We start from the raw sequence: 57671 nt of genomic DNA on the forward strand, positions 1-57671 counted from the left end.
TTTAGTTTAGTTTATTTTATATTAATTAAAATAATAAAGAAGATTGATTAATCTCTATCATCCTTTTTCCCCCATGAAAAATATGGATAATGAAAAAAAGATAATAAAAAAATAGCGGAAAACAGAAATTAATTAAGCAATAAAACTACACATTATAATTAAAATTATAAACTCTCATATATTAATATAGAAAAATAAAAAAACGCTATTTTCTCTCATCAGAGGCTATCGACAGATATTCATTTTAATAATAGTCCATCTATTTAATTTTATGACTAAAGAGAAAAACAAACAGCTAACCCGTCAAATTATCTTATGCTTTATTCTTACCTTATTTTTAATCTGAGAATAAACATTAAGATAATATAAAATAAAATGATAACTCTTTACTTTTACTTAATTATTTAAATAAAAAAGGGGGTAAACATCAGAATAATCGGGAATAAAAGTTATATTGATCAAAAAATGATTTTATGCTGGAATAAAAACTCGCATAAAGAAAAAACAACAGATCAATAATCTGATTGTAAACCTTTACGTAGTGTTTATTAACTCTTTTAACGATATTTCAAATCAGGCTATGCCGTGTTGGTACTCCTTTATTGTGTACTCTATGGCGTTTTCCCCTGATTAACATGACTCATGGTAGACAGTAAATAGAAGATAATATCCTGAAATGGATAGGATTATTGCTGGCTACTACATGCATGGTATTTTTTATTGTTACAGGTCTATAGATATGAACAAAAAATCCGAGCAGCCGTGGTTACAAGATCAGCAAAATTTGATGAAACGTGTAACCTGGATAAATATTGTCACTCAACTTGCATTTCCAGTTGCTGTTGCATTCACCCCCGCTATCGTTGTCGCCCAAACCCATCCAACTTTTCAAAATGAAAAATGGCTTTTACCAACAGAGCCTTATGTCCTGAAACCAGGGGAAACTGTCAGTATCGTCGCTAAACGTTATGGTTTAACAATCTCTGATTTGAAAAAAATCAACCCATTGCGCAATTTTGATAAGCCTTTCACCGCACTCGGTGTTAATAGTGAAATTGATGTTCCAAAACCCAGAAAAAATAAATTTCTTCCTTTTAATTACACCTCATTAGAACGGCCTTTATTAACACCATCTTCATCAGAACACTCCTCATTAGAAAACCCCTCACCAGGCAAAGCCCTGATCACAGAAGACCAGACGGCGATTACAGACAAAAATGCCAGCCATCTGGCTGAGATTTCTTCTCGCATTGGCCAGTTACTGGCGAGTGACAACATGAAGAGTAATGCAACAAGTCAATTAAGCAGTCTGGCAATGGGAGAAGCCAGTCAGAAAATTCAAAATTGGTTAGAACGCTACGGCACTGCACGCGTGCAGCTTAGTATGGATAATCATGGCCATTTGAATGACAGCCAATTTGATATGTTATTGCCACTGTATGATACCTCCCATCGGATGGCCTTTACCCAATTCGGCCTGCGCCATATCGATAGTCGTAACACAGCCAATATTGGATTTGGACAACGCCATTTTTTTGATGATTGGATGCTGGGCTACAATACCTTCTTTGATCACGATATCACTGGCGATAATAGCCGACTCGGCCTTGGCGCAGAATATGCCCGCAATTACCTAAAGCTGGCGGCTAACAGCTATATTCGGTTAAGTAACTGGAAAGAATCTCGCCTGTTGACCGATTATGATGAACGTCCGGCCAATGGCTTCGACCTGAAAGTACAAGGTTATTTGCCTGCTTTACCACAACTCGGTGGTAAGTTGATCTATGAACAATACTTCGGGGATGAAGTCGGACTCATTAGTAAAGACCATCGCAAGAAAGATCCGGCTGCCTTCACTTTTGGGGTTAATTATACGCCTGTCCCATTGCTGACTTTCGGTATTGACCGTAAACAAGAGATGTCTGGGGGAGGGGAAACCCAGTTCAATATCGCACTGAGCTATGAAATTGGTACGCCGTGGGCTAAACAGATTGATCCCGATGCGGTGGCGTTTAAGCGTTCTCTGCAAGGCAGCCGCTATGCTTTGGTTGATCGCAACAATCAGATCGTTTTGGAATATCGCAAACGTGAAGTGATCGCTCTGGCAATAGATAACCTGATTATTGGTCATGCGAGGGAGACCAAACCTCTCCATATCACGGTTGACAGCAAATATGGGTTTAAAGATATCGAGTGGAATGCCGCCGACTTTTTTGCCAATGGCGGTAAGATCCAACATCAAAATGGGACACTCTATCTGTTGACCTTACCAAAATATCGAACCCAAGGTAACAATACCTACGCAGTGGGCGCCATTGCTTACGATGAGCACGGTAATACATCCAAACGGGCCGAAATGAAGGTACAAGTGCTTCCTGCTGTCGTGAATGCCAATAAATCCACCTTCTCGGCCAAAGATAAAGAGCTATTGGCTGACGGTCATGCCACTACCCTCCTGACATTAACCCTGAAAGATAAGGATGACAAACCTGTCCGTGGCGTTGCCTCAGAGATCAAATTGGTCTCAAGCGGATTAAGTGGGGATGGCAATGCTCCTAAGATCGACAAAATGAAAGAAGTTCAGCCAGGTGTCTATGAATCCCGGCTGACTGCCGGCGAAAAGATTGGTGCACTGAAAATCACACCAGAAGTGGATGGTATTACGATCAAACCCGCCGAGATCCTGTTCGTACATCCGAGTGCGCCAATCGTCAGAAATTTGATTCTCTTTGGTAAATTAGAGATAGGGGGGACATTAAGCGCAACCTATACCTTTAATCCTAATGATGGTGACAAAACAGATGAATCACGCTACATGTGGGGCAATAAAGGCAATATTGACATTACCAAAGGTCAGATAATCACAAAATCGGGCAAGGTTCCTGACTATATATTGACCCCGGCAGATGCAGGTACGGTGAAAGAAGTTGTCGTACAGGCACAAAATGCGAAAAAACTTACCGGAAATACACAACGTGTTGATACCAGCATGAGTGCCGCACAAGGCAACCAGACTCATGATGGTGGAGAAGGCGGTACTGTCAGAGGGCTGGCCGATAAAATGGTGATTACGGTGAATGCTGATAAGGTTAAGAAACAAGAACCCATCAGGCTGAAAATCCAAACACTAAATCAGGGGAAGCCAGCCCGAAATGTCGCCGTCAGAGTTAACGCCATGAAAGCACTGAATCGCCAGAATATTAGTGAGAAAGTCACGGCCCTACTGAGTGGCAAATCAGGTGTGTACCAAGGTGTCACGGATGATCAAGGTATCTTGTCTCTTACAGTGACCGATCCAAACGGGATTGGTGTGAAGACAATATTGTCTATCTCCGTGGACGGGACTGCTGCCTCACAAACTAAAGAGGTCATTTTTACTGTGGTTACCAGCCCGGACGTTCCCGTAGCGAATTTTTGGGGACATATGCCTGATACCGCCGTGGCCGAAAATGGTCTTGTCTTTAAACGCCCTCTATTGAAAGCGGAACTCGCAGCACAGCATTTAATCACAGGGATCGAATATTCCGAAGGGGGTGAAGTCTGGCCGCGCCGTCGTGCAGAAGGAGCCACTTTGTATTGCAACGAAATGCACAATAAGTTGCCAACAAAAGACGATTTACTAGCCTTGTACCGAGCACATCCAAACAATGCCATGTATGAACAATTCGGTTGGCCCGAACATCGCTCCTATCGTTCAGCCACACCAGGAAAAGATGATGAAGGGAACGATGGACATTATGCCGTAAATATCGACGAAGGATTTGCACATATTATCGATGATAAAGCAGTCTATGATTACGTCATTTGTGTGGAGTAACGCGATTTATCACTCATTTTTATTGCTTGTCCCAAAATCCGCCCCATGTGGGCGGATAATGCTTTCCTATTCCTGTAAATGCATTATCCTGCCAACACCTATTGACGGTGTTAAATCCCACCTTTGATAATAGCGCCTTAAATTTTTTATCGTTATTAATCACACATTATTAATCACAAAACGAAAATATATGTACGAATTTAACCTGGTGTTGTTATTACTTCAGCAGATGTGTGTCTATCTGGTGATCGCTTGGCTCCTGAGTAAAACCCCTCTGTTTATTCCCTTGTTGCAAGTGACGGTCCGTTTACCTCATAAGCTGATGTGTTACGTGATTTTTTCCATCTTTTGCATTATGGGAACCTATTTTGGGCTGCATATTAACGATTCGATCGCCAATACCCGCGCGATTGGTGCAGTATTGGGAGGCTTTCTCGGCGGACCTACTGTAGGGGCGATGGTCGGATTCACTGGAGGCCTGCACCGCTATTCTCTTGGCGGAATGACCGCATTTAGCTGTATGGTATCCACCATTGTAGAAGGCATACTGGGTGGCCTTGTACATATTTATCTGATGAAAAAAGGACAGATCAATAAATTATTGAACCCCTGGACGGCGGCCATCGTTACTTTCCTTGCTGAATGCACTCAAATGGGCATTATCCTACTGCTTGCCACTCCTTTCAGTGAGGCCCTGAGTTTGGTGAAAGATATCGCCGCTCCCATGATCATCGCTAATAGTATCGGGGCGGCCATGTTTATCCGCATCTTATTGGACAGGCGCGCCATTTTCGAAAAATATACCAGCGCTTTTTCTGCCCAAGCGCTAAAAATTGCGGTCTGTACCGAGGGTATCTTGCGTAAGGGATTTAATGAAGATAACAGTATGCGCGTGGCAAAAGTGATCTATCAGGAGTTGGAGATCGGGGCTGTCGCAATTACGGATAGAGAAAAGTTACTCGCGTTTATCGGTATCGGTTCGGATCACCATTTAGCCGGTACTCCCATCGCTTCCAGACAATCTCATCGCGCTATCGAGAATAATGAGGTTGTGTATGCCGATGGCAATGAAACACCTTATTGCTGTTCCCTCAGCCCAACCTGCAAACTTGGCTCCGCACTGGTTATCCCGTTACGGGGAGAGAACCAACAAGTTATTGGTACGATCAAACTCTACGAAGCCAAGAATCGTCTGTTCAGTTCCATCAATCGTACATTAGGCGAGGGAATTGCCAGCCTGCTCTCTGCCCAAATTCTTGCCGGACAGTATGAACGGAATAAGCAATCTTTGCTGCAATCAGAAGTAAAGCTCCTTCACGCACAAGTGAATCCTCACTTTTTATTTAATGCCTTAAATACACTGCAAGCGGTTATCCGTCGGGATAGCCAGCAGGCAGGCCAGCTTGTGCAGTATCTCTCAACATTTTTCCGTAAGAATTTAAAGCGATCTGAAGATATTGCCACGCTGGAAAATGAGATAAAGCATGTAAACGCTTACTTACAAATTGAGAAAGCCCGTTTCCGTGATCACCTCCAGATTGCCATTGAGATACCGGAATCCCTGCGCAATGCACGGTTACCGGCTTTTTCCCTCCAACCGATGGTAGAAAATGCCATTAAACATGGCACATCACAGTTACTGGAGACGGGAAGAGTTACGATTAGAGCCTATCAAGAAGAACAGTTGCTATTGGTAGAGATTGAAGATAATGCCGGGCTGTATTGCCCCAGAAAAGTGGGGGATGATGGTCTTGGGATGAGTCTGGTAGATAAACGGCTACGGCTTCGTTATGGTAAACAGTATGGGGTGAGAGTTGATTGTCAGCCAGAAGAATTTACCCGTGCCATTTTGTGTTTACCATTAGAAAAAAAACAGGCTAAAAAAGCGACGTAAATATGCATATATTGATTGTTGATGATGAGCCATTGGCACGTGAAAATCTACGTTGTCTGCTAGAAGAGGAAACGGATATCCAAATTATTGGTGAATGTGCCAATGCAGTAGAAGCGATTGGTGCTATCCATCGCCTGAAACCCGATGTTGTTTTCCTCGATATTCAAATGCCCCGTATTACCGGGCTGGAAATGGTAGGTATGCTCGATCCAGCGCATCGCCCTTACATTGTTTTTCTGACGGCATTTGATGAATATGCGGTGCAAGCCTTTGAAGAACATGCTTTCGATTATTTATTGAAACCGCTGGAAAAAGAACGCCTGAGTAAGACGCTGCAACGACTGCGTGCTGGCTATCAAAAGCAAAATCCGGCAGATCTTCAACGTGAAGATGAACAGCTGAAATATATTCCCTGTACCGGGCATAGCCGAATCTGGTTGATGCCATTGGATGATGTTCTGTATGTCTCTTCCCGCCTGAGTGGTGTCTATGTCATGAGTGCCAGCGGACAGGAAGGATTTACCGAGTTAACCCTGCGAACGCTGGAAACCCGCACTTCACTCACCCGTTGCCATCGCCAGTATTTAGTCAACATGACCCAGTTACGGGAAATTGTTTTTGGCGAAAATGGGCAGGCAGAGCTGGTACTGAGCAATGACGAGCGTATTCCGGTTAGTCGTCGTTATTTGAAACCGCTTAAAGAAGAATTGGGGTTAAATTGATCGCGGCTTAGGGCATCATTTCATGCGACGTATAGTATTTAATAAACTCAGAAAGATAAATAGCAAAAGCCCTTTCTCCATTAAGAGAAAGGGCTTTATTTACGTCATCATTGCGATATTTTCAACGCAACGATAAATCAAGCACGTCAATCAGAGACGCATGCTTGCTTATACATTACCATTGCTTTGGCGACGGCGTGGTGCACCACCATTGGAATCATCGTTACTGCGACCGCGGAACGAACCACGCTCACCACCACTACCACGACGTTCGTTGTTAAAACGACGACCACCGTTATTAGCGGAACCATCACGATCACGGCGTGGGCCATTGCCAGCATTGCCACCGTTACCATTGCGGCCACCACGACGCTCACGGCGTTCAAAGGGTTGCGCATCTCCCATCAACTGCATATTCAGTGGTTTGTTCAAAATACGAGTACGAGTGAAGTGAGACAGCAACTCTCCTGGCATGCCTTTTGGCAGCTCAATCGTAGAGTGGGTTGCAAACAGTTTGATATTACCGATATAACGGCTGCTGATATCACCTTCGTTTGCAATTGCGCCCACAATATGGCGAACTTCAACACCATCATCACGGCCAACTTCAATGCGATACAGTTCCATATCACCCACGTCTCGACGCTCACGACGAGGACGATCACCTCTGTCACGCTCACCAAATCCGCTACCATTGCTATTGCTATTGCTATTGCGACGACGGTCATCACGCTCGTTGAATTCACGGCGAGGACGACGCACTGGATCAGGTGGCAGAATAAGTGAGCGCTCACCTTGTGCCATTTTCAGCAGGGCTGCTGCCAGTGTTTCCATATCCAGCTCATCGCCAGTACCCAGCTTAGACAACAATGCGCGATACTGTTCCAGATCGCTGCTTTCCAGTTGATTCTGAACATTGGCCGCAAATTTCTCCAGACGACGCTGGCTCAGAAGTTCTGCGTTTGGCAGTTCAACTTCCGGGATGGTCAGTTTCATGGTGCGTTCAACGTTACGCAACAAGCGACGTTCGCGGTTTTCAACAAACAACAGGGCACGCCCCGCACGGCCAGCACGACCAGTACGACCGATACGGTGTACATAAGATTCTGCATCCATTGGGATGTCGTAGTTAACCACCAGGCTAATGCGATCAACATCCAGACCACGAGCAGCTACATCAGTCGCAATCAGAATATCCAAACGGCCATTTTTCAGGCGCTCCAGTGTCTGTTCACGCAGAGCCTGGTTCATGTCACCATTCAGTGCCGCAGAGTTGTAGCCGTTACGCTCCAGCGTTTCTGCAACTTCCAGCGTTGCATTCTTGGTACGCACGAAAATAATCGCAGCATCAAAATCTTCCGCTTCAAGGAAACGCACCAACGCTTCATTTTTGCGCATACCGTAAACAGACCAGTAGCTTTGGCTAATGTCAGGACGGTTTGTGACACTGCTCTGAATACGAACTTCCTGTGGATCATTCATGAAACGACGAGTGATGCGGCGGATCGCTTCTGGCATTGTCGCGGAGAACAGTGCGGTTTGATGTTCAGCAGGGATCTGGCTCATGATGTTTTCAACATCTTCGATAAAGCCCATACGCAACATTTCGTCAGCTTCATCTAAGACCAAACCTTTCAGGTTGGACAGATCCAATGTTCCACGTTTCAGATGGTCAAGCAAACGTCCCGGTGTTCCCACCACAACTTGTGGTCCCTGACGCAAGGCGCGTAACTGAACGTCATAACGCTGCCCACCGTAAAGTGCAACAACATTCACGTTGCGCATATGTTTGGAAAAATCTGAACACGCTTCAGCAACCTGCACCGCCAGTTCACGGGTTGGCGCTAACACAAGAATTTGTGGCGCTTTAAGTTCAGCATCTATGTTATTCAATAAAGGCAAGCTGAAAGCAGCGGTCTTACCACTGCCTGTCTGTGCCATGCCAAGCACATCACGGCCGCTCAACAAGTGAGGGATACATTGTTGTTGAATAGGAGAAGGCTTCTCATAGCCCAGGTCTCCCAACGCAGAAAGGATAGGTGCTGATAAACCTAAATCAGCAAAAGAGATTTCAGTCTCAGTGGTCATGTAATGGTGCCTCATTAATCGTGGCGGCCAGTCTACATAACACAGTGAAAAGAATTTCTGTCATTTTCATTTAAAATGTGAACTGGCTCAAATTATGTTATTAAACGAACAAACAAGCCCCCATCTCCAGAGATGTGGACTTTAAAATCTGTCGTGAAAATGTTCGTCAGCTATTGTTGGTTCGATTCCGATAAATCATCTTGTTTTTGGCCCAATAGCGCCAATTCCAACAATGCGTAGCGGTGCTCAACAAAGTTATGCACATTGTTAGCCACCGTCAGCTTGAATAACGCAGTTGCGTTATCCTCATCCCCCAGACTTAGGTAATGTTTACCTAAATAGAAGTCAGTTTCACTGAGATGCTCAGCGAGCGAAGTGTTATCTGTTGAACCCTGTTTTAAGCGTTCCATCAATGTTTTTTCACCGATTTTGCCTAAATAGAATTCAACAATATTCCAGCCCCATCTCCCCCGCTTCGCTTTGTCAAAATGGTACGACAAATTCGTCATTGCAACCTTAGGATCAATTTTATCTTCCACAAGGTACAACCACAACGAACGGAAGGGGTCATTTGGATCGTCTTGATAAAACGCCTGCAGATCATCCTGCGCCAATCGATAGCGGCCACCGTAATACAGTGAAATGCCGCGATTCATTCGCGCGTAGTTGTAAGTTGGATCAAGCTCTAAAACAGAATCAAACGCTTCATAGGCAGAATCAAAATTGCCTGCCTGCGTAAAATAAATTCCCAGATAATTAAAAATCTCAGGAATATCAGGGCGGATAGACAAAGCCACTGAAAAATCATTCTGCGCCAGTGCCCTCAACCCGAGGCTATCATACAGCACACCGCGTTCATATAAAAGCTGTGCGTATTCATCCTCTGTCAGTGACCGACTCGCCAGTATTTGCTCCATGCGAGCCAGAATAACCTCCTGTTGCAATGTCGGTTGTAATGGAATAGCAATAACTTCATTTTTACGCCACCCAGTGCCGCTACATCCCACAAGGAGAAAAATAGCCGCAACATAACACCAGCGCAGAAAAGAATTCATTTCCCACTCCCGAAGCCAGACATCAATCAGAATGCCCTATTACTCCACCCACATTGTATATTTCAGGCTTCCTGCCCAAAATTGACTTCTTCTCATCACCTTTCAAACTATTGCCAGGCTACTGTGAACAATATACTACGAACAATAACTCGAAATTTATTGAGATAAACGGCGCCCTTTTTACAGGACGCCGCTCTTTACGTCAAATTTATTCTACTGATGATTCCGGTGATTGCAGTTCCGCATCAGTTGTAATCACAGCTTCTTTCATGCTCAGGCGGATACGTCCCTGACGGTCAATTTCCAGCACTTTCACCGGCACTTCTTGCCCAAGTTGCAGATAATCAGTGACTTTCTCTACACGTTTTTCGGCAATCTGAGAAATGTGTACCAGCCCTTCTTTACCACCGCCGATAGCAACAAATGCACCAAAATCAACAATGCGGGTCACTTTACCAGCATAAATACGACCGACTTCAACTTCCGCAGTGATTTCTTCGATACGTCTGATAGCATGACGTGCTTTGTCACCGTCAATCGCCGCAATCTTCACTGTGCCATCGTCTTCAATCTCAATGGTAGTCCCTGTTTCTTCCGTCAATGCGCGGATCACGGAACCCCCTTTACCAATCACATCTTTGATCTTGTCTGGATTGATCTTGATAGTGTGGATACGTGGTGCAAATTCAGAAATATCATTGCGTGGGCTGTGAATTGCCTGTTCCATCACACTCAGAATGTGCAAACGGGCACCTTTAGCCTGATTCAGAGCAATCTGCATGATTTCACGGGTAATGCCTTCGATTTTGATGTCCATTTGCAAGGCGCTGATACCATCTCGGCTACCCGCAACTTTAAAGTCCATGTCGCCCAGATGATCTTCATCACCCAAAATGTCAGACAGAACAACAAAGTTTTCCCCTTCTTTCACCAGACCCATTGCGATACCCGCAACGGCGGCCTTAACGGGTACACCCGCATCCATCAATGCCAGTGATGCACCACAGACAGAAGCCATAGAGGAAGAACCGTTGGATTCAGTGATTTCAGATACCACGCGAACGGTATATGGGAATTCGTTGATGCCTGGCATCACAGCCAATACACCACGTTTCGCCAGACGACCATGACCAATTTCACGGCGTTTTGGTGAACCGACCATGCCAGTTTCACCAACAGAATACGGAGGGAAGTTATAGTGGAACAGGAAGCGATCTGTACGCTCACCCATCAGCTCATCGATCACTTGGGCATCGCGCTCTGTGCCCAGTGTTGCAGTCACCAGTGCCTGCGTTTCACCACGAGTAAACAGGGATGAACCATGAGTACGTGGCAGCACACCTGTGCGAACGTCCAGAGCACGAACCATGTCTTTTTCACGGCCATCAATACGCGGTTCACCACGCAGAACACGGCTACGAACAACATTTTTCTCCAGAGCAGCGAGAACGTCAAAAACTTCGGTTTCATCCAGCTCAACGCCTTTTTCTGCAAATTCAGCCAGGATAACCGCAGTGACTTCTTCTTTGATGCTATTAACCTGAGCATAACGCTCCTGCTTCTCAGTAATGCGATAAGCATCACCCAGACGGGTTTCAGCCAATTCTGCAACCCGATCGTGCAGAGGCTGATTAATCAGCTCTGGTGCCCAATTCCATTTCTCTTTGCCTGCTTCAGCAACCAGTGCATTGATATTATCAATCACAATCTGTTGTTGCTCGTGACCAAACACAACAGCACCCAACATTTGCTCTTCAGTCAGCAGCTCGGCTTCGGACTCAACCATCAGCACCGCGTTATTTGTACCTGCAACGACCAGATCCAGACGGCTGTGTTTCAGCTCATCACTGGTTGGGTTCAGTACGTATTGATCGTTAATGTAACCCACACGCGCAGCACCAATTGGGCCATTGAATGGGATGCCAGACAAAGCCAGTGCAGCAGAAGAGCCGATCATGGCAACGATATCAGGGTTTATTTGTGGGTTAACAGAAACGACTGTTGCGATGATTTGAACTTCATTCAGGAAACCTTCTGGAAACAGAGGGCGTAGAGGGCGGTCGATAAGACGGGCAACTAATGTTTCACCTTCACCCGGACGGCCTTCGCGGCGAAAGAAACTTCCCGGAATACGGCCAGCAGCGTAAGTGCGCTCCTGATAGTTAACGGTCAGAGGGAAGAAATCCTGACCTGTTTTGACTTTCTTTTGACCAACAACGGTGACAAATACCGCTGTGTCATCCATATTGACCATAACGGCTGCTGTCGCCTGACGAGCCATCATGCCAGTTTCGATGGCCACTGTGTGCTGACCATACTGGAATTTACGAACAATCGGATTAAGCAAAATAATTTTCCTTTGTTAGTGTCACCGCTTAAAAGATCGGCAACAATAGATTTTCTCTTCTTGCTACACCCTCACGACTAATGACAGTGCTCACTGCTTTGAGGACTCTCATTAGCCGCGCGAGTCACTGTAGCGAAAGAGGTTTAATTTTTAGAAACGGTGCAAAAAACAGGAGATTAAATTTTCCGATTCTGTTTTCTGGCAATTCCGTTTCCTAGAAGAAAAGGGGCCAAATTAGGCCCCTTTCCACTGAAACTCATCAATTAGCGACGCAGTCCCAGACGCTCAATCAGAGCACTATAGCGTGCCAAATCTTTACCCTTCAGGTAGTCCAGTTGCTTACGACGCTGTGCAACCTTTCTCAGCAGACCACGACGGCTGTGGTGATCTTTTTTGTGCTCTGAAAAGTGACCTTGCAGGTGGTTGATGTCAGCAGTCAGCAATGCGATCTGAACTTCGCTGGAACCACTGTCGTTAGCGCCGCGACCAAATTCAGCAATAATCTGCGCTTTTGCAGCAGTACTTAGAGACATAGTATAACTCCAAATATGTAATTTAAAATAACGAGTGCCGATCTCTAATTCAGCCACTCATGTACAGACGCGGTATTCTACGCTGCAAATAGGTGAAGCGCAAGACAGCACAATCACCGTCATTCTGTGCCCCAACTCAATTTATCTGCTGAAAATTCCTTGTCTGTCTGTTGCTATCATTATTCCGTTTCAACAACCAGACGGCGTGGAGCCACTAATCCACCATCATCAATCATTGCAATGCCGATGAATTTATTTTCATCTCCTTCGGTCACCCTCACCCATTCACCTGCAGCCAACTTATGGTTGCTGCGAACTGGCTGGCCTTGTTTGAAGTACGACGCAACGACAGAGGTTACGTGAATGACAGGAAAATGAATCACAGCGGTATCCAGGGGTAGCAACAAGGGATCAAGCGATTCCCACGCCTCTATTTCTTGAGCTTCAGCCTGTTGTTTTAACGCATATAACTGTTCCAACGTGACCATTCTTTGATTGGGATAGTCGGCAACCTGTAAACGACGCAGATAAATGACATGTGCGCCACAGCCCAAAAGTTCCCCTAAATCATCAATGATGGTACGAATGTAAGTTCCCTTGGAACAGTGTATCTCCAATTCCAGCTCATTCCCTTCCCAGCGAATGAATTGCAATTCATAAACAGTAATAGGACGCGCTTCCCGCTCCACTTCAATCCCCTGACGGGCATATTCGTATAGCGGTTTTCCCTGATGTTTCAATGCAGAGTACATGGAAGGAACCTGCATGGTATCACCACGGAATTGATCCAATGCAGCATTGAGCTGAGATGCGGTGATTTTTACGTCGCGTTCACTGATGATTGTGCCATGTGAATCCGACGTATCCGTACGCTGCCCCAAACGGGCAATCACACGATAGCGTTTGTCAGAATCCAGCAAGAATTGGGAAAACTTGGTCGCTTCACCCAGACAAATCGGCAACATGCCTGTCGCCAATGGATCCAGTGCACCAGTATGACCCGCCTTGCTGGCATTAAAAATCCGTCTGACTTTCTGTAACGCATCATTGGAGGAAATATCCTGCGGCTTATCCAGCAACAGTACACCGTGTATAGCACGGCCTTTACGACGGCGCCCCATCATTTTTCCTCATTGTGATCCGCAGATGTGCGACGCTTTTCATCATTTTTAACGACGTTGCTAACCAAATTCGACATACGCATCCCTTCCACCAAAGAACTGTCATAAGAGAATGTCAGTTCAGGAATGATACGCAGACGCATCGCTTTACCCAGCAGGGAACGAATAAAACCGGAGGCTTCGTTCAATGCTTTGATACCTGCTTTAACCATATCTGAATCATGCCCATCCACCAGCACATTCAAAAAGGTGACAAATACTTTGGCATAAGCCAGATCGCGGGAAACCTCAACACCAGAGACTGTCGCCATTCCGATACGGGGATCTTTGATTTCACGCTGTAAAATGATGGCAATTTCTTTTTGCATTTCCTGTGCAACGCGCTGAGTACGACTAAATTCTCTTGCCATTGTTATATCTCCTGACATTTTGGGGGGCATAAAGCCCCCCAAGAATGGAATGAATGTATTAATAAATAATGGTATTAATCGATGGAGCGTTTAATTTCAATCACTTCAAAGACTTCAATCATATCGCCAACGCGAACATCATTGTAGTTCTTCACACCGATACCACATTCCATACCATTACGGACTTCGTTAACGTCATCCTTAAAGCGACGCAAGGATTCCAATTCACCTTCGTAAATGACAATGTTATCGCGCAATACGCGGATCGGGTTATTACGCTTGATGGAACCTTCTGTCACCATACAACCCGCAACGGCACCAAATTTCGGTGATTTAAACACATCACGAACTTCGGCAAGACCCATGATCTGCTGTTTGTATTCTGGTGCCAGCATACCGCTCATAGCCTGTTTGATCTCATCAATCAGGTTATAGATAACGGAGTAGTAACGCAGATCCAAACTTTCGTTTTCAATGACACGACGTGCAGAAGCATCAGCACGAACGTTGAAGCCCAGAATAATTGCTTCAGATGCCGCTGCCAGTGTTGCATCGGTTTCAGTGATACCACCCACACCGGAACCGATGATTTTCACTTTAACTTCATCAGTAGACAATTTCAGCAGTGAATCACTAATGGCTTCACAAGTCCCTTGAACATCCGTTTTCAGAACGATGTTCAGTTCAGATACCTTGCCTTCTTCTAAGTTAGCGAAGATGTTTTCCAACTTAGCTTTATGCTGACGAGCCAATTTCACTTCGCGGAATTTACCCTGACGATACAAGGCCACTTCACGCGCTTTTTTCTCATCACGAACAACCGTTGCTTCATCACCCGCAGATGGCACATTGGACAGACCCAAAATTTCCACTGGGATAGAGGGACCAGCCGAAGTCACTTCGCGGCCAAGTTCGTTACGCATTGCACGGATGCGGCCATACTCGAAGCCACACAGAACGATATCGCCTTTGTTCAGCGTACCAGACTGAACCAGAATGGTTGCAACTGGGCCACGGCCTTTATCCAGGAAGGATTCAATGACCACACCGTTCGCCATACCCGTGCGTACTGCTTTCAGTTCAAGAACTTCAGATTGAAGCAAAATGGCTTCCAGCAATTCATCAATACCAATACCAGCTTTGGCAGACACATTGATGAACTGGTTTTCACCGCCCCACTCTTCTGAAATGATACCGTATTGCGACAATTCATTCTTCACGCGATCCGGATCAGCTTCTGGCTTATCGATCTTGTTCACCGCAACAACAACGGGTACGTTGGCTGCTTTAGCATGCTGGATAGCTTCTATGGTCTGTGGCATCACACCATCATCCGCTGCTACAACCAGAACAACGATATCTGTTGCTTTCGCACCACGTGCACGCATGGAGGTAAACGCTGCATGGCCTGGGGTATCCAGAAAGGTGATCATGCCTTTTTCAGTTTTCACATGATAGGCACCAATGTGCTGGGTAATACCACCCGCCTCTCCAGAAGCCACTTTAGTGGAACGGATATAGTCCAGCAGAGAGGTTTTACCGTGGTCAACGTGCCCCATGATGGTCACAACTGGCGCACGAGATTCTGCCTGTGTTTCACCCGTATCACGATCGCTCATCAGCGCTTCTTCCAGTTCGTTTTCACGACGCAGGATAACTTTGTGCCCCATTTCTTCGGCAACCATTTGCGCGGTTTCTTGATCGATCACTTGGTTGATGGTGACCATTGCTCCCATGTTCATCATAGTCTTAATGACCTGGGCACCTTTGACGGCCATTTTGTTAGCCAATTCAGCAACAGTAATTGTCTCACCAATCACAACGTCACGGTTAACCGCAGCTACCGGTTTCGTGAAACTCTGTTGTAAAGTACTCGGCTTACGTTGTTTACCTTTGGTACGACCTACAGCCCGCGCTTCTTCGCGATCAGCTTTCGATTCAGAATGTTTATTATTCTTCTTCTGGCGGGATTTACCACCACGGGAGCGGGAACGACGTTCGCCCTCTACTTTGGCGTCATTTTCATCTTCCGCATCACGAGCATAGCGGGAAGTGGTTATATGGTAGTCACTATTGGTCTCACTACTGGTGTCACTACTATTGTTCTCAGAGTCATAAGACCATTTGTCTTTGTTCTCTTCTGCCATTCGACGCGCTTCTTCTGCAACACGTTTAGCCTCCTCTTCCACCTTACGGCGCACTTCTTCTTCAGCTTGACGTTTTAAATTTGCAGCTTCAGCTTCACGACGCGCTTTTTCACTTTGCGCAGCAGAGTGATTCTGAACTGATTTTTGCTTGATTTCGGTATGTTGCTTAGTCACTTTTTCTTTTTCCGCCGCCTCACGCTGAGACAGTTTAGCCTCTTCACGTTTGGCTTTTTCTTCTGCTTCACGTCGAGCGCTCTCTACAGCTTCACGTTTAGCCTTTTCTTCAGCTTCACGTTTAGCTTGCTCTTCCGCGAATTTTTTCGCTTCAGCCTCAAGCCGCGCCTTCTCTTCTACCTCGCGCCGAGCCTGCTCTTCCGCTTCACGCTTTTCCTGCTCTTCCGCGTTAACCTGTTCAGTGGTATCGCGGTTTACATATGTGCGTTTTTTGCGGACTTCAATCGCTACCGATTTACTTTTGCCACCGGTGCCAGGAACGTTTAGTGTACTGCGCGTTTTGCGCTGTAATGTCATTTTACCTGGCTGACCGCCAGAACCGCCTTGTTCGCGATTCAGATGGGCCAGCAAAGCTTCTTTTTCTTTCTGGGAAACAGAGTCAGTTGCGGTTTTCTGAATGCCAGCATCAGCAAATTGCTGGATGAGACGTTCCACCGATGTCTGGATCTCTTCTGCCAGTATTTTTACGGTTACCTCTGTCATTCTGTTCCTTCCTGCTACAGTTTATTTATGCATCATCGCCAAACCAACAGATATTTCGGGCTGCCATAATGAGTTCTCCTGCTTTCTCATCATTCAGTCCTTCGATATCAGATAAGTCGTCGATACCCTGCTCGGCAAGATCTTCCAGAGTGCAGATGCCACGGGCAGCCAGGTTAAACGCCAAAGTACGCTCCATGCCAGACAAATTCAATAAATCTTCGGCAGGTTGCTGATCACTAAGACTCTCTTTCTGAGCCAGTTCCAGCGTCGTCAAGGCCGCTTTAGCGCGTTCACGAAGAACTTCAACGGTTTCTTCATCAAGGCCCTCTACTGCCAGAAGTTCTTTGATTGGCACATAAGCCAGTTCTTCCAGTGTAGAGAAACCTTCCTCGACCAATACAGTGGCGAAATCTTCATCAATGTCGAGATGCTTGGTAAATGTATCAATAGAAGCGTGTGCTTCTGCCTGATGTTTTGCTTGTAGCTCTTCCGCAGTCATGACATTGAGTTCCCATTTGTCATCACCACGATGTTTTTTCAACAGTTGTGCCGCCAGACGAACGTTCTGACCATTACGTCCAATCGCCTGAGCAAGATTACTATTTTCTACGGCAACATCCATAGTGCAGTTGTCTTCGTCAACCACAATAGATGCAACATCCGCCGGAGCCATTGCATTAATGACAAACTGCGCAGAGTTATCGTCCCACAGCACGATGTCAATTCTTTCACCGCCCAGTTCACTGGAAACGGCTTGTACCCTTGCACCACGCATACCGACACAAGCGCCAACAGGATCAATACGCTTGTCGTTGGTTTTCACTGCGATCTTTGCACGAGAACCCGGATCACGAGCAGCCGCTTTGATCTCAATGATCTCTTCACCAATCTCAGGCACTTCGATGCGGAACAATTCAACCAACATCTCAGGACGAGAACGAGTGATGAAAAGCTGTGCTCCACGCGCTTCAGGACGAACATCATACAGAACACCGCGCACGCGGTCACCTGGACGGAAGTTTTCCCGTGGCAACATGTCTTCACGTAAAATGACCGCTTCAGCATTATTACCTAAATCCAACGTAATATTTTCGCGGTTCATTTTTTTGACCTGACCGGTCACAATTTCGCCCTGCTGTTCACGGAATTGATCAACAACCATCGCACGTTCAGCTTCACGTACTTTCTGTACGATAACCTGTTTTGCCGTCTGAGTCGTAATGCGGTCAAAGGTCACTGATTCAATTTGATCTTCAATATAACCACCCAGTTCAATCTCTGGGTTGTCAAATTTTGCCGCTTCCAGCGTGATTTCTCGCGTTGGCTGAGTCACTTCGTCAACAGCTAACCAGCGACGGAAGGTATCAAAATCACCTGATTTACGATCGATACAAACGCGGACGTCGATTTCCTGCTCATACTTTTTCTTGGTGGCTGTCGCCAGTGCAATCTCTAATGCTTCGAAGATTTTTTCGCGAGGGAGTGATTTTTCATTAGAAACCGCTTCCACAACAGCCAGAATTTCTTTATTCATCCTAGTTGCCTCATCCGAACTTTAAAAGTGGGGTACCAGGTTCGCTTTCTGGATGTTGCTCAGTGCGAACACTTCGTCTTTTCCATCCACCGTAACCGTAATCATTTCACCATCAACTGCCTTGATGATACCTTGCCATTTTCGCCGGTTCTGCATTGCCATGCGTAAAACCAAACTGACTTTTTCACCAATAAAACGCTGGTAATGTTCAGCCTTAAACAGTGGACGCTCAAGCCCTGGTGAAGATATTTCCAAGTTATAAAGCCCTGGAATCGGATCTTCAACATCAAGCACTGCACTGACCTGGTGGCTAACATCAGCACAATTATCAACAGTGATACCCTCCTCACTATCAATATAGACTCGCAACGTCGATACACGAGCGCGAATATACTCCAGGCCAACTAATTCAAAACCCAAAGCTTCAACGGGTGCTGAAATTATCTCTGTTAATTTTTGCTCTAATGTGGACAAGCCCACCCCCAAGACATAAAAAAAGGGCTATATTAGCCCAGTAATTCTGCTGTCAAATAACAAAAAACCCCGACACTCGGGGCTTTATGCAACTGGACCCTATTTACTGCCAGCGGTCTCAACCTACTTCTTTTTTTATACTTTTCAAAGCAACCTGTCAAATCAGGGATCGATATCTCAATGGCTGCTGAATTATTACTGTTGAAAAGATACAGGCTGTTAAGAAGTGGTTGCGGGAGCCGGATTTGAACCGACGACCTTCGGGTTATGAGCCCGACGAGCTACCATGCTGCTCCATCCCGCGTTCGAAAACGTGGCAAATCTTACGCTGATAATACTAAAAACGCAAGTTTCTAGATTAATTGGTGCCGAGGACGGGACTTGAACCCGTACGCCCGTTGTTTAGGCACTACCACCTCAAGGTAGCGTGTATACCAATTTCACCACCTCGGCACTGATTTTATAGGATTGTTATTCTAATGGTTATCTAAACTCATCGTCAAAATCAACAACCCTATTTCAATTCTGTTACTGAATGTTACTGTGGGATATCACTATTTGGTTTTGCTGGTGTTGCCGGAATTTCTGCCTGTTTTTCAACTTTTACAGGTTCGACAAGGTTATCCCATTTACTGTTAGAACCCGTCTTGTTGCTGGTCATGTTACCAAGAATCAGACTGATAACAATGAACAACGTGGCAAAAATAGCCGTCATGCGGGTCATAAAATTACTGGAACCCGATGAACCAAACAGCGTGTTAGATGCACCCGCGCCGAAAGAAGCACCCATATCAGCACCTTTACCCTGCTGTAGCAGAACCAGAGCTATTAGCCCGATACCAACCAGCAAGAATATACCTAAAAGAGCTTCATACATATGTTGTACCCGTTTCCTCGTGGCGTTTACCACAATTTTATAGCGACTTTATGTTGCATCACCCGCTCACAAAATTAGAAAAATTAACTTATTGAGCGGGTGTGAATACTAACCAAAGCGTCTTAGACACGCAAGACTAATTTTAAATACTGGCGTCGTTCGGGCAAAAAATCAACAAATCAACCTATTTTTTTCACCGCATCAGCAATACGATGCGCTAATACCGTGACTTGCTCTTCATCTTCGCCTTCCACCATGACCCGAATCAAGGGTTCTGTCCCTGATTTACGCAGCAGAACACGACCACGGCCATTTAATTCAGTCTCAACTGATTTTACGGTTTCAAGCACTGATTCTGATTGCAGAGGATCGGCATTACCTGCAAAGCGAACGTTAACCAAAATTTGTGGCAGAAGTTTCATGCCACTGCACAGATCATGCAGGCTCATATTATTGCGTACTATTGCACTCAGAACTTGCAATCCAGCAACAATGCCATCTCCTGTTGTGGTTTTGTCCAGCAAAATCACATGGCCCGAATTTTCAGCCCCCAAACGCCAGCCTTTTTCCTGCAATTTCTCCAGCACGTAGCGGTCGCCAACTTTCGCACGTTCAAATGGAATACCAAGCTGTTTCAGTGCCAACTCCAGCCCCATATTGCTCATCAACGTACCCACTGCACCACCACGTAGCTGACCTTGTCTCAACGCTTCACGTGCAATGATATAAAGGATCTGATCGCCATCAACTTTTTGCCCCAGATGATCAACCATGATGATACGGTCACCATCACCATCAAATGCCAGACCAACGTGAGCCTGCTCTTCCAGTACACACTGTTGCAATAGACGAACATCCGTTGCACCACATTCTTCATTGATATTGATGCCATTAGGCTCACAACCAAGGGTAATTACTTCCGCTCCCAGCTCTCTGAAAACATTCGGGGCGATATGGTAAGTCGCACCATTGGCGCAATCCAAAACAATTTTCAACCCATTTAAACTTTGTTCACTGGGGAATGTCCCTTTACAAAATTCAATGTAACGACCCGCTGCATCAACTATCCGATTTGCCCGTCCTAACTCAGCAGATTCCACACAAGTCAGAGGTTTTTCCATTTCCGCTTCAATCGCTTCTTCAACATCATCCGGTAATTTAGTCCCATCAATGGAGAAGAATTTAATGCCGTTATCATAGTAAGGGTTGTGGGAAGCGGAAATGACAATGCCGGCTTCTGCACGAAAAGTCCGTGTCAGATACGCCACTGCCGGTGTTGGCATTGGGCCGGTAAAGGATGCCGATAATCCCGCTGCGGCTAACCCTGCCTCCAGAGCAGATTCCAACATATAACCTGAGATTCGGGTATCTTTACCAATAATGATTTTGCGAGAACCATGACGCGCCAGCACTTTTCCCGCAGCCCAACCAAGTTTCAATACAAAGTCAGGGGTAATTGGGGTATTTCCCACTTTGCCACGGATACCGTCAGTGCCAAAATATTTACGGTTACTCATAAAGTTCTTTCCTTTGCTGAACGAATCTTTTGCTCTCAGCGTTTTTTGCTGACACCATGTTCTTTACAAACGATGTATTCTACAAACTCTGTATTCTATGAACATGTATTCTTTTCAGATACCGTATGTCGTACAGGTATTATTGGCAGACAGTGTTGCGTGAACAACTTGCATTGCCTGAACGGTTTCTTTTACATCGTGCACACGGATAATCTGAGCACCTTTCATAGCTGCAATCACAGCACAAGCAACGCTTCCGGCCACACGCTCCGGCGGTGGTACATCAAATAATTGGCCAATCATGGACTTGCGTGACATTCCCGCCAGAATAGGTAATCCCAAATGATGGAATTCTTGCAAGTGAGCCAATAACTGATAATTATGCGATAAGTTCTTACCAAAACCGAAGCCAGGATCAAGAATCAGGTTGTTTTTTGCGATACCCGCCGCAACACAGCGCTCAATTTGCTGTATCAGGAAATTTTTTACTTCCGATACAACATTTTCATAGTGAGGCTCTGTTTGCATTGTCCGAGGTTGCCCCTGCATATGCATCAGGCAGATCGGCAAACCACTTAGTGCTGCCGCATCAAGTGCTCCAGGCTCCTGCAACGCACGGACGTCATTAATAATATACGCCCCCGCCCTGGCTGATTCCTGCATAACAACAGCTTTTGAGGTATCAACAGAGATCCAGGTATCAAAGCGCTGTGCCAGCGCCTCAATCATTGGAATAACACGATCCAATTCTTCCTGCTCACTTACCTCATTCGCTCCGGGACGAGTCGATTCACCACCCACATCAATAATGGTTGCCCCTTCTTTGATCATCCCGACGGCATGCTCTAATGCTGTGTTAAAAGTATTATGGGTTCCACCGTCAGAGAAGGAATCAGGGGTAACGTTTAAAATTCCCATCACTTGTGGGCAGGAAAGATCGAGGACGCTGCCTCTGGCAGTCAGTTTCATCGCTAGGTGCCTTAATGTCAAAACCCCAGGACAAGCCTGGGGTTTAATGTAAGATTGTGAGCCACGTTATGCGGTTGGATTACCATCCGCAGGCTTTGAAGTTTGCTGCGGAGATGGCGTGTTATGACGGTTATTGCTATTACCGCCATTCTTATCACCTTCCCAACCTGCTGGCGGGCGTACTGTTGTACGATTCATCAGGTCATCAATCTGAGGAGCATCAATCGTTTCATACTTCATCAATGCATCTTTCATTGAATGAAGAATATCCAGATTATCCATCAGAATCTGACGAGCACGTACATAGTTACGATCAATGAGAACCTTCACTTCCTGATCGATTAAACGCGCGGTGTCTTCAGACATATGTTTTGCCTTGGCAACCGAGCGACCGAGGAAAACTTCGCCTTCTTCTTCCGCATACAGCAATGGTCCCAGTTTTTCTGAGAAGCCCCACTGTGTCACCATGTTACGCGCAATAGATGTCGCCACTTTAATATCGTTGGACGCACCAGTAGAAACATTATCTACACCATAGATAATTTCTTCCGCTAACCGGCCACCGTATAAAGTTGAAATTTGGCTCTCCAACTTCTGACGGCTTGCACTGATCTGATCACCCTCTGGCAAGAAGAACGTCACACCCAACGCACGGCCACGCGGGATAATCGTCACTTTATGCACAGGATCGTGTTCTGGAACCAAACGACCAATAATGGCATGTCCTGCTTCATGGTATGCCGTGGATTCTTTCTGTTCCTCGGTCATAACCATTGAACGGCGCTCCGCACCCATCATGATCTTATCTTTGGCTTTTTCGAACTCAACCATAGAAACAACGCGTTTGTTACCGCGAGCAGCAAACAAAGCAGCTTCATTCACAAGGTTTGCCAAATCTGCGCCAGAAAAACCTGGCGTGCCACGAGCAATGACCGAGGCATCAATATCAGTATCCAGCGGAATGCGACGCATATGAACTTTCAGGATTTGCTCACGGCCACGAACATCCGGCAGACCAACAACGACCTGACGGTCAAAACGGCCAGGACGTAACAAAGCAGGATCGAGAACATCAGGACGGTTAGTTGCTGCGATAACAATAATGCCTTCGTTACCTTCAAAGCCATCCATCTCAACCAGCATCTGGTTCAGTGTCTGTTCACGTTCATCATGTCCACCACCCAGACCCGCGCCACGCTGACGACCTACTGCATCAATTTCATCAATAAAGATGATGCACGGTGCAGCTTTTTTCGCCTGCTCAAACATATCTCGCACACGGGAAGCACCAACACCCACGAACATTTCAACGAAATCAGAACCCGAGATGGTGAAGAAAGGGACTTTCGCTTCGCCAGCAATAGCTTTCGCCAGCAATGTTTTACCCGTACCTGGAGGGCCAACCATCAGGATGCCTTTCGGGATTTTACCCCCCAATTTTTGAAAACGGCCAGGTTCACGCAGATACTCAACCAATTCGCCCACTTCTTCTTTGGCTTCATCACAACCAGCAACATCGGCAAACGTGGTTTTGATCTGATCTTCCGTCAACATCCGGGCTTTGCTTTTACCAAAAGACATCGCCCCTTTACCGCCACCGCCTTGCATTTGGCGCATAAAGAAGATCCAAACACCAATGAGCAGTAACATTGGGAACCATGAAATAAAGAGGGTCGCCAACAGGCCTTGTTGTTCTGGTGGTTCACCAACAACTTTTACCTGCTTATTAAGTAGGGTATCCAGCAACTTTTCATCCTGAATTGGCATATAAGTGCTGTATTTTCCACTGTTGTCTTTCTTAGTGAAATCAATGTCACGACCCGAAATACGTACTTCGCTTACTTGATTCTGCGATATCTCACTGATGAAATTAGAGTAATCAACCCTACGACCACTGGAGTCGCTGGGACCAAAACTCTGGAACAATAACATCAAGACAACTGCGATGACTAACCAGAGAATCAGGTTTTTCGCCATGTCACTCAAGGGATTAACCTCATATTACAACTGTGTTAACAAATAGTAGTCAGGGTACTACACTTTCCGCCCTGTCGCTACAATGTATACTTCACGTGATCGTGCCCGCGAAGATTCTGGTTTACGAACTTTTACCTTCGCAAAAAGGGAGCGTATTTCCCTCAGGTATTCATCAAAGCCCTCTCCCTGAAATACTTTGACAATAAAACTACCCCCAGGGGCCAGCACATCACGACACATACCCAACGCTAACTCAACCAGATACATGGATCGGGGAATATCGACCGCAGGAGTTCCACTCATATTAGGAGCCATATCCGACATGACGACCTGGACTTTATTATCACCAACTCTCTCAAGTAATGTTTTCAATACCCGCTCATCACGAAAGTCTCCTTGAAGAAAATCGACCCCAACTATCGGATCCATCGGCAAAAGATCGCAAGCAATGACTCGCCCGCTATTACCAATCTGACTCACTACGTACTGAGACCACCCACCTGGGGCAGCGCCTAAATCAACAACGGTCATGCCCGGTTTAAAGATTTTGTCGCTTTGCTGTATCTCATCAAGTTTAAACCAAGCGCGAGAGCGAAGCCCTTTTTTCTGCGCCTGGAGAACATATTTATCACTAAAATGTTCCTGTAACCAGCGACTTGAGCTTGCTGAACGTTTTTTATTGGCCATTGTTCTTTCCAACTCTACTAATAAGGCACCATATTTTTTTGCGCTCTCTTATCAAACCACACCACACTTTTATGGTGATAGACATGAGATGGCGGTAGAATATATCGTTTTCAATCCCAACTAAGCAAAAAAACGATGACTCTTAACAAGAAACAAATCCAATACCTGAAAAGCCTTGCTCATTCATTAAAGCCTGTCGTGATGATCGGCAACAATGGGTTGACCGAAGGTGTGTTGGCTGAAATCGAACAAACTCTTTCGCATCACGAGCTTATCAAAGTCAAAGTTGCTGGCGAAGACCGTGAAATAAAAACTTTGATCGCTGAAGCAATTGTTCGTGAAACGGGTGCACATAACGTGCAAATCATTGGCAAAATGTTAGTTCTCTACCGTCCATCGGAAGAACGCAAGATTAGTCTACCTAAATAATCACGGCATATTTATACAAAAGTGCCATATTAATTTATTTACCTTGATAAAAAAGGCCAAAACCGGCCTTTTTTCTTTGAGCATGGTGTATTAGATATAATCCACATTCAAAACTTCGAATTCTACTTGACCGCCAGGCGTGGAGATGACAACAACATCATCCACTTCTTTACCAATCAGGCCACGGGCAATCGGTGAATTCACTGAAAGAAGATTTTCTTTAATATTGGCTTCATCATCACCGACAATACGGTAGGTCTGCTCTTCATCGGAATCCAAGTTCAGTACCGTGACCGTTGCTCCAAAAATCACTCGGCCATTGTTGGTCATCTTCATGACATCAATCACCTGTGCATTGGAAAGTTTAGCCTCAATTTCCTGAATACGGCCTTCACAGAAACCCTGCTGCTCACGAGCGGCATGATATTCCGCGTTTTCTTTCAAATCACCGTGCTCACGCGCCTCAGCGATTGCGGCAATAATTTGAGGCCGACGTACATTTTTCAAATGTTCTAATTCTCCGCGCAATTTATCCGCGCCACGTACCGTCATCGGAATTTGTTTCATTTATTCAACCTTTAAATTAATCCTAAGCCCAAACAACATCTTCCTGATTTTTGTAATAACAGCACATTTTTTAATAACAGCACAATGAGCACACCTTATCAGGCGGGCTTACAGATACTTGATAAAAAGAAGTGTAATTCAGCACAATCTGAAGTCCACAGGAATACTTATCTGCCAATCCATCATTCTAACGTAGAGTTGATGATGGATCATCGTTTACTTTTCCTTTGAATTATACCTTAGTATGATTAATACAAATATTCCTGGAATACATCACCTTCATACGCGAGACCTATGGCTCTTTTAAAAATGACCAGCAGAATAGCTTGTATGCTCAGTTTAAGCCTGAGTATTTTCAGTACAAATGCCGCTTCTGATAGCTCTTCTATTGAGAAAAGTACCCAGTATTTGCCTACGGGAACTCATTTTTCATTTATTGCCCAAGCCGTTGGGGCAAAAAATCTCTTAGTTGATTATCACGGGCAACAAATGGCTTTACCTGCCAGTACGCAGAAAATTGTGACGGCATTAGCAGCGCTATTGCAGCTTGGTAAGGATTACCGTTTTGTTACAACACTGGAAAGTGATGCTAATCTTTCAGATGGTGTATTAAAAGGTAACCTGACGGCTCGCTTTGTCGGTGATCCCATGCTGACACGTTCACAACTGCGTAATATGGTGGAGTCCTTAAAACAATCGGGTATCAAACAGATTGACGGGGATCTCATCATCGATATTTCGATTTTTTCCAGCCATGATAAAGCCCCGGGCTGGGTATGGAACGATATGACCCAGTGTTTCAGCGCCCCTCCATCAGCCGCAATCGTAGATAAGAACTGCTTTTCTGTTTCACTCTACAGCTCAGAACAACCTGGCGAACTGGCATTTGTCCGTGTGCCCTCTTTTTATCCTGTTAATGTACTGAGTGAAGTCAAAACATTGGCTAAGGGTTCACCAGAAGCGAAATATTGTGAATTTGATATTACATCGGGTGATTTGAATCGATATACCTTCACAGGTTGCCTGACACAACGCGATGAACCACTGCCATTGGCATTTGCTATCCAGAATGGGCCTGGTTATGCTGGCAAGCTCCTGAAAAATGAACTGAAGATTGCCGGTATTGAGTTAAAAGGCCATATACGGCTCCAGGCGGCTCCCAAGCAACCAGAAAAGATCCTCGCTGTAAACCAATCTGTGCCATTAAATAAGATGCTCGAAGTCATGTTAAAAAAATCAGATAACATGATTGCAGATACCCTCTTTCGAACCCTCGGCCACCGCTATTTCAACGTTCCAGGGACATGGCGGGCAGGTTCCGATGCAGTCCGCCAAATCCTGAAACAGAAAGCCGGCATTGACTTAGGTAACACCGTCATGGTGGATGGATCTGGTCTTTCACGCCACAATTTAATCGCTGCCACAACCATGTTGGAGATATTGCAATTTATTGCTCAACACAATGGTGAACTGGACTTCATCTCCATGTTGCCCAAAGCGGGATATGATGGCACGTTGGCTTATCGTCCCGGTCTGCACGAAGCAGGGCTTGATGGTAAGGTCTTTGCCAAAACGGGATCATTGCAAGGGGTTTATAACCTCGCAGGGTTTATGACTGCCGCCAGTGGGCAGCAAATTGCTTTTGTCCAGTTTGTTTCTGCCTACTCTGTTCCCCCACAAGATCAGCGAACCCGCCGTGTTCCGTTATCGCGTTTTGAACACGATTTATATAAATCGTTATATCAAAGTCACTGAACTGGCTCTGTTATTAAGAAGGGTTTGACCAAAAAGAAAAAAGGGCGCCAAATACAGCGCCCTTTTGTTATATTCAAGTGGTTACATGAAGATTAGTGTTTATAAATAAACTCGATGCCTTCGTCATCTTCTTCGTCCCAGTCATCATCCAAATCTTCGTCGTCAGATGCTTGCTGTAACTGCTCTTTATGGTAGTCATCCCACATAAATTCCACTTTTTCCGGTTGGGATTCCTCCGACGTTTCCATGCTACGAGGCTGCGTCTTCATGAACTCCATAATATCCCAGCAAAGCTCTTTTACGCCCTGACGATTCACGGCTGAGATCATGTAATAATCGCCTTCCCAACCAAGCTCCTCAGCGATAGCTTTTGCCCGCTGTTTAGCTTCTTCTGGATCGGTAAGATCGACTTTGTTAAAGACCAACCAGCGCGGTTTTTCTGCCAGTTTTTCACTGTAATTATGCAGTTCTTTGATGATGATACGGGCGTTTTCAACCGGCGCGGATTCATCGATTGGGCAGAGATCAATCAAATGCAGCAATACGCGGCAACGTTCCAAATGCTTCAAGAAACGAATACCCAATCCGGCACCTTCTGAGGCACCTTCAATCAAACCAGGGATATCTGCAACGACAAAACTTTGCTCGTTATCCATACGCACAACGCCGAGGCTTGGCACCAGGGTTGTAAATGGATAATCAGCGACTTTCGGTTTTGCGGCCGATACAGCACGAATAAAGGTGGATTTGCCTGCATTTGGCATCCCCAGCATCCCTACATCAGCCAGTAGCATCAGTTCCAACATCAGCTCACGACTTTCTCCGGGAGTTCCCATCGTTTTTTGACGAGGAGCACGATTTACCGAAGATTTAAAACGGGTATTGCCAAGTCCGTGGAAGCCACCTTTTGCTACCATAAAACGCTGTTCATGGCGCAGCATATCCCCAAGTATTTCGCCCGTGGCAACATCACGTACACGAGTTCCGACCGGAACCTTAATGGTAATATCCTGACCACGTTTCCCCGTACAATCCCGGCTTTGTCCATTCTGACCACGTTCAGCACGGAAGGATTTTTCAAAACGGTAATCAATCAGTGTATTGAGGTTTTCATCTGCTAGCAGGTAGACATCACCACCATCACCACCATCACCGCCGTCCGGTCCACCTTTTGGAATATATTTCTCACGACGGAAGCTGACGCAACCATTGCCACCATCTCCCGCTACAACCAGAATTCTGGCTTCATCTACAAATTTCATTTTTTTTCTCCGCAGGATAGCCACTGTAAAGCTGGATGGCAGCTAGTACCCAGAGATGGCGTAATCCAAAATAATAAAAAGCCCCGCAACACATATTGCAGGGCTTCTGATTCGATCAAGATGCAAAAAACTTATTCAGCTTCGATGCTGATAAATTTACGGTTTTTTGGACCTTTAACTTCGAACTTAATTTTCCCGTCAGCTAATGCGAACAGGGTGTGGTCACGGCCACAACCTACGTTGTTGCCTGCGTGGAATTTAGTACCACGTTGACGAACGATGATGCTACCTGCCAAAACAGACTCACCACCAAAACGTTTTACACCCAGACGTTTGCTTTCAGAATCGCGACCGTTACGAGTCGAGCCGCCAGCCTTTTTGTGTGCCATTAATCTGCTCTCCTAAAATCTTAAGCGATGCCAGTGATTTTAACATCGGTGAACCACTGACGGTGGCCCTGTTGCTTACGGCTGTGTTTACGACGACGAAACTTAACAATTTTAACTTTCTCGCCACGACCGTGAGCGACAACTTCAGCTTTAATTTTAACGCCTTCAACTACTGGAGCGCCGATTTTGATATCTTCGCCGTTAGCGACCATCAGCACCTGGTCAAACTCAACAGTTTCACCTGTTGCGATGTCCAGCTTTTCCAAGCGAATTGTTTGGCCTTCGCTTACTCGGTGTTGTTTACCACCACTTTGGAAAACTGCGTACATATAAACTCCGCTTTCCGCGCACCCCCCTAAAATGCTTTCCAGAGCGCGCTATAAAATATTCACATAGGGCGCGAATTCTACGCAAAAACCACTTGGAAGACAAGTGCAGAATTAGAACAGATGAGAAAAAAACAGAGTTTTTCAATTGTCATTTATTTGAACGGTTTTTCAAGTACAATCGAGATATCTTGATATCTATTGATATGCTAATTAATGAGCACAGCTCTGAATCAGAGTCCAAAGCCAAAACATGAATTTAGAATCGATACTTAAACTCACCGCTGATGATATGGCAGCGGTTAATGAAACCATTCTTAACCAATTAAATTCTGACGTTGCGCTGATTAACCAACTTGGTTACTACATCATCAGCGGGGGTGGCAAACGCATTCGGCCAATGATTGCCGTACTGGCAGGTAAAGCCCTTCATTGCCAGGATGAAAAACATATCAAAGTTGCTGCTTTGATTGAATTTATCCACACGGCAACGCTGCTGCATGATGATGTCGTTGATGAATCTGATATGCGCCGTGGTAAGGCGACAGCCAACGCCATTTATGGCAATGCGGCCAGTGTCCTTGTGGGCGATTTTATCTATACGCGCTCATTTCAAATGATGACCGATCTCGACTCCATGCGCGTATTAAAATTGATGTCTGATGCTACCAATGTCATTGCTGAAGGCGAAGTCATGCAGTTGATGAACTGCAATGATCCTACTATTTCAGAAGATGACTATATGAGGGTCATTTACAGTAAAACCGCTCGCCTGTTTGAAGTCGCTGCGCATTCAGCCGCCATTCTCGCCAACGCCACTCCTGAGCAAGAAATAGCACTACGTGATTATGGCCGTTATCTGGGCACCGCATTTCAATTAATTGATGATCTGTTGGATTATGACTCAGATAACAGCACGCTGGGTAAGAACACAGGGGATGACTTAAACGAAGGCAAACCCACATTGCCTCTTTTGCACGCCATGAACCACGGAACACCGGAGCAATCCGCTTTAATCCGAAGTGCCATTGAGCAAGGTAATGGCCGCCATTTGTTGGATACCGTCCTGGCAACGATGAAACAGTGTGGTTCACTTAAATACACCCGCCAGCAGGCAGAAGAAGAAGCTGATAAGGCTATTTCAGCATTGCAGTCACTGGAAAATTCTCCATACAAGGCGGCTCTTGAGGGATTGGCCCATGTCGCTGTACAGCGACTTTCCTAACCTGAATCAAACAGTGCCCCAGATAATTCAATCCAGGGCGCTGTCTTTATTATCACTATCTTGAATACCGACATATTGGACCAGGCTGGCTAGCCCTTTTCTCAAAATAAATTTAACCATTCGCTCTCTTTCGGATTTGCTCAACTGGTAATAAGCTTCTACCCAGATCATAAATGGGTCCTGTCGTTTATTGCGATAGTATTCGACCGAATTTTCACTGACCGTCAGCACATTCACGACTTCTTCGGGCAAACTGTTGACATTATATTCAAGCGCTTTACCTTGGACGCCCCGCTTACGGCGTTGTTCCCAGCCCTCGCGTCTTGCCATCAGATTGACTCCTTGGGGTGACGATGGCAGCCCTGCGAGGCCGATGAGTTCTTTTGCAGAATACCACTCTTTTTTCATCTCTTTCTCCTCGCTTGATACTGGAGCAGTGACGAGAAAGCCAAATGTTAAGTACCTGGCTTTTCAAAAGCTGTCTCAAGTAGCTATGATTTTTTCCAAAAAACTTCTTATGCCATCTCGTAATATCACTTCGGTAATGACCTCCTTCTCTTCCTCGGTAAGTAAATTAAATGCACTTACCCAAATGGCTAAAGGATCTTGTTTTTGAACCTGATATTCTGCTGGTGTTTCATGGAGTTCTAACGCTTCCAACGTTGTTTGAGGAAAACAAGAGTAATGGTATTCAATCGCCCGCCCCTGGACGCCAGCCCGTTTCTGTTTTAACCACTCTTCACGCTTTGCCCTGGCATTAACTCCTTGTGGTGATCTAGGTAACTCACCTACACCGGTCAGCTCCATTGCCGTATACCACTCTTTTTTCATAACGTTTCTCTATTTTTGTTACCAAGTTCAAAAAAGAAGTTATTAAGAAAAAATTAGAAACATTTTTAGAAAAAATAATGTTATTTTATTTTCTTAATAACAGGTTCGTGTTCGTTATTAATTTCACATTAACGCTTTAGTTATACCACTAATGTGGCGTCTAATTTAATAGAAAAGGATTAAAAAAATGATTTCTACGAAATCGGATTGGCATCCTGCTGATATTATTGCCGCTTTACGTAAACGAGGAACGACATTAGCTGCCGTTTCTCGTGCGGCGGGATTGAGTTCATCAACTTTGGCGAATACACTTTCTCGCCCATGGCCCAAGGGAGAATGGATAATAGCGAATTATTTAGAACTACATCCGTCTGAAATATGGCCAAGCCGCTATTTCGATCCCCATACAGGAGAACTATTGGAAAGAAAAGTAAGAGAGAAAAAGAATAATTAGCTATCAATATAACTATTGAAAAAAACCGCTAGTTATTTCTAACTAGCGGTTTTAGTTATTTAATATATTTAATTTAATTCGTATATTAATATATTTTTAATAAATGAATTATTCGTTAATAAATTTTTCGCCCAACTCAATGTCTTTTTTCAAAACATCCAGCATGCTATCCAGTGACTTTTGTTCAAAATCACTCAACTTGCCAATATCTAAATGTTCTTCGATACCCTTTTTACCTAAGCGAACAGGCTGCGCAAAGAAACGGGCATATTTGCCATCACCTTCAACATAGCTGCACTCAACAACATTGCTTTCGCCTTGCAAGCCACGGATCAGCGACAGCCCCAAACGAGCCGCTGCTTGTCCCATAGACAGAGTTGCAGAGCCGCCACCCGCTTTCGCTTCAACAACCTCAGTACCCGCATTCTGGATACGCTTGGTCAATGCTTCAACTTCTTCATCAGTGAAGCTAACACCTGGAATTTGCGACAAAAGAGGCAGGATGGTCACACCAGAGTGCCCACCAATAACAGGAACTTCTATTTCTTCTACTTTCTTGTCTTTCAGTTCAGCAACAAAGGTGTTGGAACGAATGATATCCAGGGTTGTGACACCAAACAGGCGGTTCTTATCGTATACCCCTTCTTTTTTCAGTACCTCAGCGGCGATGGCAACCGTGGTATTGACGGGGTTGGTAATAATTCCAATTAATGCTTTTGGACACGTTTTAGCAACCTGCTGAACCAGATTACGAATGATTCCCGCATTGATATTGAACAAATCGGAACGATCCATACCAGGTTTACGCGCCACACCCGCAGAAATTAATACGACATCTGCACCTGCCAGTGCAGGAGTTGCATCTTCACCAGCAAAACCAGTGACTTTGACTTCCGTTGGGATATGGCTCAGATCGGTTGCCACGCCTGGAGTCACCGGAGCAATGTCATACAAGGACAGTTCTGAACCTGAAGGAAGCTGGGTCTTGAGTAGAAGGGCAAGTGCCTGACCAATACCACCGGCTGCACCGAGAACTGCAACTTTCATCCTGATACTCCTTAAATTAAGTACTGTAAATACGATCTATTTGTATACACGATGTATTAAAAACACCAATATATTAAAAACACCATGCATTAAAAACAATCTGTTAACAGTCAGATTATCCACTTAATAGCCTGATGATGGAACACCAACGTCGTTTTATTCTAAACAAAATGCTTATCTGTTAATGAGATAATGGACACTTTTTTAAGAATTACTTCAGGCGAGCGCTTCAACAATTAGCTTATTACCTTACTCTTCCCTTTCCTACCAAACAATCCCATTTAATTAACAATACATTTACTACGCTTAATTCACTATTCTCTGTATATTGGTTTTTTCTTCTCTTTCTTGCATAAAAATTCACTCTTTCGCATAATGGCCGCCTGATAACGGATTCAACGATGGTGAAATATGCGTGTTCCTTCGAAACAGGAAGATTTGGTAAAAGCGTTCAAGGCATTATTGAAAGAAGAAAAATTCAGCTCTCAAGGTGAAATTGTTTCGGCACTTCAAGAACAGGGATTTGAAAACATCAACCAATCTAAAGTTTCCAGAATGCTGACGAAATTTGGTGCTGTCCGAACCCGTAATGCAAAGATGGAAATGGTTTATTGCTTACCCGCAGAATTGGGCGTGCCCACTGCCACCAGCCCATTAAAAAATCTGGTATTAGATGTCGATTATAATCACAGCATTGTCGTCATACGTACCAGCCCTGGCGCAGCACAGTTAATTGCCCGCCTGTTAGATTCATTGGGGAAAGCAGAAGGGATCCTTGGCAGCATTGCAGGGGATGACACTATTTTTTCCACTCCAGCGCAGAACTTTACGACAAAACAACTTTACGAAGCCATTCTCCATCTGTTTGAACAGGAACTTTAATTTATTCAGGTCTGCCGTATACCAATCTAATCAAAATATGCGTATGGCAGACCGAAATATAAAAAATATTAACTAAGATGCGCTGGTTTTTTGCGTCAATGCAGCCAGTAGTTTTTCGTGAATACCGCCAAATCCACCATTACTCATCACCAGAATATGGTCACCGGGCTGTGCCGTTTCTACAATCATTTTCACCAAAGTATCAATATCAGCACTCCAACGAGTGGGTTGAATACACTGTTCAGCAATTTCAACAACCTGCCACGGAATATTGGTAGGTTGATAGAGAAAAACTTCATCAGCACGCCCCAAAGAAGGGGCAATATCATTTTTACTCATGCCCATTTTCATGGTATTCGAACGCGGTTCCAGCACGGCAAGAATACGAGCCATACCGCCCACTTTACTTCTCAACGCCTCCAGTGTGGCCAGGATAGCCGTTGGATGATGGGCAAAATCATCATACACCGAGATGCCATTAACATCGCCGAGTAATTCAAGGCGACGACGGGCATTAATAAATTGGCCGAGTGCCTGACAGGCATCCGCAGGTTGCACCCCCACATGATGGGCTGCCGCAATTGCGATCAAACCATTATGCATATTGTGTTCACCGACTAATGACCACATCACTTCCCCCACCAGCTCCCCCTGATGGAATACCTGATAGTGACTGCTATCCTGACTGGCTTTCTTCGCCTGCCAATGACCGTTTTCCCCTGTCTGTTCCAATTCACTCCAACATCCCATTGAGAGCACTTGCTTCAAATTAATATCATTATCAGGAACAATGATCTTGCCGGTACTCGGCACAACTCTGACGAGATGGTGGAACTGTTTTTGAATCGCGCCCAAATTTTCGAAAATGTCAGCATGATCAAACTCAAGATTATTCATGATCAATGTACGGGGGCTGTAGTGGACAAATTTCGAACGCTTGTCAAAGAAAGCACAGTCATATTCATCCGCCTCAATCACAAAAAATGGGCTTTCACCAATATGTGCTGAAACGTCAAAATTCCCTGGCACACCACCGATAAGGAACCCGGGTTTATAGCCACACTCTTCCAATATCCAGGCCACCATACCCGCCGTCGTTGTTTTACCGTGGGTGCCCGCGACTGCCAATACCCAGCGCTCTGGCAATATATGATCATGCAACCACTGCGGACCAGAAGTATAAGGAATGCCACGATCTAACACAGCTTCTACGCAGGGATTGCCACGTGTCATGGCATTACCAATGATCACCACATCCGGAGCAGGATCGAGCTGGGCCGGATCGTAGCCCCGGATCAACTCAATGCCTTGTTTTTCCAGCAACGTGCTCATTGGGGGATAAACATTAGCATCAGAGCCAGTCACTTCATGCCCCTGTGCGCGGGCGAGGATCGCCAGCCCACCCATGAAAGTACCGCAAATGCCAAGAATATGAATATGCATTTATTTCTACCTGATTCATGAACTGTATCACTATTCTAACTATCAAATCAGAGATTAAAAATGCAATAACCTATGAATCAGCAGATTCTTTAGCTAAACTGCCCGCGTCTAAGTGCGGCACAGAAGTGCGACACATCAGTGAAGCACGCTTCCGAAAACCACAACCAAATTCAAGGCCTTTGTCATGAAAACATTGGGCGAATTCATCGTCGAAAAGCAGCAAGATTTTCCGCATGCTACAGGTGAACTGACTGCACTGCTGTCTGCCATCAAGTTAGGTGCCAAAATTATCCATCGGGATATCAATAAAGCCGGTCTGGTGGATATTTTAGGCTCAAGTGGCGTATCTAATGTGCAGGGTGAAGTTCAGATGAAGCTGGACTTATATGCCAATGAAAAACTCAAGGCAGCACTGAAAGCACGCGGCGAAGTCGCAGGCATTGCTTCTGAAGAGGAAGACGACATCGTTATTTTTGATGGCGACCGGGCAGAAAATGCAAAATATGTTGTTTTGATGGATCCACTGGATGGTTCTTCGAATATTGATGTAAACGTTTCCGTCGGGACTATTTTCTCAATTTACCATCGCGTTACCCCGATCGGTCAGCCTGTAACCGAGGAAGACTTCCTGCAACCGGGGAATCGTCAGATTGCAGCCGGTTATGTGGTTTATGGCTCATCCACTATGCTGGTTTACACGACAGGCTGTGGTGTCCATACTTTTACTTATGATCCTTCCCTTGGGGTATTTTGTCTGACCCATGAGAAAGTCCAATTTCCGAAAAAGGGCAATATGTACTCGATCAATGAAGGGAACTACATCAAGTTTCCACTGGGTGTGAAAAAATACATCAAATATTGCCAGGAACAAGACGAAGCAACCCAACGTCCATACACTACCCGCTATATCGGTTCTCTGGTTGCTGATTTCCATCGCAATCTGTTAAAAGGCGGGATCTATATCTACCCAAGTACGGCAAGTCATCCAACAGGCAAACTCCGCTTACTTTATGAATGCAACCCAATCGCATTTCTGGCTGAACAAGCCGGTGGTAAAGCCAGCGATGGCGCAAACCGTATTCTGGATATCGTGCCAAATAAGCTACACCAACGCGTACCTTTTTTTGTCGGCACCAAGTCTATGGTAGAAAAAGCCGAAAGTTTTATGGCGGAATTCCCTGATCAATAAACAGTATGATTAAGCCATAATATAGGGAGGTGGATTCCCACCTCTTATTCCATTTATTTTCTAAACCTCAGTTTTTCTATTTCAATGACACTCACCTTGCAACCAATTACTCATATATTCCTCTTGATACGCCATCGTCATTCCTGAAAAAACACCGCTTTGCATGAAAGATAAAACCTAATTTCTGTGGAAATAAAGTGATAGCTTTTTGTTATCTACTGATAATAATTTTTCATTACGCATAACAACAAAATTTTTCCTAATGTATGTAGGTATGGGAAAGATTATCTTTTTTATATTAATGAGATAGCTGTACCCAATAAAACTGAAGTTTTAAACATCAAAGGTGTAATGCTAAAGCGCTGGCGCCAGCCCATATTTTATGAGGAATTCATATATGGACTCGTTTATAAATCATAAAGTTTTTCGGCTTTCTATTCTCATGTACTCGCTTTTTTTGCCCTTTACTCCTACGAGTGCACTGTCAGCGGGTGAAAAAGTTCAAGAAAATAGAATAGAAAGAAAAAAGTTCTTACAAAAACCAACAAATGAAAATCACATCAATAAAGTGACAGTAACAGAAAGAAAGAGGTTCTTACAAAAACCAGCAAATGAAAATCACATCAATAAAGTGACAGTAACAGAAGGAAAGAGGTTCTTACAAAAACCAGCAAATGAAAATCACATCAATAAAGTGACAGTAACAGAAAGAAAGAGGTTCTTACAAAAACCAGCAAATGAAAATAACGCTAATAAAGCGCGGGATAATCAAGAGGCTATTGATCAGAAAGTGGGTGCCATCACACAAGGCATCCATAAGATAGGTGATATCTTATCCTCTTCCCCATCCCAATTAACCGAGCAGGCAAAATCCTACGCGTTGGGGAAAATCAATGGTGCGATAAACACGGAAGCTCAAAAATGGTTGACCCGGTTTGGTACTGGCAGGATTAATTTTTCCATCGATAAAAAAGGGAAACTGGATGCCAGCTCTCTGGATGTGCTAGTCCCTCTCTATGATAACAAAGCAGATTGGCTATTTTTCTCACAGTTAGGTTATCGCCGTCACGACAGCCGTAATACCCTGAATCTCGGCTTTGGTGGACGTTATTTCACGCCTAAATGGATGTATGGTTTAAATACCTTCTTTGACAAAGATTTCACAGGACAACATCAACGGCTGGGTGTTGGAGGCGAAATCTGGACAGATTATGTTAAATTGTCTGCCAACACTTATTGGCGCTTGAGCAAATGGCGTATATCACCCAACGAGCTGGATTATGAAGAACGACCCGCCAACGGCTACGATATCAATGGTGAATTTTTCTTACCCGCTTATCCAAATCTTGGGGGTAAGTTGGGCTATGAACAGTACTTCGGCGATAACGTTGCCCTGTTCAATCGGGAAACCAAACAAAAGAATCCTAACCTTGCCCGAATTGGCCTGAATTATACCCCTATTCCGCTGATGACGATGGGGGTGGATTATAAGTTCGGCAGTGGACACAGCGAAACTCTCTTCCAGGCCAATCTGAATTATCGTTTCGGTATCCCTTTTGGCGATCAGATTTCACCGCGTAGTGTTGCTGCTATACGTACACTGGCCGGAAGCCGTTATGAACTCGTAGAAAGAAACAACCATATCGTGTTGGACTACAAGAAAAAACCGGAGTTCAATCTCGCCCTGCCAAATACGTTAAGCGGATACAGTGCCCAGCATGTTCAAATTACCCCTAATATTACGGCTGAACACCGCCTGAAAAAGATATCATGGCAGACTAATGAAGAGTTCCGTAAAAACGGGGGCGCTATCACACCCTATGGCTCGTCTGTTGAACTGGATCTGCCAAAATATTCTGTCAAGGGGATAAATAGCTATACCCTGTCTGCTATTTCTGAAATAACGGGTAGCAATAAGCCCATGACAACCTATATGGATGTGGTTGTTGAACCTTTTGCCATTAAAGAGCAAAGCATCAAGCCAAGTGGTACGGGGCCTGTTATTTCCAATGGCAAACCTGCTTATGATCTGGCAGCAACAATCACCTATGGTAATAAAAATAATCCACCGATTAAAAACCAGGTAATACCAAACGTAAAATGGAGCATTGAACCCGAAAATAAACATGCAATATTGAACTGGGATTCAGCAGGAACGACCAATGATAACGGTCAGTTAACTGCAACGTTGAGCAGTACTCAGCCGCTTGATCCGAAGACAAAGATTTATCTGTCAATGGATGCTCAACCTAAGCTGGAGATAAAAGGCGACAAACCGCTGAATCTCACTCATCTTGGTGATGCTATTCAGGCCAAGGACTTTGTCTTTGACCAGAAAGCGCCTTATGAGGCAACGGAACAAAAGCCGGTCATTGTGACTGCGACAGTATTCGATTTAGATGGCAACCCAATCAATAAAAAAATGGAGATGAACTTACAATGGAGTACAGTGCCTTCTGACCTACCGGGATTATCTGTTACGCCCGCCCCTGGCTATGAGAACACCTCTGATGAGGAAGGTAAAATCAAGGCGATTGTGACCAGTACCCAGAGAGTAAAAGGGGCTAAGGTTGGGGTATTGATTAATGAAAAACATCAAAGCTTCTCTGAACCCTTCAATTTTGTCACTCCAGAAAGCCTGAAGTTCGCATTCGATGCAATATCGCAATCCCCGATGAGACCACTCATCGCCAACGGAAAAGATCGCTATACCTATAAAGTGCGGGTCATCGATACAGAAAGCAAACTTCCTCTTAAGAATCAGTCTCTTGGTAAAATTAAAGCGGAGAAGAAGACAGTTATTTCTAATCTACTTAATGTTCCGGACGAAGTTAAGCTTGAGATCCCTGCGAATCCAACCACAGATGCTGAGGGTTATTTGACGCTCTATATGACAAGTCTCGTCGGTATGGATGGTATTTATTTCAAACTATTGCAGGATACACCCTATGAAGATGATGCAAATAGCATACAATCCGAACCGGTAAATTTCGATACTGTTCCAATACCCGTGGGAATTCTGATGGGAACCGAAAACTCACCTAAAACTAAATATATTTCTCAGCAGGGAAGGCCCTATAACGTACATAAAGATCTCATCGTTCAACTGACACAGGATGGAAAAACGAATTTGTTTGATGGCACAAACATTCCCAGACCAAATGGGGGTTCTGCCGGGTTATCGGGATCAGACATCAGATCTTCCAATCCTAATTTAGTGAAAGTAGACAGAAATACAGGGAATATCACATTCCTCCTGGATAACTTCTCTATTGAGCAATGGCCGGTAACAGTGACACTAACCAAAACAGTTTCGGATACTGGAATAACGTCTAGTTATTACTATACTTTCAACCCACGGAGATACATATTGATCCCTGAGCATCCGGATCCTTTGGCTCCAAATTCGAATACTGTTCCCTTAGGCAACTACCCTGAATGTAGTTATCTGAATGGGAATAACAATTCTGGTCTCAATAATCAGCAAGCTGTCGCACCGACTCTGACTGATATGGGAGCAACTCCGCAAACAACTACTCCAACTTCAATTAGTTATGAATATGACAAAGAGCATTTCCCTTATTTCGGATTGAAAGCTCTTCTCAATAACTCAACAGGAGTTAATATATTGAAGACGTATACGCCATCAGATGAAACTATTTATGCCTATGACTACCTTAAAAGGATAATCGAACCGGCAACGATATATCCTCTCAACAAGCCGTCGTTACTTCTTTGCATAATACGCGTGGGTAGTTACGGAGAAGTTTCCCCAAATTAAACTACCATTAATATAAAATAAGCACAGGCTCACTCAGGGTTGAGTCTGTGCTTTTTTTTATTCTGCTTTTCAGCCATCGCCAACAACCGAAAAATCCGAGGAATTCTGGCCTGTTTTGGCTATAATACCCCGCACTCCATTTTGGTTTAAAATTGAAGGAAACCGTTTTATGAGCCTGAATAATGTACCGGCTGGCAAAGAGCTACCTGAAGATATTTATGTCATCATTGAGATCCCCGCAAATGCAGATCCCATCAAATATGAAGTAGACAAAGAGTCTGGTGCCCTGTTTGTAGACCGTTTCATGTCAAGTGCGATGTTCTACCCATGTAACTACGGTTATATCAACAATACCCTGTCTCTTGATGGTGACCCGGTTGACGTATTAGTGCCGACACCCTACCCATTGCAGCCAGGTTCTGTTATCCGCTGTCGTCCGGTTGGTGTCCTGAAAATGACTGACGAATCCGGTGAAGATGCAAAACTGGTGGCTGTTCCTCATACCAAACTGAGCAAAGAATATGATCACATCAAAGATGTGAACGATCTGCCGGAGCTGCTGTGTGCTCAAATCACTCACTTCTTCGAACACTACAAGGATCTGGAAAAAGGCAAGTGGGTTAAAGTTGAGGGCTGGGATAATGTTGAAGCCGCCAAGGCTGAAATCCTGTCTTCTTTCGAACGCGCAGCTAAAAAATAATCCTGACAGGAAATAACAGGTTTTCATTGCCAAAAACCGCTGCCCCAATCAGGGACAGCGGTTTTTGGTTTGTCGTTCGGTTTTCTAATGTTACTCTTCTTCGTAGCGTTTCAGCCAGTCACCGCAGTTTATCCTACACAATCCCTCAACAGACAATTGATAAAGGTAAATCCATGCCTTGCCATACGGTGTTTCAATCAGTTCTCTTTGGTACTCCTGAGCGTTTTTTTTCAACTCATCCAATTCTGTCAGGATGGATGGCGTAATACGATAGATTTCACACTCGATTGTTCCTTCGCCACGGATAACCGCCGGATAGTGCCCCAGATCATAAATTTCATAACCTGCTAATCGGTGCTCTCCCAACAATTGGGCGTCCGTCATCCAGTGGTGATTGCCTTGTTTTCGCCTCAGGCTACCATAAACAATAACTCGCATCTTTAAAACTCAAACTCATAGAGCAGATCTAAAGCCTGATCAATACCAGATACTGCCTCCAGATACAATCTTGGCATCACACGATAACGTAATGTCAATGTTGCCAAAGAATCAAAAATACCCACACCATACTTCACTTGTAAGTCGTTGGTAATTCTGCCACTGACAACCACCTGGGATTTATCACCCACCCCTTGAGTATCCAGAGCCAAATCAGAGACACCAAAAGTTTCCCCAATCTTACCGACTAATTGACCACTCTGAGCAATCCCTAATCCAATCAGCATAGCCGCCATTTGTGAGTTGTCAGAATCCCCTTTTTCCAACCCCTGACCACGTAACAAATAAGACAAGGCTTCCTGTTGAGATTTTACTGGATCAGAAAAAACGTCTACTTTCGGTTTATCTGCCAATCCGGTAACACGCACACCCGCGATGACTTTGTTGGCTGTCGATTCTGGATTACGGATAGCTTCAATATTCAATAATGGCTGATCGGGCGGGCCAGAGAACATAATGGTTCCCTTACGCACCTGCAAATCCTGCCCATAAGCGTGGAAATTCCCTTCCGGAATATCAATCTGGCCATTCAAGCCTAATCCCTGCTGATCCTGAAGGACTTTCAGATCGCCTTTAAGCTGCGCCTTCAAACCAAATGCACTCAGGCGCACATCATTGCCAATATGAACATTTAAGTTACTTTGTATCAAAATAGGTGATTTTTTCTTCTCAATTGGTTGGAGGTGATTATCCAGCATCACTTCATCAGCCGAAACACCTACCGCTGATTCCGGTAACTCCTGAACCGTAATACGTGCCCACGGGATATTTACATTACCGTCAAGTTTCAACAGGTTTGGTTCTGCCTCCAGCACCAAATTTGGGCTGACATCCACCTTCCCCATCGGCGGAACCGTGATACGTAACTGGTCACCATTAGCTGTCACTCTGGCATACCAGGCATTCACGTTGCGCCAGTCAGCATAACCATTCAGGTTTAGTTGCCCTTTGGGCGTTCTAATCATGCCATGCATATCAGAGCTGGCACCGGCAAAATGAACGGCTAACTGGCCTTGGGTGATATCGAATGGCAGCCAATGACTGCTCATTTGCAGGGCGTTCGCGTTAAGTTGACCAAATAGCAGCGGGTTTCTGGCATTACCACCAATACGTAAATTCGCACTTAATCCCCCCTCCGCTTTTTCACCTTTACCCAAAATCGGTTTAACCAATCCTAAGGAAAGTGCCTGAATATCGACATTCCCCGCTAATTTTCGGCTGCCTTCTAAATCAGCGACCTGCACATCGCCTTTCAATAGCCCATTGCCAGCCAACTTGAATAACCATGCCAAATTCGCCTTGCCATCTGCCAGCCCTGCATTCAAGGTGAGTGTGTCAAAATTAACCGGTAATGTATTACCTTCCACAACCTGGCGAATTTGTACCCCATTCCCTTGAAGCGCCACTTTTACCTGGGGCAACCCCTGCTCTGCTGTCCATCTGATCTCAGCATTACCATTGAATACGCCCTTAAGTTGGGTGCTTTTATCAAGGAATGGTCGGATCATAGCCAGATCAAAGCGTTCAAGTGCCACTTGAGCATGACCGCGCCTTCCCGCCTCAATGGGTTTTGCAATACAAAGTTGTGCATTGGGGTTAAGCCAACAGTGAGTGCCCACGATGGCCTTTTGTTGCAAGTTGAAGTAATCAATGGCTATCGCTTTGCTTAAACGCCATTCACCGACAGGCGTATTAAAATCAGTATGGTTGATACTGCCTTGCCAGTGCTCCTTTTGACGATCAAAGCTGCCATGAAGTGCTAATTGGCCTGATACCGGCGAGCCTTCGATTTTCAGTTGTAAATCATGCTTCCTTTCTGTGCCTTGCGCGTTGAGCGTCAGGTTCTTGATGGTTAAATCCGCCTGCTGCAATTGCCGCACAACAACCGATAACTGTCCCTGGAGCTGTTCAGCCGAACGTACATTACCTTTGATCGTGGCGCTATCCACCCTTAACTCATTCTGCCAACGCAACCCACGTGCATTCAAATCCGCCATGATTTGGGGGGCTTGCATATTGCCGCGCAGTTTGATTTCACCTGTAATAAAGCCAGCCAGACCCGGCAGTAAGCCCGTTAATTGCGGTGCATTAATTTCACCATCCAGTTTCCACGCCTGATCCGTAAGCTGCCCCTGTATATTCAGCGTATTACGCCCAACGGCAAGATCGAGTTGGGGAATATCCCACTGGCCTGCTGCGTTACCCGATGCCTTGCCACGGGCTTTGATGGCATTCTCCTTCACATGACCATCAAGGACAATTTCAGGGATCCGGAGCTGCCAGCTTCCGCCATACAGGCTGCCACGCACGGCCAAGTTACCGTCTAGCCTGGCGGGCCATTCCGGCCACTGTTTGGCCGTATTAATACCCTCCAAAATGAGTTTGGCATTCCAGCTAATGGCTTTACTCCAATCAACCACGCCGACCATATCGGCTTTACCTTGCAAGGCCACCAAACGCAAACGCGTTAACTTCAGTAATTCTTCATTGCCTTTTGCATCCAACATTAACGATGCCGGCGGAAGATCATGGCCCTTAATATCCGAACGGAGAGAAAGATCGTAGTGACTGGCTTGACCATTCAGGCGCAACTTGACGCCATCAAGCTGATATTCTGGCTTGCCTTGCAGCGGCCATTGCAGTTGCTGGCTGTTCACTGTCAGACGTACAGGTAAGCCGGCTTTTGCCAATTCAGTCTGGGCGGTCAAACTGGCGGCAACAGGGCCGGAAAGATGCAATGCGAGATCAAGCTGCTGTAATAACGCACCTTTTAGCGTCAAATCAATCTGTTGGCCGGTTAAGTCATCCAGATTGATATGTTTTAAATTATCGACCTGACCCTTAACCACCAGATTCACTGGCCATTGTTCAGCCAGTTTTGCCGTCCCCCGTATCGCCAGTAAGCCTTCCGGTGTCTGTGCACTTAACGTTTTTATCTCGACTGCCTGCCCCTGATTACTGGCCTGTAGCCATAAATCGTTAACCTTAATATCAGTATCACCGGTTAAATGAAGCTGACTGCCGTGGATGCTTTCCAGCGTGATATCAAGCGGAATGGGAATATGGGGTAACTCTGTTAACAACGGTTGGGCAAACAGCGCTTTCAACGTTTCGCCCAGAGATTTTTCCGGTTTAGCCTGCTGGCTAACTTTTTGTGTTATACCGATTTTTTCAGGTGCACTTTTTGGCAATGCCACTAACAGGTTATTAATTTCCGTCGGTTTTAATATCAGTCGTTTTTCCTGCCACTGAGCTGCCGTTTTAAATTCATCCAACGCAATGGCGATCCCATCTACCTGCACATGAATGTTTTTCAAGGAAAGCAAATCCAGTGAGACAGGATACGGTGTTTGCAATTCAGTCAATGGTGCCGATTCAGTCGTAGGTGCCGAGGGCGGCAATTCAGCGGTATTCACCGAAACAGTAACACCTTCAGTGGTCAAAGCATTGACACACACCTGGCTGTGTTTCAGGCAGGAGAGCCGGATAGAGAGGTGCAAATTATCCGCATTAACGTTAACCCCCGGCATCTGATATTTGACGCCTTTTAACGTTAAATCGCGCCAGGTTCCGCTGACTCCCGCAATATCCAATCCGGGAACCCAACGTGCTGCACTGTTGATCACCAAATGCAAGCCTGTTTGCGTGCCAACCAGCCCGGCAACTGCCACCAATAACAGGCTAACAATCAGCAGGAAAGCAATACTCACCCTTTTTGCCCACTTCATAGTTCAGCCCCTAAACCAATATAAAATTCCACATTATGACTATCTGGATCTCCGATTGGCGTTGCCAAATCAAATTTTATCGGTCCAATCGGTGATGCCCAGCGCACGCCAATTCCCGCACCGGTTTTAAAATTATTCTTTCTGATGTCATCCAGCGCTTCACCGGAATCGACAAACAATGCACTCCACCAATTACCATAAATATTGTATTGATACTCCAGCGAGCCAACCGCCAATTTTGATGCCCCGACTAATTTCCCTGCACTGTCTTTTGGTGAGATTTTCTGGTACTCATAACCCCGAATACTGCGATCCCCCCCGGCAAAGAAACGCAGATCCGGTGGCACTTTGTCGAATTCATTCGTCTCTATCCAGCCCAAATCTGCCCGTACCACAAAACGGTGATTCTCCCGATAAGTTCTTATCCAGACGTGGTGTGCCTGTAACACCAAAAAATCGACATTGGACTGCCAGGTTGTATCAGAAATATCAATCGAATAACGCTGGCTATCCCCCCAATAAGGCATCGTGCCACCACGCTGGCGAATGCGACTGAGACTGAATCCCGGATAAAGCAGCATGGTAGTATTGGTGACTTTAGCCTGGGTAAAGTGGCTCAGGCTCCAGCGCAGATTAACGCTGTACTGCCAACCCGTAAAACGATCCCAATTACGGGAAAGATTCAACGTTGCCGTATCCGAAATAGTATCGTTAATATCTTTACGTCGATAACCCGTTTGTAACTGATAATATTCTTCCAGTGGGTTGACTTTAAGCGGCATTTTGTAGGATGCGTCAATGATTTGATCGCGTGCAGAAAGGTTAAGGCTGGTACTCAAACTGTGTCCACGCGGATTAAGCCACGGTTTTTTCCATTTAGCCTGAACACGAGGCCCGACATCCGTTCCATAACCGCCTCCCAATTCAACATAGTTGGCAGAACGAGGCACTAAGGACGCATTTAATGGCAATACCTTATCTTTACTCTCACGACCTGTTTTAAAATCGGGCACAACAACCGCAGAATTGAACCATCCGGTATCGACCAAACGACGATTAAATTCGGCTAATTGTTCTGAGGTATAATATTCGCCTGATTTGAAAGGAATAAGGTTATCCAGGTAAGTTTCACGAATTTGCGAACCGTGAAATGCCACTGGCCCAAAACGATAGCGCTGGCCGCTATCGAAATCAAAATCCCAAATAGATTCGTGCAGATCTTTTGCTACCCCCAACTCACTTCTTTTCATTAAGGCATCAAAATAGCCTTTCTTAACTGCCAGATTCGTCAATGAACTTTTAAAATCTTCATATTCACCGTGGTTGAGTATTGTCCCTTCTTTTGGCCTATTTTTTTTGATCAGGGCGGCATAATCTTTATCTGTTTTAGCGCCTCCCTCCAAAGCAACATTCACTTTAGCGACCCTTACAGGTTCACCCAGTGTCACCTTTGCAGTTAAAACAGGACGGGCAGGAGGAATATTCTCTTGATAGGTAAACTCGACAGTGGGAGCATAATATCCCAATGGACGAAGCCCCTGTCGTATCGCTTTCTCCACACGGGCACGAAAACGGCCATCAGGAGCAACTTCATCGGTACTGATATTTGAAAGTTGCACTCTGGCATTTTTTTCTAATTCGCCAGAAAGCCCCTCCAGTTTCAATCGTAAATTTGCACTATAAGCTGATGGCGTGACGATAGAGAAAAAAAGCGCAAATATGAGGGGATATCGTGACACTCGAACTCCTAATATTTATCTATCTGTTGAATAAAATTCAACAACATAAAAATGCCGCAATGAATTAATTCTGGTAAAGTTTTAACAATATACAAGCAACATATAATCATAAAACTTGTGGATATAGAGGAGAGAATCTTGCCAAATTCAACCAATGAAAAACAACATGTTTCTGCACCAGATGCCATACCGGGTAGAACCACTCCATTAACCGTATCACCCTACCATGACATTACACAGCATGCGATAGAGAACATTCCTGAAAAGATGGAAATCGCCTATGTAGGCATGGGATGTTTCTGGGGCGTAGAGCGTCTTTTCTGGCAACAGAACGGCGTTTACACGACTTCCGCAGGTTACAGCGGTGGCACTACGCCAAACCCAACTTATGAAGAAGTGTGTACTGGCTTGACGGGTCATGCCGAAGTAGTCAGGATCGTTTTTGATCCAACCCAAATTACCTATTCTCAATTACTCACCCTGTTCTGGGAAAATCACGATCCTGCTCAGGGTATGCGTCAACATGGTGATATTGGTACTCAATACCGTTCCGTTCTGTACCCGATTTCACCACAACAGTATGAACAGGCCATTGCCAGCCGGGAACAATACCAGCAAGCGCTGACGCAAAATAATGATCAACGCACCATCACGACGGAAATTCGTGCAGCAGGGCCATTCTATTTTGCCGAGGATTATCACCAGCAATACCTCCACAAAAACCCCGAAGGGTATTGTGGCTTAGGGGGGACGGGGATCTGCTTCCCGCCCACACTCAGAAACTAGCTGAATACCATCAAAAAACGGCCGCAAGGCCGTTTATTATACTCATTTTATATATCGCATTGATTTTATTACATTGCTATTAACCGATGAGCAATGACAAACAGTCACCCCATTTCAGTCTGTAAACGCAATACTTGCTGATTAACTTCACTCATCACATGGAAATGGCGTTTATCTTTGATTTTCGGGGGTAAAATCTTTCCATAATTGAATTCAAACGCGCCCATGTCCTTAATGTATAACCGCCCACGAAATAGGGTTTTTACGTAGAGAGCAATTTTCATTGAGTTATAATGGCGAAAAATTTTCATCTCTGTTTTTTCCTCCCATGCTTCTTACGGTACTATTGCTACGGCATCGTATCTAGTGACTCCATAAATGCATCGTTGTTATGCCAACTGTATAGACTACGTATATGGAAATTTGTTCCCCTCAATATTAAGATTCAATCACTATTTTGATATAATATAATGATATTAATGAGCATTATATTGCATCATCCTCTTGTTTACTTAGTACATTATTCCAAATGTTATCAAATTGTTTGTTTTATTGAGGACAGACCAGTTAACAAGCGCTATGCTGAATATGTCATTCCCTGATAACATGCCACGCCATGACAAATAAGGAATAAATATGTTAAAAAACAATATGTTAATAAAGATCGGGTTATCTGCAATATTGAGTATAACGTCAATATTTGCGTTCGCTCATAACATCACCTTAGAACAACCTGTTCCCGCTGTCAGCGTGACAGATAAGGGTGAGCTGTTGCTAAACGAGGGTAAGTTCAACTACCAAAATTGGAGCAATACCGAACTTCTGGGAAAAGTCAGGACTATCCAACATATTGCCGGTCGTAGTTCCGCAAAAGAGATGAATGATCCCTTGATTCAAGCATTGAAGGATGCTGATTTACCCAAGGATAAATATCAAACCACCAGCATCGTGAATACCGATGATGCTATTTTTGGTACTGGTATTTTTGTTCGCAATAGTATTGAAGACAGCAAAAAACAGTTCCCGTGGTCACAATTCATTGTCGATAGTAACGGGCTGGTTAAAAAGGCCTGGGGACTGGAACCCAAAAGTTCGGCAATCATTGTGCTGGATAAAAACGGTAAGGTGAAATTCGTCAAAGATGGCAAATTAAGTGACGAAGACATTACACACGTTATCAGCCTAATTAAAGAAGAATTGGAAAAATAGCCTATTCAATACCGTACAGTGATAATGGTTCCCCCATTGTGAGCCATTATCACCTTCACATTATCGCTTTCGTATTAAAAAACGCTGACTCTGAACCCTGGGTTCAGGAAAGATTCACGCGGCGTGTAATTGAGGGTTTTCCCTTCCCAGTCCGTCACATGTGCCCCAGCAGCAATAGCAATGGCATGGCCGGCACCCGTATCCCAGATATTAGTCGGCCCAAAGCGTGGATAAAGTTGGGCTTTTCCCTCGGCAACCATACAAAATTTAAGTGAAGATCCTACCTCAAGTGTATTGTGTATCCCTAGCTGGGAAAGATAGTCTTGCAATTCCTCATCGTCCTTGTGAGAACGGCTGACTACCACAACGGGAGGCTTCGCCTGCATAATTTTAATAGGAAGCATCTGACCATTGGTCTCTTTCCATGCCTGGCGCCCTTGCCCTAAATATAAGACATTCTGTACCGGGACATAGACAACCCCCATCACAGGTACACCATTTTCTATCAATGCAATATTGACGGTAAATTCACCATTGCGGCGAATAAATTCTTTCGTGCCATCTAATGGATCAACCAGCCAATAACGCTGCCAATTTTTCCGCTCTTCCCATGCAGGTGGATCTTCTTCTGATAACAACGGGATATCAGGTGCAATGTGCAACAATCCCGCTTTAATGATCTGATGAGCGGCAATATCCGCAGCAGTAACAGGTGAATCATCCATTTTATGCTTTACTTGCAACGGTTTCTCAGCCTGATAGACCTCCATGATCGCCGCGCCTGCTTCCCGTGCCAATTGGCAGATCTGTTGTAGCATCATACACCTCTGCGTTTGTTGTTTGGCTATACCATTTGAAGCACCATTTTTAACGCATTATTTACCGGAATGGCGAATATTTTATTCATCCATCATTTCCAAATACATCCAAAAAATAGCCGGTTAACCGGCTATTCAATAAGTTACAGAATTTCCAATAATTCCACTTCAAAAATCAGCGTGCTATAAGGTGGAATGGATGCACCTGCCCCACGCTCACCATAAGCCAGATTGTGCGGAATATAGAGTTCCCATTTGGAACCGACTGGCATCAAGGTCAACGCTTCAATCCAACCCGGAATCACACCACTGACAGGAAATTCTGCCGGTGTACCGCGCTGTACTGAACTATCAAAGACAGTGCCATCGATCAGGCGGCCGGTATAGTGAACGCGAACACGGTCAGTACGGGCAGGGATAGCGCCTTCACCTTGTGTCAGGACAGAAAATTGTAGGCCAGACTCAGTACTGCTTACGCCTTCACGCTGAATATTGTCTGCCAGAAATTTTTTGCCTTCTTCTGCCATCGCCTGCTGACGTTCACGACGAACACTATCAGCACGTTCATGAATTTCACGTAGCGCACGATGCAGCTCTTCTACAGGAATAGCAGGGGAACGGCTTTCCAGCGCATCACACAGTCCTGCCAACAGGGCTTCTGGTTCTAACCCTTGTAAACCCGATTCCTGTAACTGCTGCCCAACCTGCAAACCAATACCGTAACTTGCCCGCGCTTCAATAGACTCAAAAGAAGGTTTTGTCATGAAAGTACCTGTTATTAAATGAGTGAAAACTCAAGCATAACAGCACCGTCCGGATGGGTAAACGCGTGAAGGTGGGTAATAATAATGTAAACACCAATTATTGGCGTATAACGACTGTTGAGCCTGATATTTAGGGCAGTTTTTTCGGCACAAAACAAAAAACGCCGGCATTGCCGGCGTTTTTTGTCACATGTTCTTCAGCTAATCAACGATTAAGCTTCTGGAACAATGTTAACGTTCAATTGTGCGAATACATCGCTGTGTACCTGGAAGTGAACTTCGTGTTCACCAACAGTACGCAGAACGCCGTTAGACAGGCGAACTTCGCTCTTAGATACTTCAACGCCAGCCGCAGTCACTGCATCAGCGATATCACGAGTACCGATAGAACCGAACAGTTTACCTTCGTCACCCGCTTTAGAAGCGATAGTGACAGAACCCAGTGCGTTGATTTTATCTGCACGAGCTTGCGCTGCTGCCAGAACGTCAGCCAGTTTAGCTTCCAGTTCAGCACGACGAGCTTCGAAGAATTCGATGTTTTTCTTAGTGGCAGGAACAGCTTTGCCCTGTGGGACTAAGAAGTTACGGGCATAACCCGCTTTAACGTTAACTTGGTCACCCAGGCTACCCAGGTTCGCTACTTTATCAAGCAGAATAATTTGCATTACCTTATCCTCTCAGAGTCGTTAATGGACTGAGCCTATTACTGATGACGATCAGTGTAAGGCAACAGAGACAGATAGCGCGCACGCTTGATAGCACGAGCGAGCTGACGCTGGTATTTTGCACGAGTGCCAGTAATACGGCTTGGTACAATTTTACCGCTTTCGGTAATGTAGTTTTTCAGCGTAGCAATATCTTTATAATCGATCTCTTGTACGCCTTCCGCGGTGAAGCGGCAGAACTTGCGACGACGGAAATAACGTGCCATTTGGCTAGTCTCCAGAATCTATCAATTCAATCTGCTCGGCATGTAGAACCAGTTTGCTAAGACCATTGCGCCCATAGTGGGCATTAATGAATCCTGAAACAGTTATTCGACTGCCGACCGTTATACTGCGAGTATATTCCTGTAACAACTGTCCGCTGGCAATAACGGGCATTCTGCACCATGATTGCCTGCTGAATCCGGCTTCCTGTTGCTGTGAACGATGTTCAAGCACAAACTGACAATGTGGAATACCAGATGGACTGACTTTTCGTATCGGTGCCTTGCACACTGTGCCTGTGAGCACCAAACGATTGGTTGTCACGGTAATTACTCTTCAGAATCCCCAGCTTCATCAGCATCATCAACCAAGTCTTCTTCCAAGACCAGATCACGGCCGCGACGTTCGTCTTTAGCCTTAACCATTGGTGATGCTTCAGTTACTGCGTGCTTAACGCGCATAACCATGCTGCGGATAACGGCGTCGTTGAAGCGGAAGTTAGTTTCCAGCTCATCAATCGCTTCTTGTGGCGCTTCAACGTTCATCAGAACGTAGTGAGCCTTGTGCAGTTTGTTGATTGGGTAAGCCAGTTGACGACGACCCCAGTCTTCCAGACGGTGAATCTGACCTTGCGCGTTAGTGATAGTCGCACTGTAACGCTCGATCATGCCCGGAACCTGTTCGCTTTGGTCAGGGTGAACCATAAAAACGATTTCGTAATGACGCATTATTGCTCCTTACGGATTATTCAGCCTCCTGTCAGGGTCAGCCGTGGCCCATGGAGGCAAGGAACGTGTTTAGTACGGCTGAAAAATCGACGCGTCACTATACCCGTACAATACAAAAAACTCAATAAAGAATTACCGGGCACTTCTCTGGCGCACAATTTCAAACAAGCATACCCCTGTTGCAACCGATACATTCAAAGAAGAGACTGAACCCGCCATGGGAATACTGATCAATTCGTCACAATGTTCGCGCGTCAATCGACGCATTCCCTCACCTTCCGCGCCCATCACCAGCGCCATCGGTCCCGTCAACTTGCTTTCGTATAAATCATGCGTGGCTTCACCCGCCGTTCCGACAATCCAGACATTGTGTTCTTGCAGTAAACGCAGGGTTCGGGCAAGGTTAGTCACACGGATCAGCGGTACACTTTCTGCCGCACCACAGGCCACTTTTTTGGCGGTAGCATTCAATTGTGCAGAACGATCACGGGGAACAATAACGGCATCAACCCCCGCCGCATCTGCGGTACGCAAGCAAGCGCCCAGGTTATGGGGATCAGTGACACCATCCAGTACCAGCAGAAACGGGCGCTCCCGCCGAGATAACAAATCCGGCAGATCATTTTCCTGATACTGACGCCCTGGCTTGACTCGAGCAATGATCCCTTGATGAACGGCCCCTTCTGTTTGGGTATCCAACCATTGGCGGTTGGCAATTTGTACTGCGATACCGGTACTTTCCAACTCCTGCAATAATGGGGTTAAACGGCGATCTTCACGCCCTTTCAACACATAAACTTCCATGAAACGTTGTGGATCGCGCTCCAGCAAGGCTTTAACGGCATGGATACCGTAGATAATTTCACTCATGACTCACTGATACCTAACTCACTAATATCTTTAAGATACCGAAAATAGTGGGCGGCAGAAGCCACCCTGTTTGATGATTGTACGGATTAATTTTTCCCGGCTCGTTTTTACTCGCGATCAGCTTGCGTTTTTTTTGCACGCTTCGCTTTCAGTTTTGCCGTAATTTTTTGAGTCTTGCTTGACGGTTTTTTCTTTTTGCCTGGCTTAGATTCTTTAGGCTTTTCCGTACTTTTCTTTTTACGAAAGGCGCTATCTGACTCAAAATTGGCTGATTTTTTATGATCACGACCTTTTTTACCACTTTTACGCTCTGGCGTACCTTTTTTCGCCTTATCGCGTGCCGTCTTGCCTTGATTACGCGCTGTACGGGTTGTTGAAAGTAAGGCAAAATCAATATTGCGTTCATCCATATGAACCGCTTCCACCCGAATCTCGACTTCATCACCGAGGCGATAAGTTGTTCCAGAAGACTCACCAATCAAACGCTGGCCGACGTTATCATATCGATAATAATCGTTATTCAACGTCGAAACATGTACCAAGCCATCAATAAACAGATCATTTAAGCGAACAAAGAAACCGAAACCTGTCACGCTGGTAATCAATCCGGTAAAAACATTACCCACCTGATCTTGCATGAAATCACATTTCAGCCAGTCGGCCACATCCCTTGTCGCTTCGTCAGCACGGCGCTCAGTCATGGAACAGTGGTCACCCAATTGCAGCATTTGCTCCATATCGTTGTGCCAACCCCCTGTTGGCGTCCCGTTATGCTCAATAACACCCTTTTCTTGTGCCAATAAGTACTTAATCGCACGATGCAAAGCCAAATCAGGGTAGCGGCGGATTGGCGAAGTGAAATGAGAATAAGAGCGCAATGCTAAACCAAAATGCCCCCGATTCTCCGGCTCATAGATCGCCTGCTTCATAGAGCGCAACAGCATCGTTTGCAGTAACTCGTGATCGGGGCGATCCGCGACTTGTTTCATCAATTGCGCATAATCTTTCGGTTCTGGTGTCAGGCCACCCAACAAACTCAATCCTAACTCATTGAAGACTGAACGCAGGTTCAGGATACTCTCTTCTCTTGGTCGATCATGGATGCGATATAACGCTGGCTCATGGTGTTTTTCAACAAAACGGGCTGCGGCAATATTCGCCAGGATCATACACTCTTCGATAAGTTTATGCGCATCGTTGCGTACCACGGGTTCTATGCGCTCAATGCGACGCTCTGCATTAAAGATAAACTTGGCTTCTTCCGATTCAAACGAAATAGCGCCACGCTGTTCACGCGCTTGTTCCAGTGCCTGATAAAGCTCATGCAGATATTCAATAGGTTGCACCAGCGGCTTATAGTGCTCACGCAACTCTTGATCCCCCTGCAAAATCTTCCAGACTTTGGTATAGGTCAAACGGGCGTGTGAATTCATCACCGCTTCATAAAACTTGTAGGAAGAGAGCTTGCCCTGGTCGGAGACCGTCATTTCACACACCATACACAGGCGATCAACTTCTGGATTGAGGGAGCACAACCCGTTAGACAGTACTTCCGGCAGCATAGGGACAACCTGGGATGGGAAGTAAACCGAGTTACCACGGCTGCGTGCTTCCATATCCAAAGCGGTTTGCGGGCGAACATAGTAGCTGACATCAGCAATCGCTACCCACAATCGCCAACCGCCACCCCGTTTTCTTTCGCAATACACCGCATCATCAAAGTCTCGTGCATCTTCGCCATCAATCGTCACCAACGGCAACGCTCGTAAATCTACACGGCCTTGTTTGGCCGATTCCGGTACATGTTCAGCCAAACCCGCAATCTGTTTTTCTACCATCGGAGGCCAACTATGGGGAATTTCATGGGTACGCAGTGCGATCTCAACCGCCATGTTCGTTCCCATGGTTTCACCCAGCACTTCAACAATTTTACCGATGGCTTTAGTCCGACGAGTCGGGCGATTTGTCAATTCAACCACCACGACATTCCCCATTCTTGCCCCGCAAGTTGCTTCTTTTGGGATCAAGATATCGAAACAGAGACGGCTATCATCAGGGACGACAAATCCCATACCAGCATCCATAAAATACCGGCCAACAATCTGGCTATTCTTGGGTTCCAAAACCCGCACGATACGCACTTCAACGCGACCTTTTCTGTCTGGTTGCAAGGGCTGTGCCAGTACCACCTCGCCGTGGATCGCCATTTTCATCTGGTCGGCTGGCAGGTAATAGTCTTCTTTATGGCCTTCCACACGCAGAAAACCATAGCCATCGCGGTGTCCAATCACCGTGCCTTTCAATAAATCCAGCCGCTCTGGTAACGCATAACATTGCCGGCGGGTAAAAACCAACTGCCCATCACGTTCCATTGCCCGCAAACGGCGGCGCAGTGCTTCCAGTGCATCTGGAGTGGTTAACTGAAGTTCCTGTGCGAGTTCCTGACGGCTTACCGGCGTGGCGTGTTTAGAAATGATATCCAAGATGTATTCACGGCTTGGGATAGGAGATTCGTATTTTGCAGCTTCTCGTTCCTGAAAAGGATCTTTTGACATCATCATTCCTCTATTGTCATCAGCAAGCTGTTTATCCCCTTGCGTCACTTAACCAAAAGTAATTGATAAAGGGGACGATTGTCTTTGACCATATCGGCCACAGTATGTTTATCCAACTCTTCCAAAAAATTTTCTACCGCTTGATTCAAGACCGACTTTAAGCGACATGCAGGCGTGATTTGACAGGCACTACAGTTAACCAATGACAGAGGTTCTAATGAGCGAACTACATCACCAATTTTGATCTCGTTGGCAGGTTTCCCTAAACTGATGCCGCCATTTTTCCCCCTGACAGCATTCACTAATCCTAAATGACTCAGTTGATTGATAATTTTTACCATATGGTTACGTGAGACACCATAAACTTCAGTGACTTCTGTAATACTCGTCATTTGGCCTTCTGGTAGAGAGGCCATATAAATCAAAGCACGTAATCCATAATCGGTAAAACTGGTTAACTGCACACTCACCTCTGGGAGACTGAATATAACGGAGCTTATTTGGCACCAAAAAATGTATGTTTATTGGTTTTCGTTAGTTAATCATCATTATGTGGGTATTTTAAAAATTAAGCAAAACGGGAGAAAACAAAAACCGGGCAATAAGCCCGGTCATGTGCGCATAAAAGGTGAATCTATCGATTAAGCATCAAAGGGATCACGCAGGATCATGGTTTCCGCACGATCTGGGCCTGTAGAAATAATATCAACAGGAACGCCAGTCAGCTCTTCTACACGTTTGATGTAGTTCAATGCTGCTTGTGGCAACTGGCTGTGATCTTTCACGCCAAAAGTACTGTCATCCCAACCAGGCAGAGCTTCATAGACTGCTTCAAGACCTTCCCAGTTTTCTGCGGCCAGTGGCGTCGTGTCAATGACCGTGCCATCAGGCAGGCGATAACCCACGCAGATTTTCACTTCTTTCAAGCCATCCAGCACATCCAGTTTGGTCATGCAGAAGCCAGACAGAGAGTTGATTTGGATCGCGCGACGAATAGCTACGATATCCAACCAGCCTGTACGACGGCTACGACCTGTCGTCGCGCCAAATTCCTGACCTTTTTGACGCAGGTATTCACCTGTTTCATCAAACAGCTCAGTTGGGAATGGGCCAGCCCCTACACGAGTAGAGTAAGCCTTGATGATACCCAGTACATAATCAACATAACGTGGACCCAGGCCAGAACCCGTTGCAACGCCACCCGCAGTGGTGTTGGAAGAAGTCACATAAGGATAAGTACCGTGGTCGATATCCAACAGAGTACCCTGCGCACCTTCAAACATTACCAATTCACCTTTCTGGGTTGCTTTATACAGCAAGTCAGAAACGTCAACTACCATGCCCGTCAGGATATCGGCAACAGCCAAAATGTCATCTAAGGTTTTCTGGTAATCAACGGCAGGTTCTTTGTAGTAGTTAACTAACTGGAAGTTGTGGTAGTCGATGATTTCTTTCAGTTTGACAGCGAAAGTTTCTTTATCAAACAGATCACCCACACGCAAGCCACGGCGTGCGACTTTGTCTTCGTACGCAGGACCAATACCACGACCTGTTGTCCCAATCGCCTTGGCTCCACGCGCTTTTTCGCGGGCGTTATCCAATGCAACATGGTAAGGCAGGATCAGCGGACAAGCTTCAGAAATAAGCAGGCGCTCACGTACAGGGATCCCACGTGATTCAAGCTCTTTCATCTCTTTCATCAAAGCATCTGGTGCTAAAACGACCCCATTTGCGATAATGCTAATGACATTTTCACGTAAGATCCCGGATGGAATTAAGTGGAGAACGGTTTTTTCACCGTTGATGACTAGTGTATGGCCCGCGTTATGGCCCCCTTGATAACGAACTACGTATTTAGCCCGTTCAGTCAGCAAGTCGACG

Annotated in this window: 49 protein-coding genes and 2 tRNA genes (1 of these 51 running past the window's edge); 13 read left to right on the top strand and 38 right to left on the bottom strand. The window is 45.3% G+C overall.

Going from position 1 to position 57671, the window contains the following annotated elements; genetic code table 11:
* The first annotated feature begins 739 nt into the window (after nt 1-739).
* The 3 genes from AAY47_RS00135 to btsR all read left to right on the top strand — a co-directional run bounded on the left by AAY47_RS00135 (nt 740) and on the right by btsR (nt 6433).
* Nucleotides 740-3817, top strand: a complete 3078-nt coding sequence (locus AAY47_RS00135) for an inverse autotransporter beta domain-containing protein (protein WP_047766232.1) — start codon at nt 740-742, stop codon at nt 3815-3817.
* A 190-nt stretch (nt 3818-4007) separates the two neighbouring features.
* Nucleotides 4008-5711, top strand: a complete 1704-nt coding sequence (locus tag AAY47_RS00140; protein ID WP_047766233.1) for a sensor histidine kinase — start codon at nt 4008-4010, stop codon at nt 5709-5711.
* A gap of 2 nt (nt 5712-5713) precedes the next feature.
* Complete coding sequence (btsR, locus tag AAY47_RS00145) at nt 5714-6433, top strand: two-component system response regulator BtsR (RefSeq protein WP_047766234.1); 720 nt, start codon at nt 5714-5716, stop codon at nt 6431-6433.
* A 168-nt stretch (nt 6434-6601) separates the two neighbouring features.
* On the opposite strand, the gene AAY47_RS00150 is transcribed toward btsR, so the two are convergent.
* The 16 genes from AAY47_RS00150 to rlmE form a co-directional block, all read right to left on the bottom strand.
* Nucleotides 6602-8521, bottom strand: coding sequence for a DEAD/DEAH family ATP-dependent RNA helicase (locus AAY47_RS00150; RefSeq protein WP_047766235.1), 1920 nt, complete (start codon nt 8519-8521; stop codon nt 6602-6604).
* Nucleotides 8522-8691: 170 nt separating this feature from the next.
* Nucleotides 8692-9576, bottom strand: a complete 885-nt coding sequence (gene nlpI, locus AAY47_RS00155; protein ID WP_047766236.1) for a lipoprotein NlpI — start codon at nt 9574-9576, stop codon at nt 8692-8694.
* Between the two features lie 208 nt (nt 9577-9784).
* On the bottom strand, nt 9785-11923 hold the full coding sequence (gene pnp / locus AAY47_RS00160; protein WP_047766237.1) for a polyribonucleotide nucleotidyltransferase: 2139 nt from the start codon (nt 11921-11923) through the stop codon (nt 9785-9787).
* A 263-nt stretch (nt 11924-12186) separates the two neighbouring features.
* The gene (gene rpsO, locus AAY47_RS00165) at nt 12187-12456 is read right to left on the bottom strand and encodes a 30S ribosomal protein S15 (protein WP_047766238.1); all 270 of its coding nucleotides are present in this window, start codon (nt 12454-12456) and stop codon (nt 12187-12189) included.
* 179 nt (nt 12457-12635) lie between these two features.
* A complete protein-coding gene (gene truB / locus AAY47_RS00170; protein ID WP_047766239.1) occupies nt 12636-13577 on the bottom strand; it encodes a tRNA pseudouridine(55) synthase TruB in 942 nt (313 codons plus the stop codon).
* Nucleotides 13577-13987: a 30S ribosome-binding factor RbfA gene (gene rbfA, locus AAY47_RS00175; protein ID WP_047766240.1), complete on the bottom strand. Its 411-nt coding sequence runs from the start codon at nt 13985-13987 to the stop codon at nt 13577-13579. Before rbfA ends, truB begins: the two co-directional genes overlap by 1 nt.
* Before the next feature lie 74 nt (nt 13988-14061).
* The gene (infB, locus tag AAY47_RS00180) at nt 14062-16851 is read right to left on the bottom strand and encodes a translation initiation factor IF-2 (protein WP_047766241.1); all 2790 of its coding nucleotides are present in this window, start codon (nt 16849-16851) and stop codon (nt 14062-14064) included.
* 25 nt (nt 16852-16876) lie between these two features.
* Entirely contained in the window at nt 16877-18385 is a 1509-nt protein-coding gene (gene nusA, locus AAY47_RS00185; RefSeq protein WP_047766242.1) for a transcription termination factor NusA, read from the bottom strand.
* 21 nt (nt 18386-18406) lie between these two features.
* Nucleotides 18407-18859, bottom strand: a complete 453-nt coding sequence (gene rimP / locus AAY47_RS00190) for a ribosome maturation factor RimP (RefSeq protein WP_047766243.1) — start codon at nt 18857-18859, stop codon at nt 18407-18409.
* Nucleotides 18860-19086: 227 nt separating this feature from the next.
* Nucleotides 19087-19163 (bottom strand) — tRNA-Met (locus AAY47_RS00200).
* Nucleotides 19164-19222: 59 nt separating this feature from the next.
* A tRNA-Leu gene (locus AAY47_RS00205) sits at nt 19223-19312 on the bottom strand.
* An 85-nt stretch (nt 19313-19397) separates the two neighbouring features.
* Nucleotides 19398-19736, bottom strand: a complete 339-nt coding sequence (secG, locus tag AAY47_RS00210; protein ID WP_047766245.1) for a preprotein translocase subunit SecG — start codon at nt 19734-19736, stop codon at nt 19398-19400.
* A gap of 179 nt (nt 19737-19915) precedes the next feature.
* Nucleotides 19916-21253: a phosphoglucosamine mutase gene (glmM, locus tag AAY47_RS00215; RefSeq protein ID WP_047766246.1), complete on the bottom strand. Its 1338-nt coding sequence runs from the start codon at nt 21251-21253 to the stop codon at nt 19916-19918.
* A gap of 114 nt (nt 21254-21367) precedes the next feature.
* Nucleotides 21368-22222: a dihydropteroate synthase gene (gene folP / locus AAY47_RS00220; RefSeq protein WP_047766247.1), complete on the bottom strand. Its 855-nt coding sequence runs from the start codon at nt 22220-22222 to the stop codon at nt 21368-21370.
* Nucleotides 22223-22288: 66 nt separating this feature from the next.
* The gene (gene ftsH / locus AAY47_RS00225; RefSeq protein ID WP_047766248.1) at nt 22289-24208 is read right to left on the bottom strand and encodes an ATP-dependent zinc metalloprotease FtsH; all 1920 of its coding nucleotides are present in this window, start codon (nt 24206-24208) and stop codon (nt 22289-22291) included.
* Nucleotides 24209-24256: 48 nt separating this feature from the next.
* Nucleotides 24257-24886: a 23S rRNA (uridine(2552)-2'-O)-methyltransferase RlmE gene (rlmE, locus tag AAY47_RS00230; RefSeq protein WP_047766249.1), complete on the bottom strand. Its 630-nt coding sequence runs from the start codon at nt 24884-24886 to the stop codon at nt 24257-24259.
* Between the two features lie 135 nt (nt 24887-25021).
* Here rlmE and yhbY point away from each other — a divergent pair, with 135 nt between their 5' ends.
* Nucleotides 25022-25315, top strand: a complete 294-nt coding sequence (yhbY, locus tag AAY47_RS00235; RefSeq protein ID WP_047766250.1) for a ribosome assembly RNA-binding protein YhbY — start codon at nt 25022-25024, stop codon at nt 25313-25315.
* Between the two features lie 90 nt (nt 25316-25405).
* On the opposite strand, the gene greA is transcribed toward yhbY, so the two are convergent.
* A complete protein-coding gene (gene greA / locus AAY47_RS00240) occupies nt 25406-25882 on the bottom strand; it encodes a transcription elongation factor GreA (RefSeq protein ID WP_047766251.1) in 477 nt (158 codons plus the stop codon).
* Between the two features lie 294 nt (nt 25883-26176).
* Here greA and dacB point away from each other — a divergent pair, with 294 nt between their 5' ends.
* The gene (dacB, locus tag AAY47_RS00245; protein ID WP_047766252.1) at nt 26177-27637 is read left to right on the top strand and encodes a serine-type D-Ala-D-Ala carboxypeptidase; all 1461 of its coding nucleotides are present in this window, start codon (nt 26177-26179) and stop codon (nt 27635-27637) included.
* Between the two features lie 92 nt (nt 27638-27729).
* Here the strand turns inward: dacB and cgtA are convergent, their stop codons facing one another.
* The 3 genes from cgtA to rplU all read right to left on the bottom strand — a co-directional run bounded on the left by cgtA (nt 27730) and on the right by rplU (nt 29617).
* Nucleotides 27730-28899: an Obg family GTPase CgtA gene (cgtA, locus tag AAY47_RS00250; protein ID WP_047766253.1), complete on the bottom strand. Its 1170-nt coding sequence runs from the start codon at nt 28897-28899 to the stop codon at nt 27730-27732.
* Between the two features lie 131 nt (nt 28900-29030).
* On the bottom strand, nt 29031-29288 hold the full coding sequence (gene rpmA, locus AAY47_RS00255) for a 50S ribosomal protein L27 (RefSeq protein ID WP_010845218.1): 258 nt from the start codon (nt 29286-29288) through the stop codon (nt 29031-29033).
* 20 nt (nt 29289-29308) lie between these two features.
* Nucleotides 29309-29617: a 50S ribosomal protein L21 gene (gene rplU / locus AAY47_RS00260; protein ID WP_047766254.1), complete on the bottom strand. Its 309-nt coding sequence runs from the start codon at nt 29615-29617 to the stop codon at nt 29309-29311.
* A 250-nt stretch (nt 29618-29867) separates the two neighbouring features.
* Here rplU and ispB point away from each other — a divergent pair, with 250 nt between their 5' ends.
* Nucleotides 29868-30839: an octaprenyl diphosphate synthase gene (ispB, locus tag AAY47_RS00265; RefSeq protein ID WP_047766255.1), complete on the top strand. Its 972-nt coding sequence runs from the start codon at nt 29868-29870 to the stop codon at nt 30837-30839.
* A gap of 27 nt (nt 30840-30866) precedes the next feature.
* Here ispB and AAY47_RS00270 read toward each other — a convergent pair whose 3' ends face one another.
* Both AAY47_RS00270 and AAY47_RS00275 read right to left on the bottom strand, forming a co-directional pair.
* On the bottom strand, nt 30867-31247 hold the full coding sequence (locus AAY47_RS00270) for a DNA-binding protein (protein WP_047766256.1): 381 nt from the start codon (nt 31245-31247) through the stop codon (nt 30867-30869).
* Between the two features lie 75 nt (nt 31248-31322).
* Nucleotides 31323-31670: a DNA-binding protein gene (locus AAY47_RS00275; protein WP_047766257.1), complete on the bottom strand. Its 348-nt coding sequence runs from the start codon at nt 31668-31670 to the stop codon at nt 31323-31325.
* A gap of 187 nt (nt 31671-31857) precedes the next feature.
* On the opposite strand from AAY47_RS00275, the gene AAY47_RS00280 reads away from it, so the two are divergent.
* Entirely contained in the window at nt 31858-32124 is a 267-nt protein-coding gene (locus AAY47_RS00280; RefSeq protein WP_047766258.1) for a helix-turn-helix domain-containing protein, read from the top strand.
* 108 nt (nt 32125-32232) lie between these two features.
* Here the strand turns inward: AAY47_RS00280 and mdh are convergent, their stop codons facing one another.
* The gene (mdh, locus tag AAY47_RS00285) at nt 32233-33171 is read right to left on the bottom strand and encodes a malate dehydrogenase (protein ID WP_047766259.1); all 939 of its coding nucleotides are present in this window, start codon (nt 33169-33171) and stop codon (nt 32233-32235) included.
* A 411-nt stretch (nt 33172-33582) separates the two neighbouring features.
* Here mdh and argR point away from each other — a divergent pair, with 411 nt between their 5' ends.
* On the top strand, nt 33583-34053 hold the full coding sequence (argR, locus tag AAY47_RS00290) for a transcriptional regulator ArgR (protein ID WP_047766260.1): 471 nt from the start codon (nt 33583-33585) through the stop codon (nt 34051-34053).
* A 72-nt stretch (nt 34054-34125) separates the two neighbouring features.
* Here argR and mpl read toward each other — a convergent pair whose 3' ends face one another.
* Complete coding sequence (gene mpl / locus AAY47_RS00295; protein WP_047766261.1) at nt 34126-35496, bottom strand: UDP-N-acetylmuramate:L-alanyl-gamma-D-glutamyl-meso-diaminopimelate ligase; 1371 nt, start codon at nt 35494-35496, stop codon at nt 34126-34128.
* Nucleotides 35497-35680: 184 nt separating this feature from the next.
* On the opposite strand from mpl, the gene fbp reads away from it, so the two are divergent.
* From fbp to ppa, 3 genes are all read left to right on the top strand, one after another.
* Nucleotides 35681-36685, top strand: a complete 1005-nt coding sequence (gene fbp, locus AAY47_RS00300) for a class 1 fructose-bisphosphatase (RefSeq protein ID WP_047766262.1) — start codon at nt 35681-35683, stop codon at nt 36683-36685.
* 397 nt (nt 36686-37082) lie between these two features.
* Nucleotides 37083-40466 (top strand): inverse autotransporter beta domain-containing protein, encoded by a 3384-nt coding sequence (locus AAY47_RS19845; RefSeq protein WP_053014174.1) that lies wholly within the window; start codon nt 37083-37085, stop codon nt 40464-40466.
* A gap of 169 nt (nt 40467-40635) precedes the next feature.
* Complete coding sequence (gene ppa / locus AAY47_RS00310) at nt 40636-41166, top strand: inorganic diphosphatase (protein ID WP_047766263.1); 531 nt, start codon at nt 40636-40638, stop codon at nt 41164-41166.
* A 90-nt stretch (nt 41167-41256) separates the two neighbouring features.
* Here ppa and AAY47_RS00315 read toward each other — a convergent pair whose 3' ends face one another.
* The 3 genes from AAY47_RS00315 to tamA are packed head-to-tail and all read right to left on the bottom strand — an operon-like array spanning nt 41257 to nt 47131.
* Nucleotides 41257-41604, bottom strand: coding sequence for a gamma-glutamylcyclotransferase family protein (locus tag AAY47_RS00315; protein WP_047766264.1), 348 nt, complete (start codon nt 41602-41604; stop codon nt 41257-41259).
* 2 nt (nt 41605-41606) lie between these two features.
* Entirely contained in the window at nt 41607-45392 is a 3786-nt protein-coding gene (gene tamB / locus AAY47_RS00320; RefSeq protein WP_047766265.1) for an autotransporter assembly complex protein TamB, read from the bottom strand.
* Nucleotides 45389-47131 (bottom strand): autotransporter assembly complex protein TamA, encoded by a 1743-nt coding sequence (tamA, locus tag AAY47_RS00325; protein WP_047766266.1) that lies wholly within the window; start codon nt 47129-47131, stop codon nt 45389-45391. The genes tamB and tamA overlap by 4 nt, the downstream gene beginning before the upstream one ends.
* Nucleotides 47132-47269: 138 nt before the next feature.
* Between tamA and msrA the strand changes: the two genes are divergently transcribed.
* Nucleotides 47270-47917 (top strand): peptide-methionine (S)-S-oxide reductase MsrA, encoded by a 648-nt coding sequence (gene msrA, locus AAY47_RS00330; RefSeq protein WP_047766267.1) that lies wholly within the window; start codon nt 47270-47272, stop codon nt 47915-47917.
* Between the two features lie 104 nt (nt 47918-48021).
* Here msrA and AAY47_RS00335 read toward each other — a convergent pair whose 3' ends face one another.
* On the bottom strand, nt 48022-48228 hold the full coding sequence (locus tag AAY47_RS00335; protein WP_047766268.1) for a DUF1107 domain-containing protein: 207 nt from the start codon (nt 48226-48228) through the stop codon (nt 48022-48024).
* A gap of 325 nt (nt 48229-48553) precedes the next feature.
* On the opposite strand from AAY47_RS00335, the gene AAY47_RS00340 reads away from it, so the two are divergent.
* Nucleotides 48554-49126, top strand: a complete 573-nt coding sequence (locus AAY47_RS00340) for a YtfJ family protein (protein WP_047766269.1) — start codon at nt 48554-48556, stop codon at nt 49124-49126.
* Nucleotides 49127-49200: 74 nt separating this feature from the next.
* On the opposite strand, the gene cysQ is transcribed toward AAY47_RS00340, so the two are convergent.
* The 10 genes from cysQ to AAY47_RS00390 all read right to left on the bottom strand — a co-directional run.
* Nucleotides 49201-49944, bottom strand: a complete 744-nt coding sequence (gene cysQ, locus AAY47_RS00345; RefSeq protein ID WP_047766270.1) for a 3'(2'),5'-bisphosphate nucleotidase CysQ — start codon at nt 49942-49944, stop codon at nt 49201-49203.
* A gap of 143 nt (nt 49945-50087) precedes the next feature.
* Nucleotides 50088-50708: a peptidylprolyl isomerase gene (locus AAY47_RS00350; protein WP_047766271.1), complete on the bottom strand. Its 621-nt coding sequence runs from the start codon at nt 50706-50708 to the stop codon at nt 50088-50090.
* Between the two features lie 212 nt (nt 50709-50920).
* Nucleotides 50921-51373 (bottom strand): 50S ribosomal protein L9, encoded by a 453-nt coding sequence (gene rplI / locus AAY47_RS00355; protein ID WP_047766272.1) that lies wholly within the window; start codon nt 51371-51373, stop codon nt 50921-50923.
* 38 nt (nt 51374-51411) lie between these two features.
* On the bottom strand, nt 51412-51639 hold the full coding sequence (rpsR, locus tag AAY47_RS00360) for a 30S ribosomal protein S18 (protein ID WP_000135199.1): 228 nt from the start codon (nt 51637-51639) through the stop codon (nt 51412-51414).
* Between the two features lie 4 nt (nt 51640-51643).
* On the bottom strand, nt 51644-51961 hold the full coding sequence (gene priB / locus AAY47_RS00365) for a primosomal replication protein N (protein ID WP_047766273.1): 318 nt from the start codon (nt 51959-51961) through the stop codon (nt 51644-51646).
* 5 nt (nt 51962-51966) lie between these two features.
* Nucleotides 51967-52365, bottom strand: a complete 399-nt coding sequence (gene rpsF / locus AAY47_RS00370; RefSeq protein ID WP_047766274.1) for a 30S ribosomal protein S6 — start codon at nt 52363-52365, stop codon at nt 51967-51969.
* Between the two features lie 132 nt (nt 52366-52497).
* Nucleotides 52498-53235: a 23S rRNA (guanosine(2251)-2'-O)-methyltransferase RlmB gene (rlmB, locus tag AAY47_RS00375; RefSeq protein WP_047766275.1), complete on the bottom strand. Its 738-nt coding sequence runs from the start codon at nt 53233-53235 to the stop codon at nt 52498-52500.
* A 107-nt stretch (nt 53236-53342) separates the two neighbouring features.
* On the bottom strand, nt 53343-55790 hold the full coding sequence (gene rnr / locus AAY47_RS00380) for a ribonuclease R (protein ID WP_047766276.1): 2448 nt from the start codon (nt 55788-55790) through the stop codon (nt 53343-53345).
* Nucleotides 55791-55834: 44 nt separating this feature from the next.
* Nucleotides 55835-56254, bottom strand: a complete 420-nt coding sequence (gene nsrR / locus AAY47_RS00385; protein WP_047766277.1) for a nitric oxide-sensing transcriptional repressor NsrR — start codon at nt 56252-56254, stop codon at nt 55835-55837.
* A gap of 177 nt (nt 56255-56431) precedes the next feature.
* Nucleotides 56432-57671: the 3' portion of an adenylosuccinate synthase gene (locus tag AAY47_RS00390; RefSeq protein WP_047766278.1), read on the bottom strand. It continues 59 nt past the right edge of the window; the window shows 1240 of its 1299 coding nt (coding positions 60-1299); its start codon lies off the right edge, out of view; it ends in the stop codon at nt 56432-56434.

Origin of the sequence: Xenorhabdus griffiniae (genome assembly GCF_001028135.1) — a bacterium.
Classification (GTDB): Bacteria; Pseudomonadota; Gammaproteobacteria; order Enterobacterales; family Enterobacteriaceae; genus Xenorhabdus; species Xenorhabdus bakwenae.

Bases quoted from the DNA above. Each gene is read 5' to 3' on its own strand.
- AAY47_RS00135 (WP_047766232.1), top strand. From the start codon at position 740: ATGAACAAAAAATCCGAGCAGCCGTGGTTACAAGATCAGCAAAATTTG.
- AAY47_RS00140 (WP_047766233.1), top strand. From the start codon at position 4,008: ATGTACGAATTTAACCTGGTGTTGTTATTACTTCAGCAGATGTGTGTC.
- btsR (WP_047766234.1), top strand. From the start codon at position 5,714: ATGCATATATTGATTGTTGATGATGAGCCATTGGCACGTGAAAATCTA.
- AAY47_RS00150 (WP_047766235.1), bottom strand. From the start codon at position 8,521: ATGACCACTGAGACTGAAATCTCTTTTGCTGATTTAGGTTTATCAGCA.
- nlpI (WP_047766236.1), bottom strand. From the start codon at position 9,576: ATGAATTCTTTTCTGCGCTGGTGTTATGTTGCGGCTATTTTTCTCCTT.
- rpsO (WP_047766238.1), bottom strand. From the start codon at position 12,456: ATGTCTCTAAGTACTGCTGCAAAAGCGCAGATTATTGCTGAATTTGGT.
- truB (WP_047766239.1), bottom strand. From the start codon at position 13,577: ATGGGGCGCCGTCGTAAAGGCCGTGCTATACACGGTGTACTGTTGCTG.
- rbfA (WP_047766240.1), bottom strand. From the start codon at position 13,987: ATGGCAAGAGAATTTAGTCGTACTCAGCGCGTTGCACAGGAAATGCAA.
- infB (WP_047766241.1), bottom strand. From the start codon at position 16,851: ATGACAGAGGTAACCGTAAAAATACTGGCAGAAGAGATCCAGACATCG.
- nusA (WP_047766242.1), bottom strand. From the start codon at position 18,385: ATGAATAAAGAAATTCTGGCTGTTGTGGAAGCGGTTTCTAATGAAAAA.
- secG (WP_047766245.1), bottom strand. From the start codon at position 19,736: ATGTATGAAGCTCTTTTAGGTATATTCTTGCTGGTTGGTATCGGGCTA.
- glmM (WP_047766246.1), bottom strand. From the start codon at position 21,253: ATGAGTAACCGTAAATATTTTGGCACTGACGGTATCCGTGGCAAAGTG.
- folP (WP_047766247.1), bottom strand. From the start codon at position 22,222: ATGAAACTGACTGCCAGAGGCAGCGTCCTCGATCTTTCCTGCCCACAA.
- rlmE (WP_047766249.1), bottom strand. From the start codon at position 24,886: ATGGCCAATAAAAAACGTTCAGCAAGCTCAAGTCGCTGGTTACAGGAA.
- yhbY (WP_047766250.1), top strand. From the start codon at position 25,022: ATGACTCTTAACAAGAAACAAATCCAATACCTGAAAAGCCTTGCTCAT.
- greA (WP_047766251.1), bottom strand. From the start codon at position 25,882: ATGAAACAAATTCCGATGACGGTACGTGGCGCGGATAAATTGCGCGGA.
- dacB (WP_047766252.1), top strand. From the start codon at position 26,177: ATGGCTCTTTTAAAAATGACCAGCAGAATAGCTTGTATGCTCAGTTTA.
- cgtA (WP_047766253.1), bottom strand. From the start codon at position 28,899: ATGAAATTTGTAGATGAAGCCAGAATTCTGGTTGTAGCGGGAGATGGT.
- rpmA (WP_010845218.1), bottom strand. From the start codon at position 29,288: ATGGCACACAAAAAGGCTGGCGGCTCGACTCGTAACGGTCGCGATTCT.
- rplU (WP_047766254.1), bottom strand. From the start codon at position 29,617: ATGTACGCAGTTTTCCAAAGTGGTGGTAAACAACACCGAGTAAGCGAA.
- ispB (WP_047766255.1), top strand. From the start codon at position 29,868: ATGAATTTAGAATCGATACTTAAACTCACCGCTGATGATATGGCAGCG.
- AAY47_RS00270 (WP_047766256.1), bottom strand. From the start codon at position 31,247: ATGAAAAAAGAGTGGTATTCTGCAAAAGAACTCATCGGCCTCGCAGGG.
- AAY47_RS00275 (WP_047766257.1), bottom strand. From the start codon at position 31,670: ATGAAAAAAGAGTGGTATACGGCAATGGAGCTGACCGGTGTAGGTGAG.
- AAY47_RS00280 (WP_047766258.1), top strand. From the start codon at position 31,858: ATGATTTCTACGAAATCGGATTGGCATCCTGCTGATATTATTGCCGCT.
- mdh (WP_047766259.1), bottom strand. From the start codon at position 33,171: ATGAAAGTTGCAGTTCTCGGTGCAGCCGGTGGTATTGGTCAGGCACTT.
- argR (WP_047766260.1), top strand. From the start codon at position 33,583: ATGCGTGTTCCTTCGAAACAGGAAGATTTGGTAAAAGCGTTCAAGGCA.
- mpl (WP_047766261.1), bottom strand. From the start codon at position 35,496: ATGCATATTCATATTCTTGGCATTTGCGGTACTTTCATGGGTGGGCTG.
- fbp (WP_047766262.1), top strand. From the start codon at position 35,681: ATGAAAACATTGGGCGAATTCATCGTCGAAAAGCAGCAAGATTTTCCG.
- AAY47_RS19845 (WP_053014174.1), top strand. From the start codon at position 37,083: ATGGACTCGTTTATAAATCATAAAGTTTTTCGGCTTTCTATTCTCATG.
- ppa (WP_047766263.1), top strand. From the start codon at position 40,636: ATGAGCCTGAATAATGTACCGGCTGGCAAAGAGCTACCTGAAGATATT.
- AAY47_RS00315 (WP_047766264.1), bottom strand. From the start codon at position 41,604: ATGCGAGTTATTGTTTATGGTAGCCTGAGGCGAAAACAAGGCAATCAC.
- tamB (WP_047766265.1), bottom strand. From the start codon at position 45,392: ATGAAGTGGGCAAAAAGGGTGAGTATTGCTTTCCTGCTGATTGTTAGC.
- AAY47_RS00335 (WP_047766268.1), bottom strand. From the start codon at position 48,228: ATGAAAATTTTTCGCCATTATAACTCAATGAAAATTGCTCTCTACGTA.
- AAY47_RS00340 (WP_047766269.1), top strand. From the start codon at position 48,554: ATGTTAAAAAACAATATGTTAATAAAGATCGGGTTATCTGCAATATTG.
- cysQ (WP_047766270.1), bottom strand. From the start codon at position 49,944: ATGCTACAACAGATCTGCCAATTGGCACGGGAAGCAGGCGCGGCGATC.
- AAY47_RS00350 (WP_047766271.1), bottom strand. From the start codon at position 50,708: ATGACAAAACCTTCTTTTGAGTCTATTGAAGCGCGGGCAAGTTACGGT.
- rplI (WP_047766272.1), bottom strand. From the start codon at position 51,373: ATGCAAATTATTCTGCTTGATAAAGTAGCGAACCTGGGTAGCCTGGGT.
- rpsR (WP_000135199.1), bottom strand. From the start codon at position 51,639: ATGGCACGTTATTTCCGTCGTCGCAAGTTCTGCCGCTTCACCGCGGAA.
- rpsF (WP_047766274.1), bottom strand. From the start codon at position 52,365: ATGCGTCATTACGAAATCGTTTTTATGGTTCACCCTGACCAAAGCGAA.
- rlmB (WP_047766275.1), bottom strand. From the start codon at position 53,235: ATGAGTGAAATTATCTACGGTATCCATGCCGTTAAAGCCTTGCTGGAG.
- rnr (WP_047766276.1), bottom strand. From the start codon at position 55,790: ATGTCAAAAGATCCTTTTCAGGAACGAGAAGCTGCAAAATACGAATCT.